This is a genomic window from Actinopolyspora mortivallis DSM 44261, assembly GCF_000384035.1.
In the GTDB taxonomy this organism is placed as follows: domain Bacteria; phylum Actinomycetota; class Actinomycetes; order Mycobacteriales; family Pseudonocardiaceae; genus Actinopolyspora; species Actinopolyspora mortivallis.
This window is the reverse complement of the sequence record NZ_KB913024.1, coordinates 2,714,405-2,772,075: the sequence shown is the minus strand read 5'-3', so window position 1 is coordinate 2,772,075 and position 57,671 is coordinate 2,714,405. Positions and strand designations below refer to the sequence as shown.

Annotated in this window: 48 protein-coding genes, 3 tRNA genes and 2 pseudogenes (1 of these 53 cut by a window edge); 28 read left to right on the top strand and 25 right to left on the bottom strand. The window is 67.0% G+C overall.

What is annotated here, in order from left to right:
• From cas7c to ACTMO_RS22440, 9 genes and pseudogenes are all read right to left on the bottom strand, one after another.
• Positions 1–621: the 5' portion of a type I-C CRISPR-associated protein Cas7/Csd2 gene (gene cas7c, locus ACTMO_RS0113050; RefSeq protein ID WP_019855136.1), read on the bottom strand. Its footprint begins 276 nt before the window's first position; 621 of the gene's 897 nt are visible here — the first part of the coding sequence; the start codon lies at positions 619–621; its stop codon lies off the left edge, out of view.
• 31 nt (positions 622–652) lie between these two features.
• A complete protein-coding gene (cas8c, locus tag ACTMO_RS0113045; RefSeq protein ID WP_019855135.1) occupies positions 653–2,437 on the bottom strand; it encodes a type I-C CRISPR-associated protein Cas8c/Csd1 in 1,785 nt (594 codons plus the stop codon).
• On the bottom strand, positions 2,437–3,105 hold the full coding sequence (gene cas5c, locus ACTMO_RS0113040; protein ID WP_019855134.1) for a type I-C CRISPR-associated protein Cas5c: 669 nt from the start codon (positions 3,103–3,105) through the stop codon (positions 2,437–2,439). Before cas5c ends, cas8c begins: the two co-directional genes overlap by 1 nt.
• On the bottom strand, positions 3,102–5,315 hold the full coding sequence (locus ACTMO_RS21020; RefSeq protein ID WP_019855133.1) for a CRISPR-associated helicase/endonuclease Cas3: 2,214 nt from the start codon (positions 5,313–5,315) through the stop codon (positions 3,102–3,104). Before ACTMO_RS21020 ends, cas5c begins: the two co-directional genes overlap by 4 nt.
• A gap of 1,361 nt (positions 5,316–6,676) precedes the next feature.
• Entirely contained in the window at positions 6,677–6,907 is a 231-nt protein-coding gene (locus tag ACTMO_RS0113030) for a hypothetical protein (protein ID WP_157062879.1), read from the bottom strand.
• Positions 6,908–6,951: 44 nt separating this feature from the next.
• The gene (locus tag ACTMO_RS0113025; protein WP_019855131.1) at positions 6,952–7,206 is read right to left on the bottom strand and encodes a hypothetical protein; all 255 of its coding nucleotides are present in this window, start codon (positions 7,204–7,206) and stop codon (positions 6,952–6,954) included.
• Between the two features lie 54 nt (positions 7,207–7,260).
• Positions 7,261–7,392 carry a hypothetical protein gene (locus ACTMO_RS23935; RefSeq protein ID WP_019855130.1) on the bottom strand — a complete coding sequence of 44 codons (132 nt, stop codon included), beginning with the start codon at positions 7,390–7,392 and terminating at the stop codon, positions 7,261–7,263.
• 315 nt (positions 7,393–7,707) lie between these two features.
• Positions 7,708–8,875: pseudogene (locus tag ACTMO_RS22445) on the bottom strand (IS110 family RNA-guided transposase); the annotation flags it as partial.
• Positions 8,876–9,136: 261 nt separating this feature from the next.
• On the bottom strand, positions 9,137–9,289 hold the full coding sequence (locus ACTMO_RS22440; protein ID WP_019855127.1) for a DUF397 domain-containing protein: 153 nt from the start codon (positions 9,287–9,289) through the stop codon (positions 9,137–9,139).
• 113 nt (positions 9,290–9,402) lie between these two features.
• Between ACTMO_RS22440 and ACTMO_RS0112995 the strand changes: the two genes are divergently transcribed.
• From ACTMO_RS0112995 to ACTMO_RS22435, 6 genes and pseudogenes are all read left to right on the top strand, one after another.
• Entirely contained in the window at positions 9,403–10,590 is a 1,188-nt protein-coding gene (locus tag ACTMO_RS0112995) for a helix-turn-helix domain-containing protein (protein ID WP_342670109.1), read from the top strand.
• An 840-nt stretch (positions 10,591–11,430) separates the two neighbouring features.
• Entirely contained in the window at positions 11,431–11,760 is a 330-nt protein-coding gene (gene tgmA, locus ACTMO_RS0112985) for a putative ATP-grasp-modified RiPP (RefSeq protein WP_019855123.1), read from the top strand.
• Positions 11,761–11,888: 128 nt separating this feature from the next.
• Positions 11,889–12,707: pseudogene (locus ACTMO_RS21720) on the top strand (MvdC/MvdD family ATP grasp protein); the annotation flags it as partial.
• A complete protein-coding gene (locus tag ACTMO_RS0112975; RefSeq protein ID WP_019855121.1) occupies positions 12,704–13,858 on the top strand; it encodes a methyltransferase domain-containing protein in 1,155 nt (384 codons plus the stop codon). The pseudogene ACTMO_RS21720 and the gene ACTMO_RS0112975, both read left to right, overlap by 4 nt.
• A gap of 211 nt (positions 13,859–14,069) precedes the next feature.
• Positions 14,070–14,606 carry a PH domain-containing protein gene (locus ACTMO_RS0112970; RefSeq protein WP_033401542.1) on the top strand — a complete coding sequence of 179 codons (537 nt, stop codon included), beginning with the start codon at positions 14,070–14,072 and terminating at the stop codon, positions 14,604–14,606.
• 1,194 nt (positions 14,607–15,800) lie between these two features.
• A complete protein-coding gene (locus ACTMO_RS22435; RefSeq protein ID WP_084792127.1) occupies positions 15,801–16,184 on the top strand; it encodes a tyrosine-type recombinase/integrase in 384 nt (127 codons plus the stop codon).
• Positions 16,185–16,190: 6 nt separating this feature from the next.
• Here ACTMO_RS22435 and ACTMO_RS0112960 read toward each other — a convergent pair.
• Positions 16,191–16,267 (bottom strand) — tRNA-Arg (locus ACTMO_RS0112960).
• 461 nt (positions 16,268–16,728) lie between these two features.
• On the opposite strand from ACTMO_RS0112960, the gene ACTMO_RS0112955 reads away from it, so the two are divergent.
• The 7 genes from ACTMO_RS0112955 to ACTMO_RS0112925 all read left to right on the top strand — a co-directional run bounded on the left by ACTMO_RS0112955 (position 16,729) and on the right by ACTMO_RS0112925 (position 29,033).
• Positions 16,729–17,217 carry a single-stranded DNA-binding protein gene (locus ACTMO_RS0112955; RefSeq protein WP_026449195.1) on the top strand — a complete coding sequence of 163 codons (489 nt, stop codon included), beginning with the start codon at positions 16,729–16,731 and terminating at the stop codon, positions 17,215–17,217.
• Between the two features lie 131 nt (positions 17,218–17,348).
• On the top strand, positions 17,349–19,025 hold the full coding sequence (gene ettA / locus ACTMO_RS0112950) for an energy-dependent translational throttle protein EttA (RefSeq protein WP_019855117.1): 1,677 nt from the start codon (positions 17,349–17,351) through the stop codon (positions 19,023–19,025).
• A gap of 15 nt (positions 19,026–19,040) precedes the next feature.
• A complete protein-coding gene (locus ACTMO_RS0112945; protein ID WP_157062877.1) occupies positions 19,041–21,629 on the top strand; it encodes a tetratricopeptide repeat protein in 2,589 nt (862 codons plus the stop codon).
• Positions 21,630–21,736: 107 nt separating this feature from the next.
• Positions 21,737–26,719 carry an NAD-glutamate dehydrogenase domain-containing protein gene (locus ACTMO_RS0112940; RefSeq protein ID WP_084792126.1) on the top strand — a complete coding sequence of 1,661 codons (4,983 nt, stop codon included), beginning with the start codon at positions 21,737–21,739 and terminating at the stop codon, positions 26,717–26,719.
• A 140-nt stretch (positions 26,720–26,859) separates the two neighbouring features.
• On the top strand, positions 26,860–27,303 hold the full coding sequence (locus tag ACTMO_RS0112935; RefSeq protein WP_019855114.1) for an acyl-CoA thioesterase: 444 nt from the start codon (positions 26,860–26,862) through the stop codon (positions 27,301–27,303).
• Entirely contained in the window at positions 27,296–27,934 is a 639-nt protein-coding gene (locus tag ACTMO_RS0112930; RefSeq protein ID WP_026449194.1) for a DUF8010 domain-containing protein, read from the top strand. The genes ACTMO_RS0112935 and ACTMO_RS0112930 overlap by 8 nt, the downstream gene beginning before the upstream one ends.
• Before the next feature lie 67 nt (positions 27,935–28,001).
• Positions 28,002–29,033 carry a hypothetical protein gene (locus tag ACTMO_RS0112925; protein WP_019855112.1) on the top strand — a complete coding sequence of 344 codons (1,032 nt, stop codon included), beginning with the start codon at positions 28,002–28,004 and terminating at the stop codon, positions 29,031–29,033.
• Here the strand turns inward: ACTMO_RS0112925 and ACTMO_RS0112920 are convergent.
• The 4 genes from ACTMO_RS0112920 to ACTMO_RS0112900 form a co-directional block, all read right to left on the bottom strand.
• Positions 29,001–30,257: an alpha-amylase family glycosyl hydrolase gene (locus tag ACTMO_RS0112920; RefSeq protein ID WP_084792125.1), complete on the bottom strand. Its 1,257-nt coding sequence runs from the start codon at positions 30,255–30,257 to the stop codon at positions 29,001–29,003. The genes ACTMO_RS0112925 and ACTMO_RS0112920 overlap by 33 nt on opposite strands.
• Positions 30,258–30,552: 295 nt before the next feature.
• Positions 30,553–31,845: an alpha-amylase family glycosyl hydrolase gene (locus tag ACTMO_RS0112915; protein ID WP_033401929.1), complete on the bottom strand. Its 1,293-nt coding sequence runs from the start codon at positions 31,843–31,845 to the stop codon at positions 30,553–30,555.
• Positions 31,846–32,168: 323 nt separating this feature from the next.
• Positions 32,169–32,552, bottom strand: a complete 384-nt coding sequence (locus ACTMO_RS0112905) for a globin (protein WP_019855108.1) — start codon at positions 32,550–32,552, stop codon at positions 32,169–32,171.
• A 26-nt stretch (positions 32,553–32,578) separates the two neighbouring features.
• Positions 32,579–33,556: a mechanosensitive ion channel family protein gene (locus ACTMO_RS0112900; RefSeq protein ID WP_019855107.1), complete on the bottom strand. Its 978-nt coding sequence runs from the start codon at positions 33,554–33,556 to the stop codon at positions 32,579–32,581.
• A 599-nt stretch (positions 33,557–34,155) separates the two neighbouring features.
• Between ACTMO_RS0112900 and ACTMO_RS0112895 the strand changes: the two genes are divergently transcribed.
• The 3 genes from ACTMO_RS0112895 to ACTMO_RS0112885 all read left to right on the top strand — a co-directional run bounded on the left by ACTMO_RS0112895 (position 34,156) and on the right by ACTMO_RS0112885 (position 36,094).
• The gene (locus tag ACTMO_RS0112895) at positions 34,156–34,716 is read left to right on the top strand and encodes an HNH endonuclease (RefSeq protein ID WP_019855106.1); all 561 of its coding nucleotides are present in this window, start codon (positions 34,156–34,158) and stop codon (positions 34,714–34,716) included.
• 636 nt (positions 34,717–35,352) lie between these two features.
• A complete protein-coding gene (gene ctaJ / locus ACTMO_RS0112890) occupies positions 35,353–35,607 on the top strand; it encodes an aa3-type cytochrome oxidase subunit CtaJ (protein WP_019855105.1) in 255 nt (84 codons plus the stop codon).
• Between the two features lies 1 nt (position 35,608).
• Positions 35,609–36,094 carry a DUF5130 family protein gene (locus ACTMO_RS0112885; protein ID WP_019855104.1) on the top strand — a complete coding sequence of 162 codons (486 nt, stop codon included), beginning with the start codon at positions 35,609–35,611 and terminating at the stop codon, positions 36,092–36,094.
• Positions 36,095–36,192: 98 nt separating this feature from the next.
• Here the strand turns inward: ACTMO_RS0112885 and ACTMO_RS0112875 are convergent, their stop codons facing one another.
• A complete protein-coding gene (locus ACTMO_RS0112875; protein ID WP_019855102.1) occupies positions 36,193–36,951 on the bottom strand; it encodes a response regulator in 759 nt (252 codons plus the stop codon).
• A 123-nt stretch (positions 36,952–37,074) separates the two neighbouring features.
• A complete protein-coding gene (gene pepN, locus ACTMO_RS0112870) occupies positions 37,075–39,651 on the bottom strand; it encodes an aminopeptidase N (RefSeq protein ID WP_019855101.1) in 2,577 nt (858 codons plus the stop codon).
• Positions 39,652–39,922: 271 nt separating this feature from the next.
• Between pepN and ACTMO_RS0112865 the strand changes: the two genes are divergently transcribed.
• Positions 39,923–40,546, top strand: coding sequence for a mycothiol-dependent nitroreductase Rv2466c family protein (locus ACTMO_RS0112865; RefSeq protein ID WP_019855100.1), 624 nt, complete (start codon positions 39,923–39,925; stop codon positions 40,544–40,546).
• A 120-nt stretch (positions 40,547–40,666) separates the two neighbouring features.
• On the opposite strand, the gene ACTMO_RS0112860 is transcribed toward ACTMO_RS0112865, so the two are convergent.
• Both ACTMO_RS0112860 and ACTMO_RS0112855 read right to left on the bottom strand, forming a co-directional pair.
• Positions 40,667–41,494 carry an MBL fold metallo-hydrolase gene (locus ACTMO_RS0112860; protein ID WP_019855099.1) on the bottom strand — a complete coding sequence of 276 codons (828 nt, stop codon included), beginning with the start codon at positions 41,492–41,494 and terminating at the stop codon, positions 40,667–40,669.
• 63 nt (positions 41,495–41,557) lie between these two features.
• The gene (locus ACTMO_RS0112855; RefSeq protein WP_019855098.1) at positions 41,558–42,307 is read right to left on the bottom strand and encodes a 2-phosphosulfolactate phosphatase; all 750 of its coding nucleotides are present in this window, start codon (positions 42,305–42,307) and stop codon (positions 41,558–41,560) included.
• A gap of 56 nt (positions 42,308–42,363) precedes the next feature.
• On the opposite strand from ACTMO_RS0112855, the gene ACTMO_RS0112850 reads away from it, so the two are divergent.
• On the top strand, positions 42,364–42,834 hold the full coding sequence (locus tag ACTMO_RS0112850; protein WP_019855097.1) for a ribose-5-phosphate isomerase: 471 nt from the start codon (positions 42,364–42,366) through the stop codon (positions 42,832–42,834).
• Positions 42,835–42,949: 115 nt separating this feature from the next.
• Positions 42,950–43,756 carry a zinc finger domain-containing protein gene (locus tag ACTMO_RS0112845; protein ID WP_019855096.1) on the top strand — a complete coding sequence of 269 codons (807 nt, stop codon included), beginning with the start codon at positions 42,950–42,952 and terminating at the stop codon, positions 43,754–43,756.
• Positions 43,757–43,863: 107 nt separating this feature from the next.
• Here the strand turns inward: ACTMO_RS0112845 and ACTMO_RS0112840 are convergent, their stop codons facing one another.
• From ACTMO_RS0112840 to ACTMO_RS0112830, 3 genes are all read right to left on the bottom strand, one after another.
• On the bottom strand, positions 43,864–44,487 hold the full coding sequence (locus ACTMO_RS0112840; RefSeq protein ID WP_026449191.1) for a 2'-5' RNA ligase family protein: 624 nt from the start codon (positions 44,485–44,487) through the stop codon (positions 43,864–43,866).
• Positions 44,488–44,629: 142 nt separating this feature from the next.
• Positions 44,630–46,081: a DHA2 family efflux MFS transporter permease subunit gene (locus ACTMO_RS21005; RefSeq protein ID WP_019855094.1), complete on the bottom strand. Its 1,452-nt coding sequence runs from the start codon at positions 46,079–46,081 to the stop codon at positions 44,630–44,632.
• Positions 46,082–46,342: 261 nt separating this feature from the next.
• Positions 46,343–46,414, bottom strand: a tRNA-Gly gene (locus tag ACTMO_RS0112830).
• 119 nt (positions 46,415–46,533) lie between these two features.
• Between ACTMO_RS0112830 and ACTMO_RS0112825 the strand changes: the two genes are divergently transcribed.
• A tRNA-Pro gene (locus tag ACTMO_RS0112825) sits at positions 46,534–46,607 on the top strand.
• Between the two features lie 55 nt (positions 46,608–46,662).
• On the opposite strand, the gene ACTMO_RS0112820 is transcribed toward ACTMO_RS0112825, so the two are convergent.
• Positions 46,663–47,586 (bottom strand): ferredoxin family protein, encoded by a 924-nt coding sequence (locus tag ACTMO_RS0112820; protein WP_019855093.1) that lies wholly within the window; start codon positions 47,584–47,586, stop codon positions 46,663–46,665.
• A 196-nt stretch (positions 47,587–47,782) separates the two neighbouring features.
• Here ACTMO_RS0112820 and tig point away from each other — a divergent pair, with 196 nt between their 5' ends.
• The 5 genes from tig to ACTMO_RS0112795 all read left to right on the top strand — a co-directional run bounded on the left by tig (position 47,783) and on the right by ACTMO_RS0112795 (position 53,212).
• Positions 47,783–49,195 (top strand): trigger factor, encoded by a 1,413-nt coding sequence (gene tig / locus ACTMO_RS0112815; protein ID WP_019855092.1) that lies wholly within the window; start codon positions 47,783–47,785, stop codon positions 49,193–49,195.
• 408 nt (positions 49,196–49,603) lie between these two features.
• Positions 49,604–50,230, top strand: a complete 627-nt coding sequence (locus ACTMO_RS0112810) for an ATP-dependent Clp protease proteolytic subunit (protein ID WP_019855091.1) — start codon at positions 49,604–49,606, stop codon at positions 50,228–50,230.
• A 49-nt stretch (positions 50,231–50,279) separates the two neighbouring features.
• Positions 50,280–50,912: an ATP-dependent Clp protease proteolytic subunit gene (locus tag ACTMO_RS0112805; RefSeq protein WP_019855090.1), complete on the top strand. Its 633-nt coding sequence runs from the start codon at positions 50,280–50,282 to the stop codon at positions 50,910–50,912.
• Between the two features lie 231 nt (positions 50,913–51,143).
• Positions 51,144–52,436 (top strand): ATP-dependent Clp protease ATP-binding subunit ClpX, encoded by a 1,293-nt coding sequence (gene clpX, locus ACTMO_RS0112800; RefSeq protein WP_019855089.1) that lies wholly within the window; start codon positions 51,144–51,146, stop codon positions 52,434–52,436.
• A 146-nt stretch (positions 52,437–52,582) separates the two neighbouring features.
• Entirely contained in the window at positions 52,583–53,212 is a 630-nt protein-coding gene (locus ACTMO_RS0112795) for an RBBP9/YdeN family alpha/beta hydrolase (RefSeq protein ID WP_019855088.1), read from the top strand.
• Here the strand turns inward: ACTMO_RS0112795 and fdhD are convergent.
• Positions 53,186–54,070 carry a formate dehydrogenase accessory sulfurtransferase FdhD gene (gene fdhD, locus ACTMO_RS0112790; protein ID WP_019855087.1) on the bottom strand — a complete coding sequence of 295 codons (885 nt, stop codon included), beginning with the start codon at positions 54,068–54,070 and terminating at the stop codon, positions 53,186–53,188. The two genes, ACTMO_RS0112795 and fdhD, sit on opposite strands and share 27 nt — an antisense overlap.
• Positions 54,071–54,473: 403 nt before the next feature.
• Between fdhD and ACTMO_RS0112785 the strand changes: the two genes are divergently transcribed.
• Entirely contained in the window at positions 54,474–54,965 is a 492-nt protein-coding gene (locus ACTMO_RS0112785) for an AMIN-like domain-containing (lipo)protein (RefSeq protein ID WP_157062876.1), read from the top strand.
• A 213-nt stretch (positions 54,966–55,178) separates the two neighbouring features.
• On the opposite strand, the gene ACTMO_RS0112780 is transcribed toward ACTMO_RS0112785, so the two are convergent.
• Both ACTMO_RS0112780 and ACTMO_RS0112775 read right to left on the bottom strand, forming a co-directional pair.
• A complete protein-coding gene (locus tag ACTMO_RS0112780; RefSeq protein WP_019855085.1) occupies positions 55,179–55,640 on the bottom strand; it encodes an Imm1 family immunity protein in 462 nt (153 codons plus the stop codon).
• A gap of 231 nt (positions 55,641–55,871) precedes the next feature.
• Complete coding sequence (locus ACTMO_RS0112775) at positions 55,872–56,192, bottom strand: hypothetical protein (protein WP_019855084.1); 321 nt, start codon at positions 56,190–56,192, stop codon at positions 55,872–55,874.
• A gap of 132 nt (positions 56,193–56,324) precedes the next feature.
• On the opposite strand from ACTMO_RS0112775, the gene ACTMO_RS0112770 reads away from it, so the two are divergent.
• Positions 56,325–57,221, top strand: a complete 897-nt coding sequence (locus tag ACTMO_RS0112770) for a helix-turn-helix domain-containing protein (RefSeq protein ID WP_026449188.1) — start codon at positions 56,325–56,327, stop codon at positions 57,219–57,221.
• 12 nt (positions 57,222–57,233) lie between these two features.
• On the top strand, positions 57,234–57,443 hold the full coding sequence (locus ACTMO_RS22430; RefSeq protein WP_084792123.1) for a DUF397 domain-containing protein: 210 nt from the start codon (positions 57,234–57,236) through the stop codon (positions 57,441–57,443).
• Positions 57,444–57,671: the final 228 nt, after the last annotated feature.

The window sequence follows — 57,671 nt, the reverse complement described above, 5'->3', positions numbered from 1 at the left end:
CACACCGGTCTGCTGGCCGCGGCTGGCCGAGTAGTAGATCTCGGCACGGTAGAGGGCGTAGGGAACGGTCCACTTGCCGCCCATCTCGGTGGTCTCGCCCTTGTCGATGTCCTCCTGCTTGGTCTGGGTGATGCGGGTGATGGCGTGGTGCTGCGGCATCACCGGATCGACGCTCCGGGCGTTGGTCACCTGCACCGGGCCGTAGATCTGGCCGAGGTCCTTGGTGGTTCCGGTGTTGAGCACGGCCCCGAACAGGCGCATGTCCGCGTAGCGCTCGGTCAGCCAGGAGCGCGCCGTTCTGCGGTCCTCGTCGGTGAGGGACTTCTTCTTGTCCAAACCGGTCTCGGTCTTGGAGGCGCCCAGCTTGGTGTTCAGCGCGTGACCGGCTTCGACGAAGATGCCGTAGCGGTCTTCGTTGTCGACACCCTGGGCGGCCATGGGCAGGCTGTCGCGCACCTTGCGCTTGATCGCCACGTCGCTGACCAGGCCGTGTCCGGTTTCCTCGTCCATGCGGGGCCGGTTGTCGAAGTCGGGGTCGCCGTTGGGGTTGCCGTCGGCGACGTCGAACAGGAACACCATGTCGTGGCGCACGGTCGGGTCGAGGTGCGGTTCGATGGCCATTGCTGGTTCCTTTCCCGGGAAGTAGTGGGGGTCAGTTTTCGGTCTCGGAGTCCGAGTCCGATCCCTTCTCGGCTTTGTGTTTGCGGGCCTGGTCCATGTCGTGGGCCTTCTGGTGGTGGTAGCCCAGCAGGAACATCGCCTGCTGATCGGGCGAGAGGTAGCCGGTCGTGCTACGCCCCGGATCGATCAGCTTGCGGAGCTCGGACAACTTCTGTCCGAGCGCGTTGGCCTTGGCCTTGGTGTCCCCGCGACGCCGCAGTTTGGCCAGCCACGAAGTGGCGAGTTTTTCACCCGCGAGGATGGCCGGGGTCGGATTGCCGATCGCCGAGGACAGGAACCTGTCGCCGAAGGTGGCGTTCAGCTGCCCGTCGCTGGCGTGGTACTGGATCTGTTCGAGATGGGCGAAGATCCTGCCGGACACGTACGGCGTGTCCGTGCGGTTGTCGTCCAGACCTGGTGACATGTGAACCTCCTTGGAAGGATGACGACGCAGCGCCAGCCGCAGCAGCGCTGCTCGCGGAACATCGAGGTGACCGTCCGCGGCGACACGTCCCAGCACGTGGTGCAGCACCGAGGTCGGGAGGGGGCTGCCCCGGAGGCAGGTGCTCAACAGGTCACGCTGCACGTGCTCGGGGCGACGAGCCGAGTTCGAGGTCAGGTCGGCATACGTTCTGCGTTCCGAGTCCCACCTGCCGGTGGCCAGCACCAAGCTCCAGTAGCCGCTGGGCACCTCTCCCGCTTCCCATCGGGAAGTTACGAGAATGTCCTCGTACCACCGGGCGAGGTTGTTCATGACCTCCTCGAGCGGTCTGTCGATCCAGTCGCGGATCACGACCCGCGAGGAATTCCCGCCCAGTGTGACCGAGCAGAACCGGTCCCCGGAGAACTCCTCGGCACGCTTGCCGGCAGCACCGAGCCGCCCGTTGTGCATCCGGCTGATCAACCTGGTGACCGAGTCGGCGTTCGGTCGAGTAGACATCGCAGACAGGAAGTCGTCGTCGGGCTCCCCGAGCGTCCACCACGCCATGGCGCTGTCCTGCCGTGGAAAGCGCACGACGTGCTCGGAGTCGAGCAGGTGGGTGAGGCCGGTGTTGACAGCGTCGCCGCAGTCGAAGCAGATCGGCGTGTTGCGCAGCCCCTTCGTCAGTCCGTAGCCGAACACCATCTCGTTGACGCTGACCAGCGCAGGATCGTTACCCGCTCCAGGGACGAGCCGTTTGGCCAGTTTGCCGGGGATGGTCTCGGCCAACGGGGCGTGATGGCCGCACACCAGACATAGCCCCTCGTTGCCGCCGCTCTTGCGCCTGGCCACTTCCTGCACCCAGAACCGGCGCAGCGACTCGTGCTCGATGATCGGAACCTCGTCCACGGTGATGAGCACGCCCTGCTTCGCGGTGTACGGCTCCTGCGGAACCGCCAGCTCGTCCACTCCGCCGTTGGCGTAGAACTCCCGCACGACACGGGCGGCAGCGTCCGTCTCGGCCGCGCTGTTCGCCCACTCCTCGATGAGCCGCACGAAGGCCTCGTGGCACTGGCGCACCCGTTCGGGGTCGGTATTGTCGTCGCCCCATCCGAGCACGTACTGCACGTCGTCGGCGCCCAGCTGCGGTGCGACGCCGACGGTGCGGGTCACGGCCGGAGTCAGATGTGCCGGGCCGCGCGACTTCCTGTCGTCCGGATCCACGAGGGAAGCGAGTCGGGGCTCGCGGTGGTTGTCGCTGTACAACGCGAGTTGCCAGCGGAACTCACGCCGTCGGTGGAAGGGTTGTGTGGTGGTGTGTTGTTTCGTGTACTCGACCAGTCGTTGTAGCAGCATCACGCCTCCACCGGGACACCCGCGTTGATGCCGGTGCGAGGAATGTGCATCCGGCCGGATTCCAGCCTGGCGGTGAACCAGGAGAACGACGGGGACTTCGCGCCGTAGTGCACGCTGTGCAGCATGATCCCCAGGTCCTCGGTGATCGGCTGCGGTTCGCTGTCGTCCGCGGGGCCGAAGTGCGCGCTGAACTCGCGTGTCCCGAGGTAGGGCTGGTGGAAGCACTGGCCACGTTCCACCCGCCGCCGGAACTGGTCGCGGTAAGCCGCCTCCGGTTTGGTTGCGTGTTCCCGGAGCTCCACGTGGGCGTGGATGCGGTATGCCACGTCGCGTAGGCATATCGAGTTCCGCTGGGTCCGGTTTCCCGGCGAGTCCACCGTGGTTTCGTGCTTGACCGCGTCCTCCAGCATGACCAGGTCGGTGGTCTCGTTGCGTTTCTGGGTGAACTGGTGGATCGGCTCGAGCACGTCGATGGCCACCGGTCGCCAACCGAACTCCGGCTTCCAGAAGATCGCTTCGAGCACACCGATGGCGGCGGTCGGTGTCATCACGGGGTAGGTGACTCGTTCCACCTTGAGCTCCGGACGGGTGAACAGCGCCCCCTGGCCCCAGACCTGAACGGTCAGAGGTGGGGCTCCCTCGGGAGATTTCGGCAGTTCCCGATTCAAAAGACGTTCCTTTCGATCAGGGTCGAGGTGTCGATGCCGTAGGCCGGGTGGTACTCGTGGTCCCACACGTGCAGATCACCGAGTACGGGCCTGCAGAGCGCCTGGATCCCCGGATCCTGCAGGAGTCGACGCGGCAGCGACACGACGTAGGGTTGAAGTTCGCGCAGCAGTGGTCCGCTCCGCTCCGGTTCGCTGAGCAGACGGCTGAGGCGCCGATCGGCCTCGGGGTCGTACTTGATCGCCACCACCGGAACGGTGTCGTCGTCGAGCATCCGGAACGCCAGGGAAGGCTCGCGTGCTTGTCCACCCGCCGGGGATGGTCGCTTCGGTCCTTCCGCCACGGCCTGGAAATCCAGCTTCGAGCGGTTTTCCTGAATCGCGGTGGCCCGGTCGGCGTTTTCCGTGTTGGAACGCCGGTACAGCACCTGGTAGTAGCTGTCCAGGACCTGTAGGTTGTCCGGATCGATCATCGAGCCGTCGGGCTGCGGACCGAAGTACTGGCGCGTGATATCGCTTCCGATCCGGTAGCCAGCGGGCTGCGACATGTCCGAAGCATCGAAGATAATCACCCGTCCGAACTCCGCTCCCTTGCCCTCCCGGTTGGCTCGCCCCGCTGCCTGCTGCAACGAGTCGGCTGGTGCCATGGCGCGGTAGACCACCGGGCTGTCGATGTCCACACCGGCCTCGATGAGCTGCGTGGACACCACGCGGACCGGTTCGCCTGATGCCAGCCGGGCACGCATTCCGTCGAGCTCGGTTTTCAGGTGTGCTCCGCACATCCTGTTCGAGAGGTGGACGATGTTCTCGAGGCCGGACTCCTCCCAGTGTTGGTAGATCTTTCTCGCGTCATCGGTCGTGTTCACGACCAGCAAGACTTGTTCGTGCTCGGCGGCGTGGTCGGCGACCTCCGACAACGTGGGCCGCGGGTCGATCCACCACTCGTAATTCACCCGGCGCATCCGCTCGAACAGTTCGGTCGGGGCGTCGACGATCTCGGGAACTTTCAGGTCCCGCCAGACGTCGAGGGTCTGGAACGAGGGCAGGGTGGCCGAGGTGAGCAGCACGGTCGTTCCGAAGTGTTCCGAGAGGGTGCGCAGCGCATCGAGAATCGGAGTGAGCACGGGCAGCGGCAGGGCCTGCACCTCGTCGAGAATGATCACCGAATCGGCGAGGCGGTGCAGCTTGCGCATCCTGGCGGGCTTGTGGGAGAACAACGAGTCGAACAGCTGCACCGTGGTGGTCACGATGAACGGGCTGTCCCAGTTCTCCGTGGCGTGTCGGTACTGCAGCGCCTGCCGGCCCTCCTCCGGCATGCGGACGGCCGAGTGGTGCTCCAGCACGTTCTCCGCCCCGAGCATTTCCCGGTAGTCGGCCGCGTTCTGAGCGGTGACGGTGGTGAACGGAACCGCCACGATCACCCGCTTCTTGCCGTGCGCGGCCGCGTGGTGCAGCCCGAAACCGGCACTGGTGAGGGTCTTGCCGATCCCGGTCGGGGCGGGCATGCCGTAGATGCCTGTCGGTCCCGTCGCGTGTGAGATCGCCGTGCGGTAGACCTCCTCGCGGACCCGGTTGATCGGGGAGTCCTCGCTGTCCGCGAGTTTCCACTGACGGGCTCGTTCGAAGGTGTCGCGGAGGGCGGACATGTCGGACTCGGGTGAGATCCGTGGTGCCCCGAGACCGTCGAAGTGTGCCGAGGTGTCGAGGTGGTCGGCGTCCACCAGGGCGGAGAACACCAGCCGCATCCCCAGTTCGGCCAGCAGTCGGGAGCCGGCCCACTCCGGTGGAAGCAGTGAGTTCACCGGCAGGTCGAGGAATTCCTTCGCCTCGGGGAGGGCTTCGAGGAAGCGTTTCACCGGCTCGTCGGTGAGGTCACCGTCCTCCGGATCCAACTCCTTCAGCTCTTCCCGGTTGGAGAGTCCGCCGTGGTGGCCGTGGATCGCCATCGCGGCGATACCCGCCGCTGGTTTCAGCAGGTGCGCGCCCAGATCTTTGTGGGGAACGCCGACGGGTTCGTCGGTGCCCTCGACTCGCAGCAGCCTTTCCTGCCACGCGCACCGAGCTTTCCCGCAGTCGTGGAACAGCCCGAGGGCGTGTGCCAACTCGGAGTACCCGAACGGTTCCGCGAACCGGGCGGCCAGCTCCGCGGTGGCACGCGCGTGTTCCGAGAAGCCGTGCCTGTCGCCGTTGACGTTGACGCTGTGTGCGTACACCTCTCACCCCAGTCGGTTACATCACTCACCGGAATCGGTCAGGAACGTATCGCGAGCAACCGACAGCTATTACCCGGCCCCGATCCGGGGGTACCGAAAAGCCGTCGAGTCACTTGGGAACCCCAAGCGTGTCCCGAAACCCCGGGAGGTTCCCAAGTGGATTGCCGGATCTGGTGGGAGAGCCGGTGCTTGGAGGTTGAGGCGCCAAGAAGGTGGTGGGGTGTGCCAATATTGATCGCGTGGTGAACAGAGAGGGGATGTGATTTCGAGGTCATCTCGGGCGAACGGAACGACGACCGCGCCGGCTTCGGAGGTGGAAGCGTGTGCCGACACACCGGGGGGTTCCGAAGCGTTTGTTCGGCGTGTCGGTCACGGGATGGTCACAGCGGCGAGGTGGCTGTTCGGGACGTCCCTGCTCATCTGCCGTGGCGCCAGCCCTGCGGGGCTGGCGAGGATCGCAACTCGATACTCGCGCCACATCTGCGAGTTGAACGGAGTGGCGCCAGCCCTGCGGGGCTGGCGAGGATCGCAACATCCGGTGGGCCGCCGACCGCTGGCCCGGTATCTGGTGGCGCCAGCCCTGCGGGGCTGGCGAACCCGGCCGGCACCACCGGCCCCGAGTTCGATTGCTCCTGCTGATCACCCTGACCACCGCACATACGGCCATTCGAACAGCAGTTCGACATATATGCGAGATCGAACCACCAGTTTCGACCATGAACCGTGCCACAACGCCATCCTGTGACCAGTAGGTATCGGTGCGTAGCGCGGATGCGGCGGGACCGATCAGACCTAGGTTCCGGCAGTGGGAGCGAGAGGGGTGTAGGCGAACTCGCCCGCTTGATCCGATCGGGTGGCCGATCGGATCAACCTGTGTATTTACTGTCCGATGTGGCAACGTCGCGACGGGATCTCCCAGCCGGCTCCGGAGTGCCACCAGAGCCACGACTGCCCGGACGGCGACGAGGCCCTCACCCCGGTCTACGACCAGCCGGTCTCGTGCCGCGGGCGCTTGATCCGGCCGATCGCGCGACGGGAAGGCCAGCCCTACGTGCCAGCCACTGGACGGTGGTCACTCTGGAGCGAGGAAAACGGGGTACCCAACCTGCCGAGCTACCCACCACCGGCAGACGATGAACACCAGGCCGACGATGCGGACGGCAACACGAGCCGCTGAGGTGCTGCAATACAGCTAACCGTTGGTGCTCCCGGGAAACCGGGATCACCAACGGATTCACACGCATCGAGACAGAACGACCCCGGGAAGACGTTCCCGAGAGGTCGTGTGTGAAGAGGATCATGGAGGCTGAATCATCGAGCGCCAGCTCGCTGGTCCTTGCTGCCACAGCGGCTCGTCGGGGTCACTGTTCGGTGTCCCGGTTGCCGCCGAGCAGCTTGTCGCGGGTGAGCAGGTGGACTACCTCCCAGAATCCCACCGCCAGCACGAATACCAGCAGCAACCCCAGCATGTGGATCAGTGGTGGTTGCTGGGACAACTCGGCCACATCTAGCAGTCCGAGCAGCGCCGTCATACCGGCCGCCGAGCCGAACGCGGACACGTGCCGCCGCCGAGCACGTTTCGCCTTAGCCATGTTCCCCTCGTTTGATGTTCACGCGTACACGCGCATGCCGAACATCAGGTGTTCCATTTGATTATGATCCACAGCACGGCAGTAGCGATCGGTTTCCTCAGCTTGTTAGCCATCCACTTCCACGGAATGATGCTCTGAATGCAGCCGCCGACGAGTGCATAGACACGTGACTCCGCTGTGGCCTGCTCGCCTTTGTGGACCAGGTTGATGATCTCGTTGACTCCGGCAGCCCCGAGGCCGCTGATGACACATCGGGCGATGATCGGCAGGGCCGCGGCGACGAACGCGGGCAACGCCATCGGTTCGGCCTCTCCGACATCGGCGGCCTCGCGTCGGGCCTGGTCGTAAGCCTCCTACAGCGTGTTGGCCTGCTGCACGTACTCCTGCTGTGCCTGCTCGTCGTCCGGGAACAGGATCCGTGCGGCTTCCTCCGGGCTTGCCTTTTCGGGAATACTCTCAAGCTTGGAGGACAAACCATCACTCATGATCGGTTACCTCCCCAGATCACACGTACTGAAAACGTCAGTTTCGGGCAGAGCCCCCAGTGAACTCGTGATCACGAGTATGCCAGCCTCTCACGCAACATGGGGTCAAACGGACACATGACCACCAGTGCCAGATATGATGTACGGCACAAGAAGTTCCTGTTCGTCCTGCGTGAGGACGCGCGAGCACGTCCCCTCGCAGGTTCCCCGCCCAGTCCGAGCGGCCCGTTTCCGGGCGAGGACGCCCCCTTCGCAGCGCAGGTCCTCGTCGGGGGTGCCTCTATGGGTTGGGTCAAGGGGGTGTGGGTGGTGGGTGTTTTTGAGCATGGCGTGGAGGACGTCGCAGCGGCGTCGTGCGAGGCAGAGGAGGGCTTGAGTGTGGCGTTTGCCTTGGGCTGTCTTTTTGGCGTAGTAGGCCCGTGAGGGTGGGTGGTGCAGCGAGGCGAACGCGGCCAGGAAGAAGGCCCGTTTGAGCTGCTTGTTGCCGCGTCGGGCGGGGTGTTCGCCGCGGATGGATGAGCCTGAACTGCGGGTGGCGGGAGCGAGTCCGGCGTAGGCGGCCAGGTGGGCGGCGGTGGGGAATTGGCTGGCGTCGCCGACGTCGATGAGGATGCGGGCTGCGGTCGGAGACACCAATGTCGGGCATCGACGTCTCCGACCGTGGAAAGAGGGTGGGCCTGCAGCAGGGCCTCGATCTGGCTTTCCACGTCGCGGCGCTGTTCCAGCACGGTGCGCAGGCTGGCCGCGAGGTTGGGGATGACCAGACCTGCGGCGTCGGTGCCTGCCACGACCACGGTCTGCTCGGCCAGTGCGGTGCAGATTTCTGTGGCGAGACGTTCGGCCATGCGTGGAGCGTGTGGTTGCAGCAGCTCGACCAGGCCGTCGTGCCCGGTATCTTGTAGCGAGGCCGGGGTGTCGTGGTCAGACAGCAGCTTCAGCACGGCGGGGTGGTCCAGGCGCGGCCCCAGGACGCGTTCGAGGTGCGGGTGGATCTGGGTGAGCAGTCCGCGTAGCCGGTTGCGCACCCGGGTGGCCTCGGCGGCGAGGTCATCGTCGTGGCCACACAGCATGCTCAACGCGGCCACGGTTTCGTCATCGGGGGCCAGATCCCGCAGGGTGTGTGCCCGTGGTGCGGGCAGCGTCGGCGATCACCGCCGCATCCCGGGAATCGGTTTTCGCTTCCCCGGGATAGAGGTCGGCGATACGCCGCATGGTCAGACCGGGCAGGGACTGCCACCTGACAGCCGGTGTCACGGGCGATTGCCAGCGGCAGCGCCCCGATGGAGGCGGGCTGGTCGACCACCACCAGCACGGTGCCATGCTTGGCCTGCAGCTTGTCGACGATCGCCCGTAGCTTCGCCTCGTTGTTGGGAAGTCGTTTATCCAGGACCTTCGTGCCGTCCGGGGTGAGGGCACGGGCGTGGTGTTCGCTCTGACCGACATCCAAGCCGACGAAAGCGCCAATCTCGTTGGGCTCGACCACGATGCTTCTGTCCGTCGCAGGTCATTCCGGCCTGCCAGGCGGCACCGTCCAGCCAGCATCCACATGACGCAGAGCCTGCCGCCATACAAGGACGACGCTCCAGCCTCTATCAGCGGTCATGCGGTGCCTGCAGGCCCGGTGACACCACCCCCCGGATCATCCAGGACAGGGGGGGCAAGTCCTGCCGGACCCACAGGCCGGGAGCCCCCTTGCGGGGCCACCACAAGAAGGTAATGGGGGCGCCGCGCTGTCGCTACGGGATCATTCGAAGCGGTTGTTCTTCACCGCGTCCAGGAACGCGGTCCACTGCTGGCGGGTGGTGGTGAAGTACCCGGCCGAGCGGTCCTTGGTATCGCGGACGGCGGCGCCGTCGGCCAGTGACCGGAGCGGACGAGATACCCAGCGTCTCGTCACCTGATCGTGTTCCCGCTATCCTCGGTGCGTACCTCTTCGCGGAGGTTTTGCCCCCGGTCGACGGGCCGGGGGTTCGCGAAGAGGACGACTTCCGCGAAGAGAGGCGATGTCTTGTGACTCGTCATGATGTGCCCCTCGGGGGGCGTATTCGGCGGTTTCGGGACGGGGTGATGACGCAACAGGATCTTGCGACCGCTGCGGGCGTGTCGGTGGACCTGGTGCGCAAACTTGAGCAGGGGCGACGTAACACGGCCAGTGTGGCGAGCTTGCACCAGATCGCCCGAGCGCTGGACGTGCCGCTCGGCGATCTCATCGGCCCGGCACGGATGCCGGAGCAGGCTCCCGCTGAAGGTGTGGCCGCTCTACGATTCGCGGTTGCTAACGTCGATGATCTGACCGGGGAGTCGGAAGCGGGCGAACCGCTGTCCCTGGCCGAAGCCGAGCGGGAGCTCACTTACTTGTGGGGGACTTACTGGTCCGGAAAGTATGACCGGCTGACCGCGCTGCTCCCTCCGGCGTTGGCTTCGCTCCGTGCGACCGCTCGCGCCACGGGATCGCCGCGTGCCTCGGAGTTGGTGGCACAGGGATTCTGGGCAGCCGGCTCCACGCTGATTCACCTGCACCAGTCAGATGCGGCTTACATCGCGCTGCGCCACGCGATTGAACTCGCCGGGTACGGAAATGACCAGCTGCTCGCTGCCGCGCTGCGTGGTTCGATGGCCTGGCAACTACTCACTGCGGGACGGTTCACAGAATCCGAAGCGGTAGCTCTGCGCATGGCCGAACGGGTCGAACCGAGTGGGGAGAGCTTCTTCCCACACTTGTCGACGTATGGCTCTCTGATTGTGACTGCGGCGACCGCTGCCGCTCGCCGTGGCAACCGGGCTCAGGCGCGCTCACTGATCGACACGAGCGCCGAGGTAGCCCACCGGATCGGAGGGGACCGCGACGACTACAACAGCGTTTTCGGACCGTCGCAAGTAGCGATGCAATCGGTCGACGTTAACGTGCAGACCGGCGAGTACGGGCAAGCGCTCGAGTCGGCGCGCATCATGCCGCACAATGCCGCAGGGTTGCCAATCGCGGCCCGTGCCCGTCACCTGACTGACCGAGCGCTCGCCCATTCTCGACTCGGCCACCACGAACAGGCGAGCACACTCGTACTCACTGCCGAGCAGATGGCACCAGAGTGGGCCAAGCGGCAACAGTTGCTCAAGTCAGTCACACGGGACTTGCTACGTGGCAGCCGCACACGAGACCCCCGGCTGCGGAACTTGGCCGACCGATTGAACGTCACCTAATCCGTTCGAGCAGTAGGACGCTGTGTCCTACTACCTACTGATCAAACACGCATAGCGTCGCTTCGGATACTGGAGGTGACGCTATGCACGAACCCGTGGTGGTGGTGCCCGGTGAGCCGGCCGCACACGCGACTGGCGATGTTGCTGGGTCGAGGCCCGTGGATGGGGGACGAGGTCGCCTAGGCCCTCGGCGGCAAACGGTTTCCCACCGAAGATCGGCACGCCCTGGCCGAGGCGTTGGACGAGCTGGCCGCCGCGTTGCGCGAGTACACCGACGAACCGGGCGAGCTGTCCGCCGGGCAGGGCGAGCGGCCCACGGTCGTGGAGACCGGACGGTGAGTGCCGACCGGTCCCGACCCTGTCTCGGAGGGCACGGGTTCCGGCCGTGTCGGCTACCGGGGCACGTGCTCGCTCTGTCCGGCGACCTCGCGGCACCGGGGCCGCACCCGGTGCGGTGCCCTGGCGGTTACCGCCGTGACGGAGATATCTGCCCGGCGAGCGGTCACGGGGCACAGCCCCGCGGGTGGTCGTGTGAGCCGGCGCTGTTGGCCCGTGTGCTGGCCGGGCTGCGCCGCCTGTAACCAGCTCCGTAGAGACCACGGCCCGGTGCCGCGCCTCCACCCGGCATCGGGCCGTCCTGCCCGGCCGGTGCCTGCCCCGACGGCATCGGCCGAGCGTCCACCCCACGACCACGGTTCGGCGACACCGCCCCGGCCGTCGCCGAACCGCACCGCCGGGCCGGTACTCGCCGGTCTGGTGGTATCCACCGCTCCTGTCGGAGCCTGAGACTGGAGCGGTGATCATCCGGCCACACGGCCGATGGACCAACAGGAGGTAGCAATGACAGTGGCTGATCCGCTGGCCCCAGACAGCTCTCAGTTCCCGCTCGCCCGGCCGAGCGGGCTCGCCGAGAACACCGACACCGCTTCACCCGAAGGGGTACGGCCGTGGGGACTGCGAGGCATGCACACCGTGCCGTCCACGGGCCGTGGCCTGCCCTCGGAGTGGCACTACGACCACGAGCGGCAGGTGGCCGTCGACCGCGAGGGGAACTCGTTCCATGATTTGCGGATGGACCCCAGCGCCGACTCGGTCAGTGACGGTGACGAAGGACGAGTCGAAGACTGGATGTACGACTTCGCGCCGGACTTTCCGGGGCCGCCGGCATGACCGTTCTCATCCTGGCTCGTGATCTCGATCCGACTGCGGACGCGATGATAACCGCGCTTTCCGAACGCGGCACGGCGGTGGCTCGGGTGAACACCGGATGGTTTCCCGCGTAGCTCAACCTCTCGGCTGGGCTGCGCCGGGGCCGGTGGTCCGGACACCTGCACACACCTGGTCAACTCGTCTCCCTCGATGACATCCACGCCGTGTGGTACCGCAGCCCCGAGGCGTACCGGATGCCGAGTGAACTGTCCGACGCGGAACGCCACCACGCGTTCCTGGAAGCCAAGTACGGGCTCGGCGGCGTGCTGTCCAGTCTGGACGTGCTGTGGGTCAACCACCCCTCGCGGATGGCCGATGCGGCCTACAAGCCCGTGCAGCTCGTCCGTGCCCAGCAGTGCGGGCTGACGGTGCCGGACACGCTGATCACCAACGAAACAGAGCCGGTGCGCGAGTTCGCCACGGAGCCGACGATCACGAAACTGCTCGGTTCGAACACGATCTCCGAGGACGGCACCCGCAAGGTCTCCTGGTCCCGGCTGCTCGACCAGGCCGAGCTGGACGATCTGCGCGGCATCGAGACCACTACGCACCTGCTGCAACGGTGGGTGCCCAAAGCGTTCGAAACACGGGTGATCGCCATCGGCGGGCAGCTGTTCGCCGCCGCGATCCACGCGGGCAGCACAAGCACCTACGTCGACTGGCGCTCCGACTACGACGCGCTGTCCTACGCACCGATCGAAACTCCCGAACCCGTCGCCACCGGGATCCGGACGCTGCTGGACAGCTTCGGGCTGGTCTACGGCGCGCTGGACTTCGTCGTCACCCCGGACGGTGAGTGGGCCTTCCTGGAAATCAACCCGGGCGGGCAGTATGGCTGGCTCGAAGCCGCCACCGGCCACCCACTGACCAGCACCCTGGCCGACCTACTGAGCAAGGGGCCCTCGTGACCACACACCTCGACACCGACTGGACCTGGCGAGCACGCCGACTCGCCGACGACCTCGAAACCCGCGGCGACCTCACCGACCCGGCGTGGAAAACCGCCGTGGCCGCCGTGCCCCGGCACGTACTCGTTCCCGAAGCACACCAACAGGACAGCACCGGAACCTGGCACCACCTCACCACGGATTCAGCGGAAGGGCTGGACCTGGCCTACTCCCCCACTACCCTGGTCACCCAACTCACCGACCGCAGCACCCACAGGGAATCCACCTCGAGCGGCACCAAACCCGACCTGATCGTGCGGATGCTCGAAACCCTCGACATCCACGACGGACACCGGGTGCTGGCCATCGGCACCGGAACCGGCTACACCACCGCGCTGCTGTCCCACCGGCTCGGCGACCGCAACGTGTGTTCCGTCGACATCGACCCGGAACTGGTCGAGGCCGCCCGCACCCGGTTGGCCAGCCTCGGGTACCACCCCACCCTGGCCGCCCGCGACGGCGCGGACGGGCTGGCCGAGTACGCGCCCTACGAGCGCATCATCGCCACCTGCTCGGTGCCCCGCGTGCCGTGGACCTGGGCCGAGCAGCTCGCCCCCGGCGGGGCCGTGCTCGTCAACGTCAAACCCACCGTCCACGCGGGCAACCTGGTTCTGCTGCACCGGCATCCGGACCGGCTGGAAGGACGCTTCACCGACCGGTGGGTGGCGTTCATGACCATGCGCCACCACACCCACAACCAGGAACCACCCGCACCACGGTCGACCACCGAACCACGGACCCGCAGCACCACCACGCCACCGAGCCCCTGGTGGGACAACCGCGTGGTCTGGCTGCTCGCCCAGGTCCACGGCCTGCCCGACGGCGTCACCGTCGGCATGCGCCTGGACCCACACACTCGGCAACCGGCAGCGGCTACGATGACCGCCCCCGATGGCTCCACCGCCGAGGTGAGCCTCACCGACTCCACCGCCGGCCGCTACGACGTCACCGAAACGGGGCCGACCCCGCTGTGGGAGCCCGTCGAACAGGCTCACCACACCTGGCTTGAGCACGACCAGCCCGACTGGCCCCGCCTCGGCCTCACCGCCACCGCCCACCACCAGTGGCTCTGGATCGACCACCCTGACAGCGCTGTCCACTGGCCGCTGTAACCACGAAAGAAGCGCCCCGAAGAGTCCGGGGCGCTTCGTGTGCGCTGCCTCGACACGGATAACGATGTGCACGGTGACGCCAGCTCTGCGGGGCTGGCGAGGACCGCAACCGGCTCAGTTGGTGCGGTGACTGCCGTGCGTGGGCCGTGGCACGTTGTGGTTTCCGATACGCTTCAACTGGATTGTGTTTCTCTGTTTGCCAGGAGCAATCGTGAGCAATGAATTGCGTGACGACATCGCGGCTGCGAAGAGTCGGATGGCGGCCAGTTTCGGCTCTGGTCGTGAGGTCAAGAAGCTTGAAAGTTACCTGTGGGAGGGCGAGCGCGTCGACATGTTGTCGAGCGGCAGCTACGGCCCGGGGATGGGGCTGGTTGCGCTGACAGACAGGCGTCTGCTGTTCCTCAAAGATGGTTGGACCTCGCAGACGATCGAGGACTTCCCACTTGGCAAGATTTCGTCGGTGCAGTGGTCGGCGGGACTGATGTTCGGATCGCTGACCGTATACGCCTCGGGCAACAAGGCCGAGATCAAACAGGTCGAGAAGGACAACGGAAAGATGATTTCCGACGCTATCCGCCAACGTCTCTCGGCGGATGAATCCACTTCGACTTCTGCTGCTCCTGCAGCTTCCCAGCCGAGCAGCGATCCGTATGAGCAGCTGAAAAAGCTTGGGGAGCTGCGCGAGCAGGGCGTGCTCTCCGAAGAGGAGTTCGCCGCCAAGAAGAGCGAGATCATGAACCGCCTGTGACGTGCGAAAGCGCTGGTCTGGACCGAGAGGCGCTGCGAGCGTACACGTATCCTTGTCGGTGATCATTATTCCGCACAACGAACAGCCGGTTGTCCGACTATGATGCGCGTGGCGCCAGCTCTGCGGGGCTGGCGAGGACCGCAACCGGCTCGCTGGTCAGCGATCCGGCTACTGGTACTGACTGCCGCTGCTTTCCGAACCAAAAGTGATTCCCACAGCGGGAAAGTATTGTTAAGATCGCAGGTCACGAAGTGTGCTTCCCGCAGGCGCGGGGATGGTCCCAACTTGTGAGAACAGGTATGAAATCTGCTAATGTGCTTCCCGCAGGCGCGGGGATGGTCCGGCATATTCCCTAATTAATCGTATTAAGGGTGAGTGCTCCCCGCAGGCGCGGGGATGGTCCCCATCGTAGCCATTTAACACCTCACGTGTAATCGTGCTCCCCGCAGGCGCGGGGATGGTCCCCATGATGTGCGGAGTGCCAGCTAGCCTGAACAGTGCTCCCTGCAGGCGCGGGGATGGTCCGTACTGGATGTCTCCGTCAATCATGACGATGACGTGCTCCCCGCAGGCGCGGGGCCGTGCTGGGCCGGTTTTAGGCAAAATCGGGTCACGCACCCCCGCGTAGGCGGGGCTCGGTGGTTGGGGAGGGGAAGTGTGTGGCGACACGCCGGGAGGTTCCCAAGCCTCTGCTCGGCGTGTCGGTCACGGATCGGTCACAGCCGGGGTGTGGATATCCCGGACATCCCTGCTCATCTGCCGTGGCGCCAGCCCTTCGGGGCTGGCGAGGATCGCAACGCACTTTTGCCGAGCATGTCGGCGACGACTTGGTCGGGTGGCGCCAGCCCTTCGGGGCTGGCGAGGATCGCAACGAGCCCGACCCGGTATCCCGAACGGCCCCCGGATACGGGTGGCGCCAGCCCTTCGGGGCTGGCGAGGATCGCAACCAGCGGCTGGGCAGGATCTTCCGGAAGCTGCGGCAGGTGGCGCCAGCCCTTCGGGGCTGGCGAGGATCGCAACGACGCCGAGCCCGAGCTGTCGGACGTGATCGCGGCCGTGGCGCCAGCCCTTCGGGGCTGGCGAAGATCGAAGGGGTTCGTGTCGAACACGCTGGTTCGGGAAGTCGTTGACTCCGTGGACGAGCTCCCTGCCCGGGGACAACAGTGATTCTCACAGCGGGAAAGTGCTGTTAAGATCGCAGGTCACCGTGCTCCCCGCAGGCGTGGGGATGGATCTCTCCGAAGGGACCGGTGGAACCCGGCGGTTCAGGCCGCCGGACTCGACGGCCTGACTCCGCATGACCCACGTCACGCGTATGTCTCGTGGCTGCTCCGGCGGGGTGTGACGGTCGAGCAGGTTTCGGAGCTGCTCGGGCACTCGACGATCACGATGACCCAGCGGTACGCCCACCTCGCCGACACCCAGTGGGACGCCGTTCGTGGGGCACTGAGTGGGGCAGGATTCGAAGGGGAGGGGCACTCGCACCACGATGGTGCCCCACATCTGCCCCACGTGGCCGATGACGACGATCACGGCAAGGTCGTCGATCTGGCCTCCCGTCGCAGGTCAACGGGATAATGGTGGTGGCGCCCCCGGCAGGATTCGAACCTGCGACCTAGAGATTAGAAGTCTCTTGCTCTATCCGTCTGAGCTACGAGGGCTCGACGACCCGTCTCCGCACCTGCCGGTGCGTAGCGCGTCGCACGGGGAGACTATCGCTCGTGGGCGGGTCGCGGGGAACCCACACGGCCGGTGTTGCCGAGACGCTATCGAACGGCAAGCGGATCATAATCGGACGCGGCCGGTTCCCCGCGTCCGGATCGCTTCCCGGCACGACTTCGGGTGCTTCCCCGAGGCTCTGACCAGCCATTGTAGTACATCTCGATTAACGTGAACTCGATCTGCATTCTTTCGTGTTCGCTGTGCTTGCTGTATCGATTCGTAATCTAACGGTGTTCGTGTCCGTTGGGAGCGACGCCCGTTCCGCCTCGCGAAGTTGTCCACAACCACGGCAGTTGTGCACAGACAGTGAGAAAGCTATCGCTTCCCGCGTTCTCCGACGGCAGGCTGTGATCAGCGCCGTTCGGCGCGGCAACCGTAGTTCGATCGGAAGGTGGAACTCGTGTACGAGACGACAGTCACCCTCGTGGGAGAAGTCCTCAGCGTGCCGAAGTCGCGGCAGACCCGCAGCGGCAACCAGGTGGTGAGCTTCCGCATGGTCAGTATCGCCCGTCGTTTCGACCGGACCAGCCGTCGCTGGGTGGACGGGGACCGTGTCTACGCCACGGTCCACTGTTGGAAGGAACTCGCCCAGGGAGTGCTGAGTTCGTTGGACAAGAAGGACCCCGTGGTGGTGACCGGAAAGCTGCGAACCAGGGAGTACGAGGTCGAGGGACAGCGCCGCGTCACCGCGGAGGTGGAGGCCAGCGCCGTGGGGCTCGACGTGCTCTACGACATCCGCGCCGGTGAGGACTCGACCGAGACCTCGAAGGAGACCTCGAAGGAGGACGAGACCTCGAACGAGGAGGAGGCTCTGCCGTACCATCTGCGGGCCGTCAACATCGTCGGTTCCGGCACGGATGAGCGGACCCGTCATCCGGTGGGCGCCTGAGGAGTTCCCCACCAGCGGAATTCGCCGGCCCCCGGGGCGGTGAGGTGTGCGTTCGCCCGTTGCTCGGGCGAGCGCACACCGTGCGGATGGCAGTGCAGACGCCACGCGCGGACACATCTACGATCGGAGATATGGCCGAGTTCATCTACACCATGAAGAACGTGCGCAAAACGCACGGAGACAAGGTAATACTGGAGAACGCCACGCTCCAGTTCTACCCCGGCGCCAAGATCGGTGTGGTGGGGCCGAACGGGGCCGGTAAGTCGAGCGTGTTGCGCATCATGGCCGGACTCGACCACCCGAACAACGGTGAGGCCTTCCTGTCACCCGGTTACAGCGTGGGCATTCTCCAGCAGGAGCCCCCGCTCAACGAGGAGAAAACCGTCCTCGGCAACGTCGAGGAGGGCGTCGGCGAGATCAAGCAGAAGCTGAACCGTTTCAACACGATCGCCGAGCAGCTCGCCACCGACTACACCGACGAGCTCATGGAGGAGATGGGCAAGCTCCAGGAGGAGCTCGACCACGCCGAGGCCTGGGAGCTGGACTCCCAGCTCGAACAGGCCATGGACGCGCTGCGCTGTCCGCCGGCCGACGCGGAGGTTCGTTACCTCTCCGGCGGGGAACGCCGCAGGGTCGCCCTGTGCAAGCTGCTGCTGAGCAGGCCCGACCTCTTGTTGCTCGACGAGCCCACCAACCACCTGGACGCGGAGAGCGTGCAGTGGCTGGAGCAGTTCCTGTCCAACTACTCCGGTGCCGTGCTCGCCGTGACCCACGACCGCTACTTCCTTGACAACGTGGCGGGATGGATCCTGGAGCTGGACCGCGGCAACACCTACCCCTACGAGGGCAACTACTCGACCTACCTGCAGAAGAAGTCCGAGCGACTGGCCGTGCAGGGCAGGCGGGACGCCAAGCTCCAGAAACGGCTCAAGGACGAACTCGAGTGGGTGCGGTCGAACACCAAGGCGCGCCAGAAGAAGTCGCGTTCCCGTCTGGAGCGCTACGAGGAGATGGCCGCCGAGGCGGAGAAGACCCGAAAGATGGATTTCGAGGAGATCCAGATCCCGCCGGGGCCCAGGTTGGGTAACTTGGTCGTCGAGGCGAACGAGATGAGCAAGGGCTTCGGGGACAATCTCTTGATCGACCGGCTGTCTTTCACGCTGCCGCCCAACGGCATCATCGGCGTGGTCGGGCCCAACGGAGTCGGCAAGACGACCCTGTTCAAAACCATCGTCGGTCTCGAACAGCCGGACAGCGGCGAAGTCCGGGTCGGGGACACGGTCAAGCTCAGTTATGTGGACCAGAACCGTGCGGGCATCGACCCGGACAAGAGTGTCTGGGAGGTCGTGTCCGACGGGCTGGACCACATCCAGGTGGGCCAGGTGGAGATGCCCTCGCGGGCCTACGTGAGCGCGTTCGGGTTCAAAGGTGCTGACCAGCAGAAACCAGCCGGAGTGCTGTCCGGCGGTGAACGCAACAGGTTGAATCTGGCGTTGACTCTCAAGCAGGGTGGGAACACGCTGCTGTTGGACGAGCCGACCAACGACCTGGATGTGGAGACGTTGTCCTCGCTGGAGAACGCGTTGCAGGAGTTCCCCGGCTGCGCCGTGGTCATCTCCCACGACCGCTGGTTCCTGGACCGGGTGGCCACCCACATCCTCGCCTGGGAGGGCGACGAAGAGAATCCGGCCAAGTGGTTCTGGTTCGAAGGTAACTTCGAGGGATACGAAAAGAACAAGATCGACCGGTTGGGCGTCGAGGCCGCGCGTCCGCACCGGGTGACCCACCGCAAACTCACACGCGGCTGAGATCGGAGAGTCGTCTTGGCGAGGGAGCGCGGTTCGCGGGCGAGCAGGCCTGGCCAGGAGCTGTTGGAATCCGCCTGGCAGTGGCGCTGGCGGGTTCCGGAACTGGCTCTGCTGCTCGGAAACCGCGCTGCCTCGTGGGCGCGAGAGAACGGTGATCCCGAACAGCGTCTCCACGCCGAGTACGTGGCGCTGTTCGCCGCCAACAGGTTGGGACACGCGGTCGCCGAGACCGAACGCGCACTCGGCGTGTTCCGGGAGGCGGAACGGATCGGGTCCGGTGAACTGCTCGACCGGCTACGGATCGAACTCGCCCACTGCGCGCGTGGCAGCGGTAGCTACGACGTGGCCAGCCGGGTGCTGGACCCCCTGCTGGAGAAGGAGGACGTGCCTCCGCGCCTGCGAGCCCACGCGTTGGTGGAGTTCTGCGGCTCGCTTCCGATGCACCGCCGTTCCGCCGAACGACTCAGGGCCCTGGACGAGGCGGACCGGCTGTACGCGGCGGAGTCCGAGCACCACCGGGACCTGGTGGGACTACTGCGAGCCAGGGTCGACATGGCCCGGGCGGGCCACCACCGGGGGCACGGCGAGTTCACCGTGGCGATCGACGCGGCGCTGCGTGGCATGGAGTACCTGCGGCGGCTCGGTGACTCCGCGATCGACAGCGGTGGTGTGCGGGCCGGGCTGGTGCTCGAACAGACCCAGGGGCTGCTCGAACTGGGGAGAACAGCGGAAGCTGTTCGTTGCTCCGAGGAGCTGTTGCACCAACCTCCCCGGGCCGCCGCGGCCACTCCCGTGGGATGGCTGCGACTGGCACTGGCCACGAGAGTTCACCTCCCCGCCGGACGGAGACGAACGGCGGTGGAGTCCCTGCACGAGGCGCTGGACGGGGCGCGCAAACACGAGCTGTTCGACGTACAGACCGCGACCCTCAACGTGCTGGCGAACCTGCACGAGGCCGCCTCCGAGCTTCCGGAAGCCCTGCGCTGCCTGCGTGAGGCCTACTCGGTCGATCACCGGTACCGCAGGACACTCGAGCACGCCCGTCTGCGTTTGCTCGAGGAGTTCCCGGCCCAGCGGTTCCAGGGGGCTGCCGTTCCCCGGCAACAGTCGGTGGGGGAGGTCCGCTCCCCCGGCGGAGGGGACACGGGTGCGGCCCTGCACCGGACTCCCGAGGTCCCCAGCCCGAACACAGCCGCGAACGAGGACACCGGCGAAGCCGCTCGGAGACTGCTGGACGCTCTGGTGAGACGGTCGGAAGAGTCCGAGCCCGGGGAGAGCCCCACCGGCCTTTCCGTCCCGGAGACGTCACGGGGCCGGGAGCACGGGGAGTCCCCCGCGCGGGTGGCGGCCGAGGACACGGCCGGCACCTCGAACCGGGGGGAACGTCGTACTCGCGCGGCGGCTGGCGCGAAAGGCGGCGGAAGACGGCGCAGGGAGGCCGAACCCTCCGTCCCACCCCAGCCGGGCACGTCCACACCCTCGGCGACGGCGGCAGGGGAAACCAAGCACGGCTCGGACGAGGCTGCTTCGACACCGAGCGGTGTCTCGTACCTGGTCGGTGGTCGGGACACTCCCGCAGGCCTCGGAGAGCAGGCCACGGGGGAGGGCCAGCCGGCGGACTTCCCCACGACGGAGTCGGATCCCACCCCACGGAGCCACGGAGTCTCCGCCTCGGGGGTCGACTACGGGTGGCACTTCGCCGCTCCCAGGGAGGATCCTTCGGGGGAGACCTCACTGATTTCCACCTTCCCCGGTTCCGAGAGCGGTTCGGCCGACACGACGACCGTGTTGCCGGTGCTGCCATCCGAGCCGGAAACCGCCGACACCTCACCGGAGGTGTCGTCTCCGCCCTCGGAGGATCTCCGAGGGCTCACCGGTCGGACTCCGGGCGGAGACCCTCCCTTCCGGCAGGAGACTCCCGTGCTGGGACAACACCACACGCCCCGAAACTCCACAGCGGCCTCCGAGGAGGAACACCGCGCGGAGCAACACGAGGAGGCCTCCTCGGGACGCCGTTCCCACGGGCGTTCTCTCGCCGAGATCAAAGCCGCTATCGAGGCCGAGCAGCAGGGCGGGCGTTCGGCTCGTGACAGCGGACCGGAGACATTCCGCTCCGGCGGTCGCAGACGGCGTGCCGCCTCCGAGGACGACTCGGCGGAACAGTCCACCGGGTCCACTGCGGGCCCCTCTCCGGAGAAGACGGACCACGGGAGTCCCCGAGGGGCCGTTTCCGAGGAGCTGTTGGAACAGAGCCGCGAACTGATCAGGGATCTTCCCGGGGTCGAGGCCGCGAGCGAGCGGGTCGACGGCACCGACCAGTCGGGGCTGGCGGACCTGTTGGCCGAGGCGTTGGTCGCCTACCAGCACGGACGCCAGGAAACCAGCAGACACGACACGACGGGTGCGACTTCCCACACCTCCACGGTCGGAGACGGTGAGTCCGTCTCCGGGGAACGGAAGCCTCCGTTCGACCGGTCCGCCACGGACGCACACGATGCTTCCCCGAGTGACGTGCCGGGAAGGGAAGGACGCGCACACAGACGCCACGCGGTGGGGGAGGAGGGCTCCGACGGCAGCCGGACCTGGACCCCCCAGGTTCGTTGAACGTTCACCGAGCTCTGCTCGAGGCCGTCCCCACAGCGAGTCGCACAGCCTCTAGGGTGGTTCGTGTTGGCACAACGAGGTGCCGCTAGTTGTGGAGCTGCGTGACGATGACCTCTGAATCCGGACAGTTGAGTACTGAACACACCGCGTCGAACACGGACCAGGCCCCCTTGTCCGAGAACGACGCGGATGGTGTTGAGCATGTGACCGATCTGGTGGAGCGAGCCGTACAAACGGCCCCGGAACTGGGCCACCTGCTACGCACCTACTACCGACACGTCCCCGCCGAGGAGATGGCCGGGGACGAACCCGCCGACCTCGTGGGAGCGCTCCGTTCCCACCACGAACTCGCCGCCCACAGGGCTCCCGGCCGCCCCTTGGTGCGGATCTTCAACCCCGAGCGTTCCGTCGACGGATGGCAGAGCCCCGCCACGGTGGTGCAGCTGGTCACCGACGACATGCCCTACCTCGTCGACTCGGTGATCGCCGAACTCACCAGGGCCGGAGCCCAGGTGCAGCGGGTCGTGCACCCGATCGTGATCGTGCGGCGGGATGTGGCCGGTGAGCTGCGTGAGGTCCTGGCCGACGCCGACCCCTCCGATCCTCCCGAGGACGCGCTGGCCGAGTCCTGGATGTTCCTCGAAATAGACCGGCTCCCCGAGTCCGCGCGGGTCCGTGAACTCGAACAGCGACTGTTGACCGTGCTCACGGACGTGCGAGAGGTCGTCGAGGACACCGACCGGATGCACGCCACCGCCCGCGGAATCGCAGACGCTCTGGAGCAGGACGCCCCGCCGCTCTCCGCCGAGCGGATCCGGGACGGGGCAGCACTGCTGCGCTGGCTGGCCGACGGGCACTTCGTGTTCCTGGGGTACCGCCACGACGAGGTGTCCGTGAACCCGGAGACCGGAGAGTCCGAACTGCGGGGGGTACTCGCCAGCGGTCTCGGTGTGCTGCGTTCCGACAGCAGCACCGCCCGGAGCCTCTCGGCGAGGACGGAAACCGAGTCCAACGCGGGGGACCTGCTCGTCCTCACCCAGGCGAACGCGGGTTCCCCGGTCCACCGGGCCGGACATCCCTTCTACGTGGGAGTGCGTACCTTCGACCGGGACGGCGTCGTGACCGGCGAACACCGTTTCATCGGCCTGTTCACCACCACGGCGCTGCACGAGAACGTCCTGGACATCCCGGTCATCGAACGACGCGCACGTGAGGTGATCCATCGGGCCGGTTTCCCGATGGAGTCCTTCTCCGGGCAGCGGATGCTGGAGGAGATCCAGAGCTATCCGCGTACCGAGCTGTTCGCGACCGATCCGGACACGCTGCTCGACATCATCACCGGGGTGCTGGCCCTGGCCGAGCGTCGCAAGCTCAAACCCTTCCTGCGTCGTGACCCCTACGGCAGGTTCTTCTCCTGCCTGGTGTATCTGCCCCGAGAGCGTTACACGACCCGGTCGAGGCTGGCGATGCAGGAGGTGCTGCTGGCGGAGCTGCACGGTACGGGGTTGGAGTACAGCACCAGGGTGGGGGAGTCCGCGCTGGCGCGGATCCACTTCGTCGTGCACACGCAACCCGGTAGCCGACTCGAACCGGATCTCAACCGGGTGCAGCGGCTGCTCAGCGAGGCCACCCGCACCTGGGAAGACGACATGGTCGACGAGGTCGACTCCGAACGCCGGGGCCACCGCAACGAAGCCAGGCGGGACGGGCGCGCGGTCTTCTTCGGCCCGGAGACGACCAGCGAGGAGGGGCAGCGCTACGCGGCGGCGTTCCCGGAGGCCTACAAGGAGGACTTCGACGCGGCCGAGGGGCTGGCCGACCTGCGCCGGTTGGAGGGGCTCTCCCGACCGGGTGAGTTGGCGATGTCGTTCTACACGCCCCGGGAGGGGCTGCCGGGTGACCGGCGGTTCAAGATGTTCCTCACCGAGCGGGTGACGCTGTCCCGGGTGCTTCCGGTGCTGCAGAGCATGGGGGTCGAGGTCGTCGACGAGCGTCCCTACGAGGTGTCCCCGGACGAGACGACCCGGCGGTGGATCTTCGACTTCGGACTGCGGCCTGAGCGCGATCTGGCAGAACAGTCCGGAGGGGCACGGCTCGACACCCTGCGGCAGCGTTTCGAGGAGGCCTTCCGGGCCGCCTGGCAGGGTGAGTCGGAGGTAGACAGGTTCAACTCCCTGGTACTGCGTGCCGGGCTGACCTGGCGTCAGGCCACCGTGCTGCGTGCCTACGCGAAGTACCTGCGTCAGGTCGGTGTCGCCTACAGCCAGGACTACATCGAGGACGCGCTGATCGCGCACGGTGACATCACGGTGCGGCTGGTCAGGCTGTTCGAGACCCGCTTCGACCCCGAGCTGTCCGACTCCGTCCGCGACTCCCACGAGCAGGAGCTCGTCGCCGCCCTGAACCGGTCGATCGACGAGGTGACGAGCCTGGACGCGGACAGGATCCTGCGGAACTACCTCAGTCTGATCCGCGCGACGCTGCGGACCAACCACTTCGTCCGGGACTCCGAGGCGAGCCCGCGTTCGTTCTGGTCGTTCAAACTGGAACCGCAGGAGATCCCCGGTCTGCCCGAGCCACGGCCGCAGTACGAGATCTTCGTGTACTCACCCCGCTTCGAGGGGGTCCACCTCAGGTTCGGCTCCGTTGCCCGTGGTGGGCTGCGCTGGTCCGACCGTCGGGAGGACTTCCGCACCGAGATCCTCGGGCTGGCCAAGGCCCAGGCCGTCAAGAACGCCGTGATCGCCCCGGTCGGAGCCAAGGGCGGTTTCGTACTGAAACGTCCGCCGGCTCCCACGGGGGATCCGGCGACGGACCGGGAGGCCACGCGTAACGAAGGTGTGGCCTGCTACCGGATGTTCATCTCGGCCATGCTCGACGTGACGGACAACCTCGTCGGTGGACGGGTCGTGGCTCCGAAGGGGGTCGTGCGCCACGACGGTGACGACACGTACCTGGTGGTGGCCGCGGACAAGGGCACCGCCACGTTCTCCGACATCGCCAACGAGGTGGCCGCCTCCTACGGTTTCTGGCTCGGCGACGCGTTCGCCTCCGGCGGTTCGGTGGGCTACGACCACAAGGCGATGGGGATCACGGCCAAAGGTGCCTGGGAGAGCGTCAAGAGGCACTTCCGCGAGCTGGACACCGACGTCCAACGTGACGACTTCACCGTGGTCGGTATCGGTGACATGGCCGGTGACGTGTTCGGCAACGGGATGCTGCTCTCCGAGCACGTCCGCCTGGTGGCGGCGTTCAACCACATGCACGTCTTCGTCGACCCCGACCCCGATCCCGCGGCGTCCTACGCCGAGCGCGCCCGGTTGTTCGAACTTCCCCGGTCCACCTGGGACGACTACGACCGCAGCGTGATCAGTGAGGGCGGGGGTGTCTGGCCGCGTTCGGCGAAGTCGATTCCGCTGAACCCGCGGATCCGTGCGGCGTTGGGCATCGACGAGAGCGTGTCCGCGCTGGCTCCGAGCGAGCTGATCAAGGCGATTCTGCGGGCTCCGGTGGACCTGTTGTGGAACGGCGGCATCGGCACCTACGTCAAGGCGAGCACCCAGACTCACGCCGAGGTCGGTGACAAGTCCAACGATCCCGTTCGGGTGGACGGGGCGGAACTCCGGGCGAAGGTGGTCGGCGAGGGCGGAAACCTCGGCATGACCCAGCTCGGCCGGATCGAGTTCGCCCGCGCGGGCGGTAAGGTGAACACCGACGCCCTGGACAACTCCGGTGGAGTCGACTGCTCCGACCACGAGGTCAACATCAAGATCCTGCTCGACCAGCTCGTCTCCGAGGGGCGGTTGGACCGCTCGCGGCGTGACCAGCTGCTGCGGGAGATGACCGACGAGGTCTCCGAGCTCGTGCTGGCCGACAACCAGCGGCAGAACGCCGTGTTGGGAACCTCGCGGGCGCACGCCGCCCAGATGGTCTCTGTGCACGCCAGGCAGGTGGCCGAGCTGGAGAAACGCTCCGGGTTGGATCGTGAGCTGGAGGCCCTGCCGAGTCCCCAGCAGTTCCGGGAGCTGGAGAAGGCCGGGCAGGGGTTGACCTCGCCGGAGCTGGCCACCCTGATGGGGCACGTCAAACTGGCGTTGAAACAGGACGTGCTGGCCAGCGACCTGCCGGACACGGAGTCCTTCGCGGTCCGGCTTCCCGAGTACTTCCCGGCTCCCCTGCGGGAGCACTATGCGGACGCGGTGCGACACCATCCGCTGCGGCGGGAGATCACGACCACGTTGCTGGTCAACGAGGTCGTCGACGGGGCTGGTATCTCCTACGCCTACCGGCTGTTGGAGGAGATGAGCGCCGAGACGACCGACGCGGTGCGGGCCTTCGAGGTCGTGACCGCCGTCTACGACCTGCCGGGACTGTGGGGCGAGATCGAGCGGCTGCACGGCGTGGTGCCCAGCGAGGTGGTCGACTCCATGATGCTGGAGACCCGCAGGCTGCTGGACCGGGCCTCCCGGTGGCTGCTGTCGAACCGTCCTCAGCCACTGGCCATCAGCGCCGAGATACACCGTTTTCGTCCGGTCGTGGTGGAACTGTCCGAGTCCGTCTGGGACATGGTCCAGGGCAAGGCGGCCGAGAACGCCGCGAAGAAGGCGAACGAGCTGGTCGAACGGGGAGTGCCCGAGAAGCTGGCGCGGCGTATCGGGACGTTGCTGGACACCTTCGCCCTGCTGGACATCACCGAGATCACCGAGTTGGCCGAACGTGAGGCCGGGGGCTCGACCGAACGCAGTCCCCGGGAGAGTGCCGAGCTCTACTTCGCCCTGTCGGAGTATCTCGACATGGAACGGATGCTGGTTTCGGTCGGCGAGCTGGAACGGGGTAACCGCTGGCACGCGTTGGCCCGACTGGCGTTGCGGGACGACCTGTACACCTCGCTGCGGGCGATAGCGGTGGACGTGCTGCGCAGTGGCGACCCGGGTGAGCCTCCGGAGGACAAGATCGCCCACTGGGAGGCGGCCAACGCCTCTCGAATCGGTCGTGCGCGCTCCTCCCTGGAGGAGATCAAGCAGGCCGGTAGGCAGGATCTGGCCACGCTCTCGGTGGCCGCCAGGCAGTTGCGCAGCATGGTGCGTTGATCCGCGGGGCCGACGCGGTGACGGAGGACTCGTCGGGTGCGGTGTCCGTAGCGTGACGGAGTACCGTGGGTCACCCGGACGGGTGTGTCACGCACCGCGTCGGCCCTGTCGGCGGCCCGACCCTTGGAGGAGAGGAAAAGGTGGGAGCCTTCGTCACCGAGGTACCGCTGCGTTGGTCCGATATGGACGCTTTCGGCCACGTCAACCACGCCAGAACCGTCACGCTGCTGGAGGAGGCCCGGGCGAGTCTGCTGTTCACCGAGGCGGAGCGCCGGGGGCACGCGGGCATGTCCGAGGGGTTGGTGGTGGCCAGGCTGTCGGTCGACTACCGCGCTCCGGTGGACTACCGGATGGGACGTGTCCGGGTGAGTCTCACGCTGCGTGAGCTGCGGCGTTCCTCGTTCGTGGTGGACTACACGGTGGCGGCCGGCGGCAAGGAGGTGGTGACCACGGCGGAGACGCTCATGGTGCCCTACGACCTGCGGGCCGGACGACCGCGCCGGCTGACCGAGGGGGAGTACTCCTTCCTGGAAGAATGGGTACGCGAACCGGCCGCCCCCGACGAGGAGCGTCGAATTGCCTGAGCTGCGGATGTCACGCTCGGTGGAACGGGACGACCTGAGCGCTTTCGTCGCCCGCGCCGTACGCCTGGACGAGCAGGCGGTGATCCGCCTGCGTACCAGGGCCGACGGACGGTTGGACGCGTGGTCGGCGACCCCGTTCGACGCGTTGTGCACCCGATCGGTCCAGGGCGAGGTCGAGCCCGGCGACGTGAGCGTGTCCGGCAACGAACTGCTCGCCGCGTTGACGGTGTCGAACGGTCCCGTGATGGATCCCGGCCCGGAGCGTGATCTGCTGTGGCGCTCCGAGCTCCCTCCTCCCGAGGGGTGGCGTCACGTGGATGACCTCCCCGCCAGAGTGGTGGGTGAGGTGGCCGAACGGGGAGTCGGGGTCGCTCGGGAGAACGTCGGTCCCAAGGGGACCCCGCCGGCTTCGCTGATGGACCAGGAGGTGTTCACCGTCAGCGGCGCCGGTCTGCGGGTGACAGTGCCGCTGCGGTGTTTGTTCGTCCTGACGGGGATGGGTTTCCTGGTCAGTGACCCCTCGGAGGACGAGGTGGTTCGGGTCAGTGCCACCGAGTCGTGGCTGCGCATCGACTCCCGTTTCGGTGCGGTGGTACGGCGCAGGAGGGCGCTGCTGCCACTGTTGACCTGATCCCGTCTTTCGCACGTGCTTCCGTGCGGTGTTCCCGCGTGGACACCGTGTGTCCGAGAATCGGGGTGTGTACGGCTATCCCTCCATGCCGGAAAGCCCGGACGCGTTGCGCATGAGTCGTTCCTTCCGGGAGGCTTTCCGACTGCCCGGGCCGCTGAGCGGTGCGTTGTTTCTGCTGTTGCGGACGTGGTGGCTTTTCCCGCTGGCCGCGTTCGTGGTGGTCCCCTTCAACGCCGTGAGCTGGGCCGTGAGCTGTCGCCTCGGAATGTGTCGACGGGTCGGTCTGCGGGACGGGTTGCTGCGGGTCGACGAGGGAAGCTGGGTGGACGTCTGGAGCCGGGTGATACGGGCGATGCTCGTGATGCCCGCGCGGATCGCGGTGATAGCGGTCAGCGTGGCTGCTCTGGCCTGGGTCTGTGCCGGCTACCGGGCCGTTCCGCGTCGGGTGTGGCACCTGTTGAGCAGGCGCTGGGCCGGGTTGTGCGGCTTCGGACTGGTTCTGGTGGTGCTTCCCGCGGTGCTCACGGCCCTGCCGCTGTACTTTCTCCAACTGCGGGCGGCTCCGGTGCTGTCCGAGGAGGCCCCGGTCTCCTCGGGCGGACTCGTGCTGATCCTGGTGCTGTCGGTGGGCGTGATACTCGGCTCCCTGGTCGGGATCGTCTCCGGGGTGTTCGCCAGCGTGGCCGTCGTTCCCTTCACCGTGCGACGTTCCGGGGCCCGGGAGGCGTTGCGCGGGGTGGTGCACATGGTGTTGCGCCGGGTGCTCCCCACCCTGGTCACGGTGTCCGTGGCGCTGACGTTTCCCACGGTGGTGGCTTCCGTGTCGGAGACCGTGGTCAGTGGAGGCGCCGAAGCCGGCTGGTTCGACAACGTGATGCGGGACTCGTCGACTGCCGTGCTGTCGTTGCCGGTCGTGGCGGCGATGTACTTCACCCGTTATCTGGACCTGTCCCGCCACACCGACGGCTACGACCTCGCGGGGTTGACCGCTGATCTTCGCGGGAGCGCCGCCCCGCATGGTTCCGAGGAGGACACCTCATCCGGTCGTGAGGGGGCGGAAGCGCGTTCAGACCAGCCACACGGCGGTGTTCGGGGGTAGTCGATCGCCGGTGTCGAGGGGGGAGCTGCACAGCACGATCTCTCCCGGAGGTGCCGGTACCGATGTGGACGAGGTGTTCAACGCACAGGTGAGCTTCCCACGGTCGTGTCGGAAGGCCAGACACCCTCGGGGTGCCCCGTACCAGCGGATCGGTGCCAGTGTGGCCAGCTCGTAGGAGCGGCGTAGCTCCATGGCGTTGCGGTGCAGCGACAGGGTGGAGTCCGGGTCCTCGAGCTGGGTCTCCACCGTGCTGGACGCCCAACTGGGGGGCGTGGGCCACCAGCCGGCGGGGGCCGAGGAGAAACCGAAAGGGGGTTCGGAACCCTCCCAGGGGATCATGCCCCGCACCGGGTGGCTGCTGGTCCGGTCCGGGCGCTCGGATTCGGGTAAGCCCAGCTCGGTTCCGTTGTCCACTCCAGCCACGCCGGGAAGGGCGAACTGGACGAGTGCCATGGCACGGGCGCGGGCCAGCCCGGTGGCACCGCCACCGAAACGCGTGGTCGGCCTCGGGTGGTCCCAGTTGGACAGGGTCCACACCGGTGTGCTCCCGACGTTGCCGCTGTCGTTGAGCACCGTGTCGATGACCTGGCGGATCCGTAAGGCCTCGAAGGGGGTGGTGCTGAAGCGGTCGTCCACCCCCAGGTCCAGTTCCACCAGGGGTCCGCTCGCGGTGTGCCAGTGCTGCACGAGTCCACCGATCGGTACGATGCGGGACTCACCGAGGCACTGGCGTGCCAGACGCAGTATCGCGTGGGTGTTCTCGTCGACGGGTCCGGTGATGCCGGGGGTGGAGGCCACTCTGAACCCGTCGATGCCGTGTGTCGTCCAGTAACGCAGTGTCGCGCCCAGTTCCTCCACCCCACGTGGATCGGTCGGAACGGAGCCGTCCACGGCCAGATCCAGCACGATTCCGATGCCTGCCTCGTGGGCTTCCGCGACCAGCGTCTCCAGCGCCTCGACGGTTCCGACGAGAGGGTCCACGTCGCGCCCCTGTCCCGCCCTCCCCACCGGGGAGGCGATCACACCGGTCAGCCAGACGGCCTCGATCCCGATCAGCTCCAGATAACCGAGCCGGTGACGGACTCCTTCGAGATCGCCGATCCCGTCCGCGTCGGAGTCGTTGAACGCACGGGTGTCGACGCGGTAGAAAATCCGGTTCCGCCACCATCCCGGAGAGGTCGCGGGAGGGTGGCGGTTCGAGTCGGTCAAGTGCACAGCGGCCATCCTGTCAAGGACGAGGAGAACCGGATGAGGTGTGATGTTCCCACGATCGAGTGGATCTTGAATCGACCACGTGGGTAACGATTCTTTCGGGAACTCGTTCCCGTTCCGATTCTCCGTGGTGTGTCGTCGCGAACCGCCCGCGATGCGACGTTTCTCCTTTCCCACCCGGGCGGAATTCGTGTGCCCGTCCTCCGGAGCGCCGTGGTGCGCGGGTGCCTTCGTGTCTCGTTGGGGTTCCCACCCGCCTGACGGGGGGCGTGACGTGCCTCCTCCTCGGAACCGAGGGGGTGCGTGCTCAGCCCGTGCTCAGCCAGGCGGCCGTGTCGGCCGGTAGTTGTCCCTCCTCCAGCGGGGCACTGGACAGCAGTACCTCTCCGGGAGGCAGTGGGACGGGGTGGGCGGAGGTGTTCAGCGCGCAGGTCAGTCCCCGCGAGCCCCGTCGGAAAGCCAGGCATCCCGGCGGCGCCCCGTACCACTCCACCTCGTCCTCGGCGAACAACTCGGGGGGCACGGAGTCCTCACCGGCGATGGAGGCCCTCCGAAGCTCCAGCGCCCTACGATACAACGACAGTGTCGAGTCCGCGCTCTCCAACTGTGCCTCGATCGTGAGCCCGTCCCAGTCCTGTGGGGCGGGCAGACACGAGTCCACGGCCTCGCTGAAGCCGAACGGGGGAGCCGTACCTTCCCATGGCATGGGGACCCGTGCCCCGAGCAGCTCCTGGGTGGGCATCTCGGTCTCGTCCCCGACGACCTCGGGGAGCCCGAGTTCCTCGCCGCTGTCTATGCACACGACGCCGGGGAGGGCGAGCAGCACGAGGGCCATGGCGTGGGCGCGTGCGCGCCCGAGCCGTCCACCTCCGAAGCGGGTCACCTGCCGGGGGAAATGGCGTCCGGAGACGAGCCATCCGGGACGGGTGTCGAACTCCCTGCACGCGGCCAGCTCCTTGCCGACGGCCTCGCGGATGCTGCCCGCCTCGAAGTCCGTCTCGGCCAGCGTCCGGTTGAAGTCGACGTCCCACACGCCGCGACTGGCGCGTTGCTCCTCCACGAACGAGCTGATCAGCCGGTTGGAGTCGTCCGCCAACGCGGCCCTGATGGCCCTGGTCGTCTCCGGGTCCGGACCGCCGGTGTCTGACTCCGGCGGTGTTCCGCGTTGGGAGAGGGCCAGTCGGAAACCGTCGACTCCCAGGTCGTTCCAGAAACGAAGCGTCCGCACCAGCTCCTGTTGGGAACGTGGCTGTCGAAGGTCGGCCACGTCCACACCGATATCGAGAGTGATCCGCAGGTCGCAATCGTGTGCTGCCGATGTCAGCCGTTCGAATGACTCCAGCACGGAGGCGGCCTGGCGTGGATCACCGATGTTGGGCCCCATGCCCGTCATCGCCACGCCGGTCAGCCATATCGTGTCGATGCCGATCAGTTCCAGGTAACCGAGTCGGTGACGCATCCCGTCCAGGTCCCCGACGCCGTCGGCGTCCGAGTCGGCGAACAGGCGGACGTCGACCGCGTAGTGAGTCGCGCTCCACCACCAAGGGGGACGAGATCCGGTGACATGGTTCTGTTCGGTCCAGCGGCGCACAGTGGTCATCCCCTTACTGCGTCCGATTCCCGGCCCGGTGGGCAAGACGGGCACGGTGTCGATGCGCTCAGACGGTGCCTGGTCGATCATTGGACCACGCGTGTGGTTACCGGGCTACGACGAGATCCGGTCCGGGCTTGTACCGGTGTCGACGTCGGCCGATGATGTCCTGTCCCGTGGGGGAGGACGATCTCGTGGTGGGGGAGGGGCGAGGGGCGGGGCACGCCACCGCCGCCACGGTCCTTCCCGGAAAGGACCGTGTGACGTGACGGGGGTGCTCCCTCACGGAGGAGCGGGAATCCGTCGGTCGTGTCCGTACGGGGCCCTGCGGTTCAGAACCAGGAGTTGACCATGCTGTGCGCGGCCATCTCGAAGTAGCGCCAGAGACGGTCGCGCTGTTCGTCGGTGAGCTCGACCTCGTCCAGGGCGATACGCATGCACCGTAACCAGGCGTCCCGTTCGGCCAGGCCGATCTTGAAGGGCGCGTGACGCATACGCAGCCGGGGGTGTCCCCGCTGTTCGGAGTAGGTCTGCGGACCTCCCCAGTACTGCATGAGGAACAGACGGAGCCGTTCCTCGGCGCCGCTGAGATCCTCCTCCGGGTACAGCGGGCGCAGCAGCTCGTCCTCGGCCACTTCCCGGTAGAAGCGGGCCACGAGGGCGCGGAAGGTGGCCTCGCCGCCGACCTGGTCGTAGAAGGTTTCCGGAGTGCTCACGTGCCCTCCTCGCGAGGCTGTCGACGTCACTGCTGCTCATCCGAGTCTGGCATCAGACGTCCCGCAGGATAAGGCGGTTTGATGCCCGCTTCGTCATAGGCCCGTTTGATCTCGGCGTGGAGCAGACGTTGTACGGCCCACTGCTGTCCGGGACGGACCTTCGCGGTCAACCGCAACGTGATCGTATCCGACGTGATCTGGTTGATGCCGAGCATCTCCGGCGGGGTCAGCACGTCCCCGGCGAGGGGTTCGCGCTGCGCCGCCGCGGCGGCGACGGACTCGGCGACCTCCTGGGCGCGGCGGATGTCGCTGCTGTGCGCGATCGGCAGGTCCACCACGGCCACCGCGTAGCCCTGGCTGGAGTTGCCGACCCGCAGGATCTCCCCGTTGCGCACGTACCACACGGTTCCGTTGACGTCGCGGAGGGTGGTCACCCTCAGCCCCACCGTCTCCACGGTGCCGGTGGCCTCTCCCAGGTCGACCCAGTCGCCGACCCCGTACTGGTCCTCGACCATCATGAACATGCCGGACAGGAAGTCCCGGACCAGGTTCTGCGCGCCGAAGCCGAGTGCCACGCCCACGACTCCGGCGGAGGCGATCAGGGGTGCCAGGTCGACCCCGAACTCCTGAAGGACGTAGATGGCCGCGAATCCGAAGATCACGAAGCTGACCACGGACTTCAGGACGGAACCGAGCGTTCTGGCGCGTTGGCTGCGCTGCTCGGCCAGGGTCTCACCGGAGACCGAGTCGCCGTGTCGTTCCCGCAGTGGTTGCAGCAGTTTGGGGGCGGTGCCGTTGGTGCGGCTGAGTCGGGTGATGACTCTGTGCAGCACATAGCGCAGCAGGAACGCCAGAACCGTGATCAGCAGGATCTTCAGCGGAGTGATGATCAGCAGTTTGGAGTAGTTGGCCAACCACGCGTTGCCGGTCCAGTCGAGGACGGTTCTGCACCACTGACTGGCGTCGTCGGAACACTGGGACTGCGCTAGTGGTAACGCGTTCATGGTCTCGGGGCTCCATGCGGACGCTGGGAACTGCCTTGTGCCTACGGCGCGGGCCCTCCGAGGACGTGGCCGCGGCGATCCGCTCGACTGCCGGTTCCGGCAGGCGCGGTCGACCATCCTCGTCCGCTTCGTGAACGCCCCGCCGTCCACGACGCGCCGGTGGGTGTTTGTGGCAGAACACCCACCTCGACCGCTCTGGTTCACGGACCGGGCCGGTGACCTCGGCAGAAACAGGAGGGGCTCGGCCGCCGTCCCCACGGTACGCGACCCCGACAGGGGGGAGTACCGCGCCTCGGGTGTCCCCCGGCGGCGGATGCTCCTTCTCGGCGAGGGACACCGACCGGTCGGGACGGTCGGGCATTGATCGATTCGGTGGCCGTGGTTTCCGACCGATTAACCGGATGTTGTTTCCGAATTGGGTTTGACCCCTCGGGTGCGGCACGGATCACACGTGCGTTCCGGGCGGGTTTTGTGTTCGACTGTTCTCGGCAGACGGTGGAGGTGGTCGAGTGCCCGACCGAAAACCGATTCCGTGCGGTGCTCCGTCGCCGGCACCCTACCGAGGGGGTGCACGTGCCGGGGGCCGCAGGCGCGGACACGTGCCGTCGACCTCGGCCGAGCGTTCCGAGGGCGTGGGGACGTGGTCGAAGCGACGTGTGCTGCTGCTCAACGCGACTTTCGAGCCGTTGACCGCTCTGCCGTTGCGCAGGGCCATCGTGTTGCTCGTCTGCGGCAAGGCCGAGGTCGTCCACGGCGATTCGGCGGGGTCCACCTGGAACTCGGCCTCGCACAGCATCGAGGTCCCCTCGGTCATCAGGCTCAGCAAGTTCGTCCGGGTTCCGTACCGTGGGAGGGTGCCGCTGTCCCGGCCGGCGTTGATGATGCGGGACAACCACCGGTGCGTGTACTGCGGTGTTCGGGCCGAGACCATCGACCACGTGGTGCCTCGGAGCAGGGGCGGTTCCCACACCTGGGAGAACTGCGTGGCGTGTTGTACGAAATGCAACCGGCGTAAGGCGGATCACACCCTGAGTGAGCTGGGATGGTCCCTGCCGGAGACCCCGCGGGCTCCCCGCGGCAGGCACTGGAGACTGCTGGCCGGATCCACCGACCCTGATCCGCTGTGGCTTCCTTACCTGGGAGAAACCGCCTCCCCCTAGTGGACGGGGCCACGTGGTGGCCGGGCGGTGTCCCTCGCCGGCGTGTGGGGGTTGGCCGGTGGCCGTCGTCGGAGCACGGCGGGAAGTGTCCGGTTGCGGAGCCCGTCCCTTTTTCCGTCGTCTGTTTTCCGTTCCGCCGAGTGCGAGCTGATTCGTACTCCACACCGGGAGCTGATCCGTACGCCGTGGCGGAGGTGTGTTCCGGTGCGCTCCCGAGAAGTCGGAGCTGTCCCGAACAGCGATTCATGCTTACACGTTTCGTGTTTGATCGATTCATAAGTGTCATCTGGAAGAGTGATTTTTTCGTGTGTTTCGCAGGTTCCCTGACGCATCCTTGTCGCCTTTCGTGGTCGGAACTGCTCATGTCGTGGATCAGTTCGGCTGTGCAAGATCCATACAGGTGAAATCTAGAATCGACAACTGTCCGATACAAGCCACCAACTCACCCCTGCGTGTGATTGCTCGACGCGACTCCGGCGTGTGTCAGAGGAGGGGGCGGAAAATGAAATGAAAAAGATTCATATGCCTGGAGGGGTGTGCGGCACGGGGGCGGGACCGGCCCCTCCCACCGCGGCGGCGCCCGCGCGTTAGCCAGGTAGTGGACCATCCCCCACGGGGATCGGATACCGTGCTGGTGTGACTGTCCTGCAGACCGTACTCTTCCTGGCCGTGATCCCGGCGGCCGTCTACGGACTCGTCATGCTGCTCGTACTGTGGCCGAGACTGGTCCGTTCACGCCGACGGGCGAATCAGCAGTGGGACTTCCCCCCGGTGCTGTGGGTAGCCAATCCGGCGGGTGTGAGTCCGAGCAGCCCACTGTCCGAGGACGCGGAAGCCGCGCCGGGCTCCGAATCCGGCACCGCGAGGGGAGGCGCTCGTGGCAACTGGTGAGATGGCCGAGACGTCGAGGAACACGGATCCGGGCGAGCTGGAGCCGGGCCAGGCGCTCACCGCCGGTGGACGGCTGTCCATCGCGCGGCGTGTCGAACCCGAGCGCCCCAAACTGCCGTTCACGCCCGGTCAACTCGCCAGGCTGGACGAGGCGCTCACGCTGTCGACCCGTACGACCGGCCTGGAGTTCGCCGTGTACCTCGGTGACCTCGGAGAGGACACCCGCGAGCGGGCCGAACAGATACACGCCGAGCTCGGGCACCGCGCCCCCAGCGGAGTGTTGATCGCGGTCTCGCCGGCCCAACGGAAGGTGGAGGTCGTCACCGGTGAGTACTCCCACCGGCGTGTTCCGGACCGCGCCTGCAACCTCGCCGTGATGAACATGGTCGCCTCCTTCAAGGAGGGCGACCTCATCGAGGGACTGATCAGTGCTTTGCGGATGCTCTCGGACACGGCCGGCACCGACTTCGAGTCCGGTCACGAGTGATCACCGGCATTGAGCCCGGTGGGCGGCGTGCTCGGAGAGCTTCCGGGTGAGGCGGGCTGTTCCGGCGGTGTCGGACCCGCCGAACACGGGCACCTCGTTCACAGCAGCCCGAAGTTCTGGAAGTGGCGGAACATCTCGTAGGCCGAGTGGGTGGCGGCCACCGCTCCCAGCTGGCGTGCCTGGTCGGCGTGCTGAACCTGTCCGCGCTGTGTTCCGAAGACGATCACCGGTATCTCCATCCCGAGATCACGGAGTTCGCGCAACAGGGTCAGGCCGGCGTCGTTGCGCCACCGACCGTCCTCCCGCCGGGCCATGTCCGTGACGACGAGCCGGTACGGCCTCTCGGAGATCTCGGCCACCGCCTCGGATGTGGTGGCCGTGATGGTGACACGCACCCCGTTGTTCCGGAGTTGCTCCACCAACAGCGCGTGGCTCTGGGCCCGGTCGGTCACCCACAGCACCGCGAAGGGTTCGGCGCCGCTCGGGGCCCGCACCGGTGGGAAGTGCTCCGTCCCCACCGGTTCCTCCCCCGGGGGCCGCGCTCCCTGGGGGGAAAGCTCCTCCTCGGGCAGCGGCTGCGCGGGCCCGGTGGAGCCGACCGCCTCCCCGGAACTGCGGTCCTGTGCGTCGAGACGCTCGTTCAGCACGCTGAGCTGACGCTGCAGGTCCTGGATCATCTCGTTCTGCTGGTCGTTCAGCTCGTGGAAGGTCAGCCGCTGGCCACCTATTTCGAAGTCGAGCTCCCGCCTTTCGGCGGTGCGCAACACCCGTCCGATGGCCCGACGGAACATCAGGAACAGCAACAGGGTGATCAGTGGCCACATCAGGGTGGCGATCGCGGTGATCAGCTCGGGCATGGGCGGCTCCACGGCACGGTGGACGTTCCGTGGGCGCAACCCTACGCCCGGTGATCGTCTCCCCGAGAGGGATCGCCGGAGGCACCACTCCAAAGGAGGTACGGTGCCTCCGGCGACCGAGGGTCAGGAACGGTCACACTCCCTGGCGGCCAGCGCGCGGACCACACCCGCCTTCCCCTCGGAGACCAGTCGGCGCAGGGCGGGAGGGTGCTCCTCGGCCAGCCAGGCGTCGGCGGCCCGGACGGTTTCCTCGTCCACCGACCAGGACGGGAACAGCCCGATCACCGTCGGCTGGGCGCGTTCGCTGGAGCGCCGCCGCCAGACGTCGTCGATCTCGGCGAAGTAGCGCTCCACGTAGGGGGTGAGCAGGTGCTGCTGCGCCGGGTGCTGGAAGCCGGAGATGATCGCCTCGTTGATCGCGTTGGGAAGCTCGTCGTCGTGCACGGCGCGCTGCCAGGCACGTTCCTTGGCCTCGGCGGTGGGGATCAGCGCGCGGGCGCGTTCCGCTCGCCTCCTGCCGGTGGCCGTGGGATCGGCGGCGAACTCCTCGTCGATCTCGTCCTCCCCGGCGGCGCCGTGTGCCACCAGGGCCTGCAGCAGTTGCCAGCGCAGGTCCGCGTCCACCACGAGACCGTCGAGCGGGACGGTTCCGTCCAGCCACCCACGCAGCACCGTCAACGTGTCCTCGTCGAGTCGCGCACCGACGAGCGCGTTGACGAAGGCGAGCTGGTGGTCCGATCCGGGCTCGGCGGCGCGGGCCAGTTCGAGCAGTCGGCCGGTGTAACGCCGCCAGCCCTCCGGCTGCCAGTCCGGGTCGCTGTAGGAGCCCAGCGCGGTTCTGGCCTGGAGCAGGACACGCTGTACCACTCCGATCTCGGCCTCGGCTCCGATTCCGTTCGCGGTGTTCCTGCCGACGACGAGGTCGACGAAGTCCCGCGGCCGCATCTCGGCGTCGCGGGTCATCTCCCAGGCCGTGGACCAGCACAGGGCGCGTGGCAGCGAGTCGTCGACATCGGCGATCCGCTCCACCAGGGTGTCCAGTGACCTCTGGTCCAGCCGCATCGAGCAGTAGGTGAGGTCGTCGTCGTTGACCAGCACCAGTTTGCCGCTCGGTACTCCGCGGAGCTCGTCGACCTCGGTGCGCTGACCGGATACGTCCAGTTCACTGCGGTGGGTGCGAACGAGTTTGCCGGAGTCCGGGTCCTCGTCGTAGACGCCGACCGCGAGTCGGTGGGTGCGGTACTCACCCGCTCCCGGCGTGGCGGGCCCCTGCACCACGGCGAAGTGGCTGAAGCGTCCCCGCTCGTCGGTGTCGAACTCGGGGCGCATCGAGTTCAGCCCCGTGGTCTCCAGCCACTGTGCGCTCCACCAGGACAGGTCCCGTCCCGAGGCCTCCTCCAGGGCGGTGAGCAGGTCGGAGAGTTCGGCGTTACCCCAGGCGTGGCGGTCGAAGTAGATCTTCAGTCCCCGCAGGAAGTTGTCGAGACCGACGTAGGAGACCAGCTGTTTGAGCACCGAGGCGCCCTTGGCGTAGGTGATGCCGTCGAAGTTGACCTCCACGGCCTGCAGGTCCACGATGTCGGCCGCCACGGGGTGGGTGGAGGGCAGCTGGTCCTGGCGGTAGGCCCAGGACTTCTCCACGTTGGCGAAGGTGGTCCAGGCGTGGGTGTACTCGGTGGCCGAGGACTGGGCCAGCACGCTCGCCCACGTGGCGAATGACTCGTTGAGCCACAGGTCGTCCCACCACCGCATCGTGACGAGATCGCCGAACCACATGTGGGCCATCTCGTGCAGCACCGTCTCCGCACGGCGCTCGTAGAGGTAGCCGGTGACCCTGGAGCGGAAGACGTAGTCCTCCAGGAAGGTCACGCACCCCGCGTTCTCCATCGCACCGGCGTTGAACTCGGGCACGAAGCACTGGTCGTACTTGGCGAAGGGGTACGGCACGCCGAAGGCCCGCTGGTAGAAACCGAATCCCTGCTTGGTCTCGGTGAACAGCCGTTCGGGGTCGAAGTACTCGGCCAGGGAGGCCCGGCAGTACAGGCCGAGCGGGATCTCCCCCTCCGGTCCGTTGTAGACGTCGCGCCACTCCGCGTAGGGACCGGCGACCAGGGCGACCAGGTAGGTGGAGAGCGGGGGAGTGGGCCGGAAGACGTGCGTGCTGCTGCCTCCGGCGGAGGCGGTGATCTCCCCGGGGGAGTTCGAGATGACTTTCCAGCCGTCCGGGGCCGTGACGGTCAGCCGGAAGCTCGCCTTGAGGTCGGGCTGGTCGAAGCAGGCGAACATCCGCTTGGCGTCGGCGGTCTCGAACTGGCTGTACAGGTACACCCCGCCGTCGACGGGGTCGACGAACCGGTGCAGTCCTTCGCCGGTGTTGGTGTACTCGCACTCGGCGTCGACGACGAGTTCGTTCTGCTCGGCGAGATCGGGCAGGGTGATGCCCTTCTCCTCGTCGTAGTCGGAGAGGTCCAGCTCCACGCCGTTGAGCACGGCACTGTGCACCCGTGCCGCCATCAGATCGATCCAGGTGGAATTACCCGGGCGGGTGGTGGTGAACCTCACGGTGGTCTTCGAGCCGAAGACCTCCACGTCGTCACCGCCCGCGCCGTCGGACAGGTCCAGCTCGATCTCGTAGGACTGGACCGCCAGCACCTCGGCGCGTTCGCTCGCCTGTTGACGGGTCAGGTTCGGCGGAGCCACGGATCACCTCGTCAGTAGTCGTGGGAAAGGCTGCAAGGGCGTTCGAACGCCCGAACCAGAGTCAATCATGCTGTTCGCCGGGCGTGCAGGCGGTGTGTGGCGGGGGCGGTGACGGTTCTCCGGCGCGGAGGACGGTTTCGTCGGAGGGGAGTGGAACCCGTTTCCGTTCCTCCGGCGGTGGACGAGCCGGGAACATCGCGCGTCCGTGTGTGGTTGACCCGGTGGGACAGGAAATCTCCCCCTGTCGGGGGACAACCACGGAGGTGCGTTCATGGCCACTGCCGAGCGGAGCGACCGCCCGGAGGTCTACTTCTATTTCGATCCGGTCTGCCCGTTCGCCTGGGTGTCCTCCCGGTGGATGCTCGAAGTCGAGCAGGTCCGGGACATAGACCTGCGTTTCCGCGTCATGAGTCTGGCCGTGCTCAACTCGGGCCGCGAGGTGGGAGAAGAGTACAAGCAGTTGCTGGACAAGGCGTGGAAACCGGTCCGGGTGACGATCGCCGCCGCCGAGAACCACGGCAACGAGGTACTGGCACCGTTGTACACCGCCATGGGGACGCGTTTCCATGACAAGGGATACAAGGACTTCGATCAGGTGATTTCGGAGTCGCTGGCCGAGGTCGGCCTTCCCGCGAACCTGGCCGAGGCGGGGGACAGCGACGAGTACGACGAACAGCTGCGTGCCAGCCACCACGCGGGTATGGATCCGGTGGGCGACGAGGTCGGCACGCCGACCATCCACGTGGACGGGGTGGCCTTCTTCGGGCCGATCACCACGCGGATTCCGCGGGGGGAGCAGGCGGGCGAGCTGTTCGACGCCGCACGGACCCTGGCGGGCTACCCGTACTTCTTCGAGCTCAAGCGGACCAGGACCGAGGATCCCCGGTTCGACTGACAGCCCGTCTTCGCCGCGGACGCGTCCACCCCCGTGTCCGCGGAAGGCGGTCCTCGGAAGACCGCGCATCCTCGTCCACGCCCGACCCACCGGGGCCGGGCGAAGGGATCGGTGGCGGGGTCACCCGCCGCCGACCCGGCTCAGGGCGGCGCGGACGGTCTCCTCCGGGTACGGTCCGCGCGCGACGGCCTCCCGCTCACCGAGTTCTCCGCGGGAGACGCCCGCGCACAGCTCGGCGAGGGAACGCAGTTCCGTGTGCTGCCGCGCGGCCTGTTCCGGAGACATCGGATCCCCGTGGCCGGGGACGAACAGCTCGTCGGAGTGCCCCAGCACCTGCTCGAGAGAGTCGGGCCAGCGCAGCGGGTGGGCGTCCTCGAAGTCGGGGCAGGCGCCGTTCTCGAGCAGGTCGCCCACGAAGGAGACCGCGGCGTCCTCCACCCGGACCACCAGGTCGTGGTCGGTGTGTCCCGGCCCCGGATGGAAGAGGCGCACCGTCCGTCCTCCCAGGTCGAGCAGCACCGGTTCGTCCACGGAACGGTCGGGGAACTCGAGCGCGGTCTCGGCCAGCGCGGCGGCCGTCTCCGCCTCGCCCACGGCGCGGTAGTGCCTCGTCCAGGCCTCGCGCTGGAGCTCCGCCGTGGCGGTGAGGTGTGCGGTGAAGTCCACGTGGGACCAGACCGGTACCGGGGTGAACGCGGTGGTACCGAAACAGTGGTCGAAGTGGGCGTGGGTGAGCACCACCTGGGTGGGCAGCCGGGTGAGGCCGCGCACCGCCTCGGCGAGCTCCGCTCCCTGCCGGCGGTCGCCGCGTGTGTCGATCACCAGCGCCCGCTCGTCGCCCAGCACCAGGCCCACGGTCAGATCCAGTTCGGCGTAGCGCCGAACCAGCACTCCCGGGCACAGTTCCCTCCAGTGACCGGTTCCTCCGGAGTCCACGGTGACAGCCATCCCCTCTGTTCACGGTGCCGTGCGCGCGGGCGTCCTCGCGACGTCCTTCGTAGTTCTGTGTGGTCACCGGCGACTGAACACGCCGGCGCGCAGCCGTGGGGCGGTCGCGCTCACGTCCGCCAGGCAGGCCAGTTCCACGTCCTGTCCGTAGCCCCACTCGACGAGTTCGCGTCCGGACTCGCAGCCGCGCAGCTCTCCGCGCAGGTCGCTCACGTTCCGATAGCTCCGCGCGACCGTCTCGGCCTCCACCGACCTGCTGCCCACCTCGGCAGGCAACGCCGAGATGACCGCTCCCGCCCCCAATACGTCCTCCACGGCGAACCGGAGGGTGTGCTCTCCGCGTCGTTCGCCGGCGGCGACCACACCGACGGGTCCGTTGCGCGCGGCCGCACCGGCGGCCCCGGCCACCGCACTCGCGTTCCGCAGACAGCCGGCGAAGACGATCGCGCCGAGCTCGGCGGCGACCGAGCACAGGCGGGCCCCGTTCGGGGAGGGCAACCCGATCAGGGCGCCCTCGGCGACGTCGCTCAGCGTGGAGGGACTCAGCGAGTGGTCGCTCTCCCCGCGAGGCCCCGCGAGGACCGCGCCGGCCGCTTCCGCCGCCTGACGGGCCCTGTCGTCCTCCTGGGGCAGCGGTAACACGTGCGCGCCGGCGCCGGTGGCCATGTCCACCGCCGTGGCGAAGGAGAGCACGTCCACCACGACCAGCACGGCGCATTCCCGCCCGAGTCTTCGTAATCCGTCGATCCCCCAGTCGAAACGCACCGCGTGACCGGACTGTACGAAGGACGCGTTCGAACGCTCCTGCCTCATGTCTACCCCCTGACCGGGTGACGGGTCCGTGCGAAACGGTTTGGCACACTACAAGAGTGCGCGTCTATCTTGGTTCCGATCACGCCGGTTTCGACCTGAAGACCCGTTTGAACGAACGACTGACCAACCTCGGCTACGAGGTGGTCGACGTGGGACCCTCCGTCTACGACGCGGAGGACGACTATCCGCCGTTCTGTGTGGAGACCGCCCGCCGGGTGGTCGCCGACGCCGGGAGTCTGGGGCTGGTCATCGGCGGTTCCGGAAACGGCGAGCAGATCGCCGCGAACAAGGTTCCGGGTGCCCGGGCCGCTCTGGTGTGGAACGAGGAGACCGCCGAACTGGCCAGGCGGCACAACAACGCGCTGGTGGCCGGGATCGGGGCCCGGATGCACGAGGCCACCGAGATCGAACGGTTCGTGGACGTGTTCCTGACCACGGAGTTCGAGGGAGGGCGGCACCAGCGCCGCATCGACATGCTGTCCGACTACGAACGCAGCGGCCAAGCCCCCGCCCTTCCCCAGCAGTGAGCTCCCGGGGGAACCGGCCTGCGCGACCTCGACTGCGGGATGCCGGTTCCTCCGTGTGTTCCGACGGAGTCCGTCCTTCGTCTCCGAGAGAACGCGATTGGTTGGTGTCGTTGCCGTGCCGGAGGGACACGTACTCCACGGACTCGCCCGGCTGCACCGACGGCGTTTCGCGGGAAAGCCGGTCGAGGTGCACAGCCCCCAGGGGCGGTTCACCGCTGCCGAGGTACTGAACGGCGCGGTTTTCGAGACCGCCGAGGCACACGGGAAACACCTCTGGCACTTCTACGACTCCGACCGTGTGGTGCACGTTCACCTGGGGCTGTACGGAACGTTCACCGAGTCCCCCGTGCCCCTCGAACAGCCCCGGGGCAAGGTACGGATGCGGATCGTGGGCCCCACCCACGGCACGGATCTGCGTGGTCCCGCCGCCTGCGAGATGCTCACTCCGGAGGAGGTCGCCGCACAGCGGGACCGGCTCGGTCCCGATCCGTTGCGGGAGGACGCCGATCCCGACCGCGCGTGGGAGAGGATCAGCCGTTCCCGTTCCACCGTGGCCGCGCTACTGATGGACCAGTCCGTGCTCGCCGGTGTGGGCAACGCCTACCGCGCCGAGGTGCTGTTCCGCCACGGAGTTCCGCCCCGTCTGCCGGGCAGGTCGCTGCCCCGGGACACGTGGGAGGCGATCTGGCGGGACCTGGTGGTACTGATGTCGCAGGGGCTGCGTACCGGGCGGATCGACACCGTGCGGCACGAGCACTCCCCGGAGGTGACCGGTCGGCTGCCCCGTCGGGACCGGCACGGCGGCGAGGTCTACGTCTACCGCCGGGGTGCCAGCCCGTGTCTGGTGTGCGGGACCCCGGTTTCCGTGGCCCGGTTGCACGGACGCAATCTCTACTGGTGCCCCCACTGTCAGGCGGACTGACCGGAGGACTCCACCCGGCGGGAGGTCGTGGCGGTGCGTGCGGACCAGCTCTCGACCACCGAGGGTCCCCTCCCCGCCGGGTACCGGAGTGACTCCGCCCGCCCGGCTCAGCCGGCCAGCTCCACCTCACCGAGCACGGACCACTCGGTGCCCGAGTGGTCCCGGTAGAGCCGCACCAGCGCTATGCCGGGCACGGTCAGGGTGACCGGCTCGACCTGGGTCGCCTCCAGCGTCGCCTTGGCGAACACGGCCGGTCCGTCGGCCGTGGCGTAGGCCAGACTCACGTGGCGGTCGATCTCCTCCGGTTCCTCCGGAGGCTGCGTTCCCAGCACCTCGGCGGTGGCCTCCCGCAGGCGGCCACGCAGGTCCGTGAGGGTGGCCTGGGGCTCGGCGGGCAGGGCCAGCGACTCGGAGAGGACGACTCCGCCGTGGAAGGACAGGGAGAGCGGGGCGAAGGAGGACAGGCGCTGTCGGGCGGCCTCCAGCAGCGCCTCGACCCGCCCCTGGGGGGCCTGTTCGTAACCGCCGCTTTCCTGCAGCAGGATGTGCATCCACTCCAGCGGAACCGGGTCGAATCCAGGAAGGTCACGCAGCGAGTACTGGTACTGGTTGGCCAATCCGCGCAGTTCGGGACTGTTGCCCAGCGGAAGCAGCCAGGCCAGTGTGCTCTCCTCCGGACGCGTCCCGTTCCCCCGGGGAACGTGTTTGCGGACCTGGTCGGCGTGTGCCATGTCGTTCACTCCCGGATAGTGCACCGTCGATCGAGGCGGGCCCGAGACGGTAACGGCTGTTCCGACGCGGGGACCGGCCCCGCGTCGGCCGTGGGTCATCGTCTCCAAGTCTGCCGTCCCGGTGACCGGCGGGCGGTCGCGGTCAGTCGACCGGGGAGCCACGCCGGTGGCCCGTGTCATGCCGGTCGAGCGTGGCCGCGGCGTCCCCGTCACGCACCCGGGAGGTCAGGGCCAGTCCCAGCAGGCCGAACACCACCGGCACCAGGAAGGCTCCGTGGAAGCCGGTCATCCTGGCCTCGGCGAGCGCCCGGGGATCCCCGGCCAGGCCGCTGGTGGCGGCGTCGGTGAACATGACGAGCGCGCTGGCCACCGTCGCTGTGGCCAGCGCCGTGGCCACCTGACGGCTCACGTTGAACAGGGAGGTGGCCTGTCCCATGTGCGCGCCCGTGGTCTGCGCGAACGCCGCCGTCTGCAGCGGGGTCATCACCAGGCCCATGGCGCATCCGAGCAGCAGCAGGGAGCCGATCAGCGCCCACAGGGAGCTGGACAGTCCCACGAACTGCATGGTGCCCGACGCGGCGACGAGCACCACGAAACCACCCGCGATCAGCCTCCGAGGGCCGACACGCCCGTAGATCCTGCTGACGAGCTGGGTGACCAGCAGCATGGACAGCGCCTGCGGCATGAGCACGGCTCCGGCCTGCAACGCCGAGAACCCCCGCAGGTTCTGCAGATAGAGCGGGACGAGGAACAGCGTTCCGAACATCGCACCCGTCTGGCACAGCAGCAGCAGGTTTCCCGTGCCGAAGATCCTGTCGCCGAGCAGCCGCAGTTCCAGCATCGGTTCCGTGGTGCTCAGCTCGCGCCAGACGAGCCCGCTCACGAGCACCGCGGCCGTGGCGAGGCAGAGCCACACCACGGGGCTCGTCCATCCGAGTTCGGCGGCTCTGTCCAGTCCGAACAGCAGTGTGGCCAGTCCGGTACCGGCCAACAGGAAACCGGGCAGGTCGAACCCTCCGGGGTGTTTCCCGCGTTCCTCCACGAGGAAGAGCACCGAGCACATCAGGGCCAGCGCGCCGACGGGAACGTTGATGAAGAAGATCCACCGCCAACTGGCGGCCTCGATCAAAGCGCCTCCGAGGACCGGACCCAGAGCGGGAGCGGCGGTGATCGGAATGGCCAGCACCGCCGAGGCCTTGGCGCGTTCCCGCGCGGGGAAGGCGCGGAACAACATCGCCTGTCCCACGGGGACCAGCATTCCCCCGCCGACACCCTGCAGGAAACGCGCGGCGATCAGTGTTCCGATACCGGGGGCGGCTCCGCAGATCACCGAAGCCACGGTGAAGGTGGACACCGCGAACTGGAAGGTCCGTTTGCTTCCGAAACGGTCGGAGATCCATCCCGAGGCCGGGATGAATACGGCCAGGCTGATCATGTACGAGGTCAGCACCCACTGCAGGGTTCCCGCGCCGACGTCGAACCGTTCTCCCAGGGTGGCCAGGGCCACGTTCAGGATGGTCATGTCCAGGATCTGCATGACCAGGGCCAGTACGAAGGTGATCCCGACCAGCCACTTGTATTCGAGCCGTCGCAACGGCGCATCGCCTCCGTAAACGTGTCGAGCCGTGCTGCCGCACGGGACGGGTCCGGAGTTGGATCCGAAGGGTTTTCACCGATGGTGGGCGCGAGTCACCAGGATGGGTGTTCACCCGGTCGATGGCCAGTCGAATTCACGGGCCCACACCGGGGCGGCCTCGTCGCGGGGGACGTTTCCGGGCCGACGGAGGGAGTGGAGTACCCCGTGGGGCGACGAAAAACGGTGCCCGCCCAGAAGGGCGGACACCGTCCGAAACCGAGCGGGTGACGGGAATCGAACCCGCATAACCAGCTTGGAAGGCTGGGGCTCTAACCATTGAGCTACACCCGCAGTACGCCCACCATGCTACAGCACGGCGAGTGGGGAAGATCCCCGGGGGTCCCCGTCGATCGCGGTGACGCCGCTGTCGTACTCTAGCCGACGGCGGTAGGGTCCTACGAGGACCCCATCGGGGTGTGGCGCAGCTTGGTAGCGCACTCGCTTTGGGTGCGAGGGGCCGTGGGTTCAAATCCCGCCACCCCGACGTTTCCGGCCGGATGTCCGGACGAGGACGTCCGGCCTTCGTCGTCACGACGTACTCAGCTCAGTCGATGGACCCGTCGTGCCGTCCACGCGCCGATCTCGACGGCCGTCTTGCCACAGCTGTTCGGGCGTGCCGGGGAGAGCGTCGTCTCGTCGAGGTCGACCTGCCAGCTCCGCCCGTCCCGGTGTTCCAGGGACACCCCCTCCGGGCTTCGCGCGCGGACCCGGAGGGCGTCCTCGCCACGCTCGCCGGTGGCCTCGCGCACCGCCAGCTCCGCCACCTGCGCGGGATGACTCAGCGCGCAACGTCCCCGGCAGTGCGTGGTGGCCACCTTGCCCACGGCCGCGTCCGCGAGCACCGCGTCGACCGTGTGCGGGTCGAGTCTTCCGTAGCCGTATCCGGTGGGCAGCACCACGGCCGTGGGGGCGAAGCGATGCCCGCCGAGGTGTGTCGTTTCCCACAGTTGACCGTCGTGCCTGCCCGCGAGTTGTTCGAGCAACGCCCTGCCCCGTAGGGCACAGCACCGGTCCCGTCTCCCGTTGGTGCAGACCAGCAGCACCGGTTCCGTGCGCGGGGTGCCCCACCCTCCGTGCTCGCCCGCGGCGAACGCGGCGAAGTCGAGGTCCAGCAGCTGCTCGGGGGCGGTCAGCTCCGTGCCGCGCAGCCAGCTCGCTCCGGGGGTCGTGTGCGCCAGGTAGACCGTGCGGGAGAACTTCCCGCCCGTGTCGGGATGTCGCCCGGTGCTCCGGATCAGCTGGATGCGCACCCCGTGGGCGGAGGCCCGTTCCGCCAGACACCTCCCCAACTCCGGGTCCAGGTGGCTTCGCAGCAGCGCGTCGTGGCCCCAGGGCCCCGGCTGTTCCAGACACAGCCAGCTCGTGGCCACGGGAGCCGTGCCCGCCATCGGCTCGTCCAACGTCTCGGACCACGCGGCACAGGTGCGCGGTGCGCCCCCGACCTCCTCCTGCGATTCCTGCACGTCCCCACTCAAGCACGGGCCCGCCGAACTTCGCCCGTTCGGGCGCGTTGGCACCCGGAGGGGCCCTCCGCGAGTTCGGGCCATAGAATCGGAGGTCAGCCCGGCACTGAGGGAGCCCCTCCACGGTGTGTCGTGGGGTTTTCCCTCCGACGGACCAGCCGGGAGTCTTTCAAGAACGTTCGCACGAGGAGACCACGTGAAGAGCACCGTCGAGCACCTGAGCCCGACGCGCGTACGGCTCAACGTCGAGGTGCCGTTCGACGAGCTCAAGCCGAACTTCGACCGCGCGTACAAGGAACTGGCCAAGCAGGTCCGGATCCCTGGCTTTCGTCCCGGCAAGGCTCCGGCCAAGGTGCTGGAGAGCAGGATCGGCCGTGGACCCGTGCTCGACGAGGTCGTCAACGAGGCCGTTCCCTCCAAGTACACGGAGGCCGTCACCAGCAACGAGGTCCAGCCCCTGAGTCGACCGGAGATCGAGGTCACCAACATCGTCGACGGCGAGCAGATCGAGTTCTCCGCCGAGGTCGACGTGCGGCCGGAACTGACCGTTCCCGCTTTCGACGAGCTGGCCGTGAGCGTGGACGACCAGGAGGTCACCGAGCAGGACGTCCAGGAGCAGCTGGACGAACTGCGGGCCCGGTTCGGAACGCTCACCGGGGTGGACCGCCCGGCGGCAAACGGTGACTACGTCAGCATCGATCTTTCGGCCACCGTCGACGGCAAACAGGTCGAGGACGCCCAGACCAGCGGACTGTCCTACGAGATCGGTTCGGGTGAGCTCGTCGAGGGTATCGACGAGGCGTTGATCGGCGCGAGCGCCGGGGAGACCAGGAACTTCACCACCCGCCTCGTCGCCGGGGAGTACGCCGGTCGGGACGCCGAGGTCGAGGTGACGCTGAACTCGGTCAAGGAGCGCCAGCTTCCCGAGGCCGACGACGAGTTCGCCCAGATGGCCAGTGAGTTCGACACCATCGAGGAACTCACCGCGGACCTGCGGCAGCGGCTCGGTCGCGTCAAGCGGATGCAGCAGGGAATGCAGGCCAGGGACAAGGTCCTGGAGGCGCTGCTGGAACGGGTCGAGGTTCCGCTGCCGGAGAGCGTGGTCCAGTCCGAGGTGGAGATGCGCGAGCACGACGCGATCCACCCGTACGACCACGACGAGCAGCGCTTCGCCGAGGCTCTGCAGGAACAGGGCAAGACCCGGGAGGACTTCGACGCCGAGACGCGGCGCGAGGCCGAGGAGGCGGTCAAGACCCAGCTGGTGTTGGACACCGTCGCCGACCGCGAGGAGATCTCGGTCTCGGACAACGAGCTCACCGAGCGGATCATCTACCAGGCGCAGCAGTCCGGGATCAGCCCGGACCAGTTCATCCAGCAGGTCCAGCAGTCCGGGCAGCTGGGGCGTATCTACTCCGACATCAGGAGGAGCAAGGCCCTGTTCTCGGTCGTCCGTCAGGCCACGGTCACGGACTCCGAGGGCAACACCCTGGACATGGACGAGCTGCTCGGTACCCAGCAGGAGGAGGACCAGGAGCAGCCGGAGCAGGTCGAGGGGGAGACGGCCGACCGGACGGAGGAACAGTCCGAGCAGAGTTCCGCGCAGCAGTGAGCGTGCGCGGCCTGTGAGGTCGAACGACTCCACGGCCGTTCCGGGCTCGTGTGCGGTCGTGCCCGCGGGTCGCGGGGAACCACGGTCGCTCAGGTGTGATCCCTGTCCGCCCCGCCGGGGACGTCACGAGCGGTTCCGGGGCCCTCGTGGAACGACTAGGGACGGTCGCCGGGGGTTCGGATCCGTCGTACGTACCGGTTGACCGGACACCCGAGCGGGCCGCGAGTCAGGACTCCTAAAGCTCTCAGCGAACGTGGGCGGCACCGGGAAGCTGGTGCCGCCCACGTTCGTTAGGGTCGGTTGTAAGGATCACCCGGACTCCGGCACTTTCGGTAACGGGCAACACTTTCGGACGGCCCGGTCAGACGACGTGCCTACCGGGTCCATTGTGGAAGAAGGCAGGGAGACGTGACCCAGCAAGAGACTGTTCAGGCGTTCGACGCACAGTCACCGCAGATGAGGACCGGTAGCAACGGGCTCTCGCTCAACGACTCGGTCTACGAGCGGCTGCTGCGGGAACGCATCATCGTCCTCGGTTCGCAGGTGGAGGACAGCATCGCCAACCAGATCTGCTCGCAGATGCTGTTGTTGGCCGCCGAGGACCCCGAACGCGACATCGCCCTCTACATCAACTCTCCCGGTGGTTCGGTTCCCTCCGGGATGGCGATCTACGACACGATGCAGCTCATCAAGCCCGACGTGGCCACGGTGGCGATGGGCTTCGCGGCTTCGATGGGGCAGTTCCTGCTGTCGGCCGGGGCCAAGGGCAAGCGTTTCGCCCTGCCGCACGCGCGGGTGCTGATGCACCAGCCGTCCGCGGGCCTGGGGGGAACGGCTTCGGACATCGCGATCCAGGCCGACGTGTTCTCCAGGCAGAAGCAGGAGATGGCCGAGCTGATCGCGGCCCAGACCGGCCAGACGGTCGAGAAGATCATCGAGGATTCCGACCGCGATCGCTGGTTCACCGCCGACGAGGCGCTCGAGTACGGCTTCGTGGACCACATCGCCAACCGCGCAAACCTGCCGAGCAACTGATCGCTCCGTACAGCGAGCCCTGTCGGCACAGTCACGAGGAGTCACCGCAGTGAGCTCATTCCAGCTCCCCCAAGCCCGGTACATGCTGCCGTCGTTCGTGGAGCGCACGACGTACGGCGTCAAGGAGTCGAACCCGTACAACAAGCTGTTCGAGGAACGGATCGTGTTCCTCGGGGTGCAGGTCGACGACGTCTCGGCCAACGACATCATGGCGCAGCTGCTGTACCTGGAGTCCGACGACCCGGACCGGGAGATCCAGGTCTACATCAACTCGCCGGGGGGATCGTTCACCGCCCTGATGGCGATCTACGACACGATGCAGTACGTCCGTCCGGACATCCGGACGGTCTGCCTGGGGCAGGCGGCCTCGGCGGCGGCCGTGCTGCTCGCGGCGGGCACCCCCGGCAAGCGGATGGCCTTGCCGAACTCCCGTGCGCTGCTGCACCAGCCCGCCACCGAGGGCATCTACGGGCAGGTCTCCGACCTGGAGATCCAGTCCAACGAGGTGCAGCGGATGCGTAAACTGATGGAGACGACCCTGTCCAAGCACACGGGCCGTCCCGAGGAGCAGATTCACCGGGACGTCGAGCGGGATCTGATCCTGCCCGCCGAGGACGCCAAGGAGTACGGGGTGATCGACGAGGTCATGCCCTACCGCAAGCTTTCGCAGCAGAAGTCCTGATGATCTCGACACGCCGAGCACGTCGGGGTGTCGACGTGCTCGGCCGTGGCGGGGCAGGATGTTGATCAGCTCGACGGATCCGTCGGTGCCCGGAGGGTCGTCCGCCCGGGCGAGCGGGGTGAGGAGAACTCCCCGTGCCGGGGACATGGCGGGTACCGTCGGGTGCGGAACCGACGTCGACGACAGGCTAGGCGTGCCGGGCGGTGCGCCGGAGGGGACGAGGTCAGCGGCATGGCACGTATCGGTGACGGCGGCGACCTGCTGAAGTGCTCCTTCTGCGGGAAGAGCCAGAAGCAGGTGAAGAAACTCATCGCCGGCCCCGGCGTGTACATCTGTGACGAGTGCATCGACCTCTGCAACGAGATCATAGAGGAGGAGCTCGCCGAGTCCGGCGAGGTCAAGCTCGACGAGCTGCCCAAGCCCGGTGAGATCCACGACTTCCTCGACCAGTACGTCATCGGCCAGGCCAGCGCCAAGCGGAACCTCTCGGTGGCGGTCTACAACCACTACAAGCGGATCCAGGCCGGTGAGCACCAGCGGGAGGGCGGCCGCGAGGGCCGCGAGGAGAAGGTCGAGCTGGCCAAGTCGAACATCCTCATGCTCGGCCCCACCGGCTGCGGCAAGACGTACCTGGCGCAGACCCTGGCCAAGATGCTCAACGTCCCGTTCGCCATCGCCGACGCCACGGCACTGACCGAGGCGGGCTACGTCGGCGAGGACGTGGAGAACATCCTGCTGAAGCTGATCCAGGCCGCCGACTACGACGTCAAGCGGGCCGAGACCGGCATCGTCTACATCGACGAGGTGGACAAGATCGCCCGCAAGAGCGAGAACCCGTCGATCACCCGGGACGTTTCCGGGGAGGGCGTGCAACAGGCCCTGTTGAAGATCCTGGAGGGCACCACGGCCAGCGTCCCACCGCAGGGTGGACGCAAGCATCCCCACCAGGAGTTCATCCAGATCGACACCACCAACGTGCTGTTCATCGTGGCGGGGGCCTTCGGTGGTCTGGAGGAGATCGTCGAGGACCGGATCGGCAAGCACAGTGTCGGGTTCGGCGCCGAGCTGCGGTCCAAGGAGGAGGTCGACTCGGCCGACCACTTCGCTGAGGTGCTGCCGGAGGACCTGATCAAGTACGGTCTCATCCCCGAGTTCATCGGCAGGTTGCCCACGGTGGCCAGCGTCACCAACCTGGACAAGCCCGCCCTGGTCCGGATCCTGACCGAGCCGCGTAACGCGCTGGTCAAGCAGTACATCCGGCTGTTCGAGCTCGACGGGGTGGAGCTGGAGTTCACCCAGGCGGCGCTGGAGTCCATAGCCGAGCTGGCGATCGCCCGGGGCACGGGCGCCCGCGGACTGCGGGCGATCCTGGAGGAAGTGCTGCTTCCGGTGATGTACGACATCCCGAGCCGGTCCGATGTGGCCAAGGTGGTCATCACCGAGCAGACCGTTCAGGAGAACGTCAACCCCACCATCGTCGCTCGCCAGAGCAGTCGGCACGAACGCAGGGAGAAGTCCGCCTGACCTCCTTCCCCCAACCGGGGTGATCTCCGGCGGCGGATGTGTGCGGCTCCGCGTGTGCTGCCCGTTCGGGCGCCGGGTATCGGCGATCATTGACGCGGTGTGACCGTCGTTGATCGTCGATGTTGGGAGGCGGCACCGTGAGCGATATGCGCGTTCTGCTCGTGCACGGATTCGGGGGCTCGGGACCGTGGCACTGGCAGCAGTGGCTCGACGGACGGCTGGGCGAACTCGGGGTGAGTTGTGATTTTCCCGAGCTGCCGGACCGGGACCATCCGGAGCTGGACGCGTGGTTGGCCACGCTGCGGCGACGCCTGGAGCGGGTTCCGGCGGAGGCGGAGTTGGTGGTGGCCGCTCACTCGTGCGGTGCCGCGCTCTGGCTGCACCACGCGGCGACGATCGGCGGCAGGGACAGGCGCGCGGACCGGGTGCTGTTGGTGTCCCCTCCGGGACCGGAGTGGAGCCATCCCGACGTGCGCGGGCTCGCGCCGTATCCGGTGGACGCGCACGCCCTTCGGCGGGCGGCGGGAACCACGCGGCTGGTGATCGGTTCCGGTGACCCGTACCTGTCGGTGCAGGACGGCCACTATCTTGCGGAGACCCTGCGGGTGGAGATGGACGTGATCCCGGACGGGGAGCACCTCAACACCGACGCGGGCTACGGTCCGTGGCCAGCCGTGCTGCGTTGGGTGCTGCACGGCACGGCTCCGCTGGCCGACAGGTTCGAGACCGAACCGAACACCTTCGGGGCCTCACCGGGTGCCTTCCGGATGGTCTGAGGAGGAGTCTCGGGGGAGTTCCGAGGCTCCCCCGTCCTCCGAGATCCTTTCGGGGGCGGTGTAGACGTTCATCGAGGAGCCGCGCAGGAAGCCGACCAGGGTGATCCCCTGTTCCTCGGCGAGTTCGGCGGCCAGCGAGGAGGGCGCGGACACGGCGGCCACGAGCGGCACACCGGCCAGGGCCGCCTTCTGCACCAGTTCGAAGGACGCCCGTCCCGACAGCATGAGCACGGTGCCGCGCAGCGGCACGCCGCCGTCGAGCAGTGCCCGCCCGAGAACCTTGTCCACCGCGTTGTGCCGCCCCACGTCCTCGCGGACGACCAGCGCTTCCCCGGTCGGGGTGAACAGTCCGGCCCCGTGCAGACCACCGGTGCTGTCGAACACGCGTTGGGCACTGCGCAGTGCCTCGGGCAGCTCGGTGACCGTCTCCGCCCGCACCCGCACCGGGTCCGCCGCCGGGGGGTGGCTGCTGCGTAGCCGCACCGCGTCGAGAGCGGCTTTGCCGCACACCCCGCAGGAGGAGGTGGTGTAGAAGTTGCGCTCCACCGAGTTGTCCGGGGCGCGGACCCCGGGGGCCAGGCGCACGTCGAGCACGTTGTAGGTGTTGCGACCGTCGGGGCCGGGACTGTCGCAGTAGCGCGCGCCGGAGATCTGGCCGGGGTCGGCGATCACGCTTTCGGTGAGCAGGAATCCGTGGGCCAGTTCCACGTCGTGGCCGGGGGTGCGCATGGTGACGGTCAGCGGTTTGCCGTTCAGCCGGATCTCCAGTGGTTCCTCGGCGGCCAACGTGTCCGGGCGCTCGCGTCCGCCGTTCGGGTCGATGCGCCGTACTCGCCTGCGGACCGTGATCCGTCCCATGTGCTCGGGCCTTCCGTTCGTCTCTCGTTCGGTGATCCGTGACGGGACTGGTCAGGATACGCTTCCGGACCGCTGCGTGGGTCGTGTAGCAACGGAGCGGGCACTATCGATTTGTTTGCCGGAACCGGGGCATCCGTCAAGTGAGCAGGACATGGTGTGAGCGGAAGCAGAGGATGTCGCGGACCGAGTCCTCGTCTTCGGTGGAGGGAAAAATTCGGCCAAAAAAGTTCGCTTCGTTACTCAACCCGAATCGGTTCTACGCGTCTTGCGGGGTGCGAGGAGCAAACAGCCGAAGCGAAAGAAAGGCTGATCGACTGTGCGACTCCGCTCGAAACGAACGATTCTTACGGGAGCTGCCGCGTTGTTGGTGTTCCCGCTCTCGGCATGGGGCGCGGGGACCGCCTTGTCCCAGGATTCCGGTGATCCCACTCCGGATGATTCCGGGAAGCCGAGCCAGGGGGTGGATCCGGCCACGGGGAAGGACCCCACCGAGTTGAAGAGCATCGAGCTCAAGCCCGGCGACGAGGATTCCGACCGTGTGGTGTTCCACTTCAGCGACCCGAAGCGGAACGACTCGCTGCCGCAGTACGAGGTGAAGTACCTGGGCGGTGATCCGAAGGAGCCGGGTTCGGGCAAGCCTGTGGAGATGGAGGGCGAGCATTTCCTCGGTGTGACCTTCACCCACGCCACCACGGACGGAAGCGTGCGCGAGGTCGTGGACAAGGACCTGCCCACCGTTTCCGAGCTGCGCTATCTGGGTGGTTTCGAGCAGGTGCAGGAAGCCGCGATCGGGGTGAACGGCTGCACTGATTCCCCGGGCAAGCCTTCCTACGACGTCAAGGTGCTCGACACCGACATCGTCGTGGATGTGAAATCCTCCGAGTGCTCTTCCTGACTGGGGGATCGAAGAGGCCGGGTTTTCCGTGACGCGGCCGTGCTGTCTTCCCGGATGTGTTTTTCACACTGGAGGATTCGTAACACGATGATTCCTCCGTGAACACGCTCGGATTCGTGTGCTCACGGTGGAAAAACCCGGTGTGCGTGAAGGGCGTATCCCGCCATTGTGTGCGGGATACGCCCGTACTCGTGGGGCGGTGTGTCTCGTGGTTCAGACGAGCGTTTCCTGGCGCCAGGTCACGCACGTCGGAGGAGTGCCGGTTTCCGCGAACTTTCGGACGGCGCGTGCGACGGTGTCCAGCGGAAGGGCGGTGTCGGTGTCGAACCGGCCGCCGCTGTGGGTCGAGTACAGCAGCCCGGGGCTGTGCTCGGAGGCGGAGGCTTCCCAGGAGTCGGTCGTCGTTCCGTCGGTCCAGACGTAGCCGATCGCGCCTATGCTGTCGTGCGGCTGGACGCTGACGTGTAGCCACACCACCGGAAGCTTCTGCTCGTCGTCATCTTCCTCGCCAGTCACGTCGCCGGGATACAGGTCCGCGATGACGTGGGGGTCCTCCACTGTACCGAGTGGATAGTCCTCGGGACCCGACAGCAGCTCGTCGAGAACGCGTTCGAGCTCGCCGGGTGTATCGGCGACGAGCCGGGTGGGAACACGCTCGATGAACACGCTGATCATGTCGATCGCCCCTGGATTACCGTTCGTGCCGCTCGTGTCACCTCGCTTACTGGGTACGGGCATGACGGCGAGCGATTTTCGATGCGCGCAGTCGAGTGTCGAACAATCCCGACTGGTTCCGCGATGGTTACCGATGAACCATCCCGGCGGTTTCCGCTGTTCCGGACCGCCGGGTGGTACAGCTGCTTCGTAGGGGCGAACTCGCGGTGTGTAAGGCGCTCACGCCGATTTTCACCCGATCCGGTTGGTTTCCTCGGGCCAGACCAGCACGACGTCGCGGATGATGCCGAACATGCTCTGGGCCGCCTCGGCCGAACCGCAGTGGGCCAGCACATGACCGTCGGCCCGGAACACGTTGGCACTCCCACCCACTTCCACACCCCAGGCGAACAACTCCAGCTCCCCGAGCTCGGGGTCGGTTCTCTCCAGCAGGGCGAACACCTGGGGACGGTGTGCCGCGTTGAGAAGCTCCGTCAGGTCGACGAGTCCAGCTGGGCGCTCCGTGGACCCGGTCGCACTCGTGACCGTTCCCTCACGCGATCCTGCCCGCATCGCAACCTCCCGCACTGAGTAGTCTTTCGATTGCCAGTGGTAACCACTATGTTTTATGGGTACCCGGATGAAAAGTGGGTACCCGGATAAACACTCGAATGGATGAGTACAGGAAGTAGCAGGTGATAAGTGATGACTACAGCGGGCAGCGACGCGGTGAGTAGTACTGTTCGGCGATGGCAATTGACGGAGAGCTTGCGTCAGCTCCGTGAGCAGGCCGGTTTCACGATGCACGAAGCCGCTGACGAACTGCGAAAACAACCAGGAAAGTGGTCTCGGTCCAAGTTGCAGCGCATCGAGACCCGGGACCAGAAGGTCAGGTACCGGGAAGTCGAGCAACTCCTTGATCTGTACAAGGTTACGGACACCGAACTACGAACATGGCTGTTGGATCTTGCCTCCACCGCAAATGAGCGTGGCTACTGGCTGGCTATCCGGAAGGAGTTTCCACCTGACTTTCGTAATGTGTTGGAAGTCGAGGGAGCACTTGTCGCTCAGCGCCAACTGGAGACCATGGTCGTTCCCGGTCTGTTGCAGACCCCGGACTGGGCACGTGCTGTGATGAGCGGAGGAAGTCCGGATCTGTCCGCTGAGGCCATCGAACGTCGGGTCATGGCCAGGATGGCGCGTCAACAGGTTCTCACCAGGGAGGAACCGCTCAAACTGCACGTGATCATCGACGAACCTGTCCTAGAACGTCCCGTGGGCAGCGACACCATCATGCGGGACCAGCTCCAGCGACTCGTCGAACAGGCGCAGCGAGAGCACATCACCATCCAGGTGCTTCCCAGGTCGGCAGGAGCCACACCTGCTGTCGACGGTTCGTTCTCCATTCTCACCCTGCCCGATCCGATACCCGACTTCGGCTATGCCGAAGCACCGGGCGGAACGTTGTATATCGAAGATCGTGATGAGGTACGAAACTACACACTTCGATTCGGTATCCTCACTGAGCGAGCATGGTCTCCAGAAGAGTCCACCGCGAGGATTGAACGGGCCGTGCAGCAATTCGCGAAAGCCGCTGTATAGGGAGCACATACCGTGAGTAACGACATCTCTACTAGCTCTTTGGTGTGGCGCAAGAGCACTCGTTCGGGAGGCGCGGGAAGCGGCAGTGGCAACTGCGTCGAGGTCGCTTTCGGGGAGGGTTTTACCGCTGTGCGGGACTCCAAGGCGCCCGAGGCGGGTGTGCTGACGGTGCCAACTGGCCGGTGGCGGTCCTTCGTGGCGAGCGTCCGTGCCGGAGAATAGTCGGCTCGTGGAACCGCGTGCATACGGTCGAGCTGTCGTGGAGAGCTCCGCAGAGTCTATCGGTGAACCAACCCGGAGGTCTCCGAGGAAATCGACCGAGCGATGAAAGCCTACTGATCCTTGAGGGTTTCGAGATGAGTACGCAACGCAAGTCAGAAGCTCTTATCTGGCGGAGAAGCAGTTACTCCACCGGTGGAAGTAACGGCGGCACCACCTGCGTCGAGGTCG

What these genes read in the sequence shown, in the direction of transcription:
- ACTMO_RS0112795 (WP_019855088.1), top strand. Translation starts at nt 52,583, where the DNA reads ATGCGCGTTCTGCTCGTGCACGGATTCGGGGGCTCGGGACCGTGGCAC.
- ACTMO_RS23935 (WP_019855130.1), bottom strand. Translation starts at nt 7,392, where the DNA reads ATGAGTGATGGTTTGTCCTCCAAGCTTGAGAGTATTCCCGAAAAGGCA.
- ACTMO_RS0112885 (WP_019855104.1), top strand. Translation starts at nt 35,609, where the DNA reads ATGGCCGAGACGTCGAGGAACACGGATCCGGGCGAGCTGGAGCCGGGC.
- fdhD (WP_019855087.1), bottom strand. Translation starts at nt 54,070, where the DNA reads ATGGGACGGATCACGGTCCGCAGGCGAGTACGGCGCATCGACCCGAAC.
- ACTMO_RS0112780 (WP_019855085.1), bottom strand. Translation starts at nt 55,640, where the DNA reads ATGATCAGCGTGTTCATCGAGCGTGTTCCCACCCGGCTCGTCGCCGAT.
- ACTMO_RS0112860 (WP_019855099.1), bottom strand. Translation starts at nt 41,494, where the DNA reads ATGGCTGTCACCGTGGACTCCGGAGGAACCGGTCACTGGAGGGAACTG.
- ACTMO_RS0112875 (WP_019855102.1), bottom strand. Translation starts at nt 36,951, where the DNA reads ATGCCCGAGCTGATCACCGCGATCGCCACCCTGATGTGGCCACTGATC.
- ACTMO_RS0112900 (WP_019855107.1), bottom strand. Translation starts at nt 33,556, where the DNA reads ATGAACGCGTTACCACTAGCGCAGTCCCAGTGTTCCGACGACGCCAGT.
- ACTMO_RS0113025 (WP_019855131.1), bottom strand. Translation starts at nt 7,206, where the DNA reads ATGGCGTTGCCCGCGTTCGTCGCCGCGGCCCTGCCGATCATCGCCCGA.
- ACTMO_RS0112775 (WP_019855084.1), bottom strand. Translation starts at nt 56,192, where the DNA reads ATGCGGGCAGGATCGCGTGAGGGAACGGTCACGAGTGCGACCGGGTCC.
- cas8c (WP_019855135.1), bottom strand. Translation starts at nt 2,437, where the DNA reads ATGCTGCTACAACGACTGGTCGAGTACACGAAACAACACACCACCACA.
- tgmA (WP_019855123.1), top strand. Translation starts at nt 11,431, where the DNA reads ATGACAGTGGCTGATCCGCTGGCCCCAGACAGCTCTCAGTTCCCGCTC.
- ACTMO_RS0112770 (WP_026449188.1), top strand. Translation starts at nt 56,325, where the DNA reads ATGACTACAGCGGGCAGCGACGCGGTGAGTAGTACTGTTCGGCGATGG.
- ACTMO_RS0112840 (WP_026449191.1), bottom strand. Translation starts at nt 44,487, where the DNA reads ATGGCACACGCCGACCAGGTCCGCAAACACGTTCCCCGGGGGAACGGG.
- ettA (WP_019855117.1), top strand. Translation starts at nt 17,349, where the DNA reads ATGGCCGAGTTCATCTACACCATGAAGAACGTGCGCAAAACGCACGGA.
- ACTMO_RS0112865 (WP_019855100.1), top strand. Translation starts at nt 39,923, where the DNA reads ATGGCCACTGCCGAGCGGAGCGACCGCCCGGAGGTCTACTTCTATTTC.
- clpX (WP_019855089.1), top strand. Translation starts at nt 51,144, where the DNA reads ATGGCACGTATCGGTGACGGCGGCGACCTGCTGAAGTGCTCCTTCTGC.
- ACTMO_RS0112920 (WP_084792125.1), bottom strand. Translation starts at nt 30,257, where the DNA reads ATGGCCGCTGTGCACTTGACCGACTCGAACCGCCACCCTCCCGCGACC.
- ACTMO_RS0112855 (WP_019855098.1), bottom strand. Translation starts at nt 42,307, where the DNA reads ATGAGGCAGGAGCGTTCGAACGCGTCCTTCGTACAGTCCGGTCACGCG.
- ACTMO_RS0112940 (WP_084792126.1), top strand. Translation starts at nt 21,737, where the DNA reads ATGACCTCTGAATCCGGACAGTTGAGTACTGAACACACCGCGTCGAAC.
- ACTMO_RS0113030 (WP_157062879.1), bottom strand. Translation starts at nt 6,907, where the DNA reads ATGGCTAAGGCGAAACGTGCTCGGCGGCGGCACGTGTCCGCGTTCGGC.
- ACTMO_RS0112915 (WP_033401929.1), bottom strand. Translation starts at nt 31,845, where the DNA reads ATGACCACTGTGCGCCGCTGGACCGAACAGAACCATGTCACCGGATCT.